This is a genomic window from Agarivorans albus, assembly GCF_019670105.1.
Classification (GTDB): Bacteria; Pseudomonadota; Gammaproteobacteria; order Enterobacterales; family Celerinatantimonadaceae; genus Agarivorans; species Agarivorans albus.
Genome location: NZ_AP023032.1, coordinates 32501 through 90171, shown reverse-complemented (window position 1 = coordinate 90171; position 57671 = coordinate 32501). Strand labels below are relative to the sequence as shown.

Genomic DNA, 57671 nt, shown 5'->3' with positions numbered 1-57671 from the left:
AGCAGCGTAAGCCTGATTAGCATCGGAATAGGCGTTTACTTGCCTGGTCGGGCTGTCTTTTTCTATTTGTAGAATGGTTTTAGCGCGATGCAGCTCAGCCAGTATGTTCACGCTGGTATCCACAAGTTGATAAGCGCTAGACTCTCCGGCCGGCAAACGCCCCGGTTTGCTAGGCTCAATAGCCAGTTGGCGAAACAGTCTTTCGAGCAAATACCAAGATTGCAAAGCAACAATGTTTACATCCGTTAGCTCTCTGCCGCTAACACTTAGCTCATTGGAAAACTGCAAAGGTAGCTCTCTTGCTTGGCTAATAAGTAGCAGTTCTGCTTGGGTTTTATTGATGTTGTTGGCTAAGTCTTGCAGTGAATCTCGCTCGACCAAACCTTCAAATAGGTACTCGATGAGCACCAACTGTTGATACACATCGTTAACCGATTTCCCCAATGGTCGCTCCACTTCTGCCCCTGCGGGCACACCCAACTTAGTCATCACTTGACTCAATTGTTGCTCTAATTCCTCTAGATAAGGCATTACACTGCGTGGGCGAATTACACTATAAGCCACTGGCTTCGGCTCGATTGGGTTTAAACCTTGCGAACTTAATAAGCTAGCAGCCAAAGCACTTAGCTGACGAGTTTTAAACACCAAATGCACTGCTAGTTTATCGGCAAATATCTGTGGTTCGCTCTGTAATTCACTTAAATTTTTGGCTGAGCGAATGGCCTGCAATTGCCCGCTAATAAACTGCGTTTTTTGAAATAAGTGGTTGTTATTTACAATCGCTGCGAAGCTACTAGGGCTTACCAATAACAAACACACCCATACACTTCGCCACGATTTAACAATAAGTGATAAAATCATCAAAGTTTTTTCTCTTCCCTGAGCTGCTATTCATAGCCAAATTGATTAAGGCTTACGATGAGTTTCAGATTTATCTTTCAAGCATAGAAAGCTTTTAAGAATAAAGCCAAGCAAGAGCCAAACCAACAAATGATGTTAGTCATAAAAAGATGACAATTGAATGACTTATATCAGCTTAGAGATTAAATAAGCGTTTTATGTTCTGCTGAGTGTGCAGCTGTAAATCGGCCACCGTTTGCTCGCGCAAACCAGCGACTTTTTGATAGATGTGGGGTAAATAGCAAGGTTCGTTACGACGGCTTTTCGGCTTTGGGCGCAAATCGCGAGGTAACAAATAAGGGGCGTCGGTTTCTAGCAATAAGCGATCGTTAGGGATCTCGGTTACGCGCTGTTGCAGGTCTTCACCACGGCGTTCATCACATACCCAGCCTGTGATACCAATATATAAGTCTAAATCTAAACACGCTTTAAGTGCGGCTTTATCACTGGTAAAACAGTGCAACACTGCACCGGGAAGCTTATCTCGCCAAGGTGTAAGAATATCAATAAAGCGTTGATGGGCATCACGTTCATGCATTACCACCGGCATGTTCAACTCGGCGGCTAAAGCTAGCTGGGCTTCAAAAATGGCTTCTTGCTGCGGGCGCGGCGAAAAGTCACGGTTGAAATCTAAGCCACATTCCCCCACTGCCAGCACCTGTGATTGTGCAAGCAAAGGTTTAAGCTGTTGTAATTGCTCAATAGTTACCGACTTTGCATCATGAGGGTGCACGCCTGCCGTGGCATAACACAGGCCAGGCCACTGCAAAGCCAACTCGCTAACCGCTGTGCTTTCGTCCATATCGCTAGCCAGCAACAACATGCCGTTTACCCCGGCTTGTTGGGCGCGAGCGATCACCTCATCACGGTCTTTATCAAACTGCGAGCTAGTTAGGTTTAGTGCTATATCGAACATGGGAGCGCTAAGCTTGCGCTTCTTCGTCATCTTTACGCACATAAAAGCGCGCAAAGAACAATCCGACTTCAAACAGCAACCACATTGGCAACGCCAACAAGGTTTGTGAAATCACATCTGGTGGAGTTAGCAACATGCCCACCACAAAGGCCCCCACAATTACATAAGGGCGCTTGCTGCGTAGCTTTTCAGGCGTAGTGGCTCCCGACCAGCATAACAACATGGTAGCGATGGGAATTTCAAAGGCTAAACCAAAAGCAAAAAACAGCTTAAGGACAAAATCCAAATAGTTGGAGATGTCGGTGGCAATGGTTACGCCTTCTGGCGCAACCGCAGTAAAAAAAGCAAATGCCAGTGGAAATACCACATAAAAGGCGAACGCCACACCTGCATAAAACAACAAGCCTGAGCCAAACACTAAGGGGATTAGCAGCTTACGCTCGTGTTGATACAAACCCGGCGCAATAAAGCCCCAAGCTTGCGCTAACAAATATGGCATGGCTAAGAATACTGAGGCCACCAAAGTTAGTTTTATCGGCGTAAAAAACGGCGCAGCAACATCGGTAGCAATCATGCTGGCGTTTTCTGGCATTACGCTTAACAAAGGCTCGGCGAGCAAAGCGTAAATGTCGTTAGCAAAATACACTAGGCAGAGAAAAATTAGCAAACAAGCCAATACTCCACGTAACAAGCGATTGCGTAACTCAACTAAATGCTCAATTAAGGGCTGCGCAGGGGCGTCACTCATAGCTTATTTTTTATCTTCTTGGCTGGGTTCAGGTGGCGGATCACTGGGCATGGTTACCGTGTCGGCCTCGTGTTGATTTTGCTCTGATGAACTCTTTTGGTAAGGGCGAGTCACCGATTCGGCGCGGGCTTTTAAGGTTTCGAAAGATTCACTTAAATCACCATTAAGCGACTCAAGACCTTGTTGCTCGGCTTTTTTAAGGTTTTGGTGAAGCTCGTCTAGCTCAAGCTCTTGCTTAAGCTCGGTAGTTACCGAAGAGACCGACTGCTTTACCTTACGCACCACCGCCAACACACTACGAATAGCGCCTGGCAAGCGTTCTGGGCCTAGTATCACTAAGCCCATCACCGAGATAAGGATTAACTCCCAAAACCCAATATCAAACATGCTTAGCCTTGCTGTTGGTCTTTGCTTTTAGCGGTTTCTTCAGCTTGCTCTTTGTTTTGAGCAAGTTGTTCTGGTGTAGATTTTTCAGCCGTTTTGCTTTCATCGTCGTTCATGGCATTTTTAAAACCTTTTACTGCAGAACCTAGGTCTCCACCCATGTTACGCAGTTTTTTGGTTCCAAATAGCAACACCACAATTACCGCTACGATCAACAGTTGCCAAATACTAATTCCACCCATCTGTTTTTCCTTTTCCTATTCTGCTTAGCCACAATGGCTATATATCTATTTTAGTTGTCGCCAACTCATTAACCCAACAAACCCACTACTTATTGCCAAGGCTATCGATACAATCGGTAAACTTGGATAAAGCAATGCTGCCGAAATCAAACTTGAAGCGGCTGCCAAGGCTAAAATTAAACTACGCTGGCGCTGCTTTTGTTGCTGCAAATACTGTGCGGTAAATTGCTGAAACTTAAGCTGCTGTTGCTTTGCCAATTGCAGGTTATCATAAACCAACTCTGGTAAATGCGGCAGCGTTTCCAACCAGTAAGGCGCCTTTTCTTTAAAGGCGGTAAATACTGCCTCTGGTCCCACTTGTTTGCGCATCCAACGTTCTAAAAAGGGTTTAGCGGTTGCCCACAAATCCAATTCTGGATAAAGCTGACGCCCTAAACCTTCTATGTATAACAAGGTTTTTTGTAACAATACCAACTGCGGCTGAACTTCCATATTGAAGCGACGCGCAGTATTAAACAAATTCAATAGTACGTGACCAAAGGAAATCTCTGATAGCGGCTTGGCAAAAATAGGCTCACACACGGTGCGAATTGCAGCCTCAAACTCTTCCACTTTGGTATCTGCCGGTACCCAACCCGAATCTACATGTAGCTGCGCCACCTTGTGATAATCGCGATTAAAAAATGCCAGAAAGTTTTCGGCCAAATAGCGCTGATCTTCCTTGTTCAAGGTGCCCACAATGCCACAATCAATACCTATGTATTGCGGATCTTCTGGGTGCTCGCGTGACACAAAAATATTCCCTGGATGCATATCCGCATGGAAAAAGCTGTCTCTGAATACCTGAGTAAAGAACACTTCCACACCACGCTCAGCCAATAGTTTCATATTGGTGTTTTGCGCTGTTAACTCATCAATGTTGGCAACAGGGATACCGTAAATGCGTTCCATAACCAACAAGGTCTTGCGGCAATGATCACTGTACACCTCTGGAACATACAGCTCTTTTGCGTCAGTAAAATTACGGCGTAGTTGTATGGCGTTAGAAGCTTCGCGCGCTAGGTCTAATTCATCAACAATGGTTTTTCGGTATTCTTCCACCACTTCTTTTGGACGCAAGCGGCGACCATCAGCAAAAAATAGGGCAAAAAAGCCAGCAACCCGCTGCATTAAAGCAATGTCTGAGAGTATGGTTTGCTCGATGCCTGGGCGAATAACTTTAAGCACCACCTCTTGGCCATTTTCTTTTAAGGTGGCGGTATGTACTTGGGCAATAGAGGCTGATGCCAAGGGCTGCATATCAAAGTCATCAAACAGCTCGTCGATGGGACGTTCCAAAGCCAACTCAATTTGTTGTTTAGCTAGCTCGCCAGAAAACGGAGACACTTGGTCTTGCAGCAAAGCTAGCTCATCGGCGATATCAGGCGGTAGCAAGTCGCGACGGGTCGACATCATTTGGCCAAATTTTATGAATACTGGCCCTAACTCTTCCATCGCCATGCGAATACGGGCACCGGCAGAGTCATTTTTATGCTGATTACGCCACCAAAACACCATACTGCGCAGTAAACGTAGCGGCCAAGGCCAAAAACGCTTAGGTAACAGTTGGTCGATACCATAACGACAAAGGGTGCGGTTTATTTGACGAAAGCGCGCAAACTCCTTGGGCGTCATTTACTTAAACCCTCAATGCGCAAGGCTAGTTTATCGAGATCCTTACTCATAGCTTGAACTTGCTGCTGCCAGCTTTGGTATTCCAATTGCCCCACCAGCAAACCCCATTCTTCACTGGCTATTTCATTTATCTTTGCTGGAGTTTTATTCAATACACTTTTAAGCGCTTGCGCCACCGTGCGACTTTTAGACACCACTTGGTAAGCGGCCACATCACCAATGCGCTGCGATAGTTTCTCTTCAAAATCTGGATCTAGCTGCAAAAACAGATCGGCAAACTGTTGAGCAAGTTTAATGTCACCTTCAAGTTGCAACTTATCTTGTTTAATTAAACTAGGAATTTTGTCGGCTTGTTTTAACTCCGCCAAGGTAAACAACGACATGCTTAAACTGCAATCGGGTTCCGCCTCATATTGATTAAGCACATCCAGCTGCTGTTCGCTAATCACGAAGTAAAAACACGGTAGCGGCGTTATTTTAATCGCCAACACTTTACCCGCTAATTGGCCACGGCGCGCTTCACTAGATTCATCCAGCGCCAATACTTGGTTGCTGAGGGCTTCTACACCAGCACTAATTAAAGACGATAAGGGCATAGCGGCCTCTTAAAACTTATAACCACGATGCAGCGCAACTACACCACCGGTTAAATTGTAATATTCCGCACCTTCAAAACCCGCTTGCTGCATCATCTCTTTAAGCGTGTCTTGGTCAGGATGCATACGAATAGATTCCGCCAAGTATTGATAGCTCTCGGCATCATTGGCAATCAGCTGGCCCATTTTAGGTAATAAATGGAAAGAATAGGCATCATAGACTTTGCTCACTGCTTCAAGCTCTGGCTTCGAGAACTCTAACACCAGCAAGCGTCCGCCAGGTTTTAATACGCGATACATAGAGCGCAATGCAGCGTCTTTATCAGTAACGTTACGCAGGCCAAAGCTAATGGTGATCGCATCGAAGGTATTATCAGGAAATGGCAGGGCTTCGGCATTGGCTTGTACATAGCGCACATTGCCTACAATACCTTTATCACGCAATTTGCTGCGGCCCATTTTTAGCATCGAGTCATTAATATCGGCTAATACCACCTCGCCTTTACTGCCCACAATACGCGAGAACTTAGCGGTTAAATCGCCGGTTCCACCAGCCAAATCTAAGACTTTTTGACCAGGGCGAACGCCGCTGCAATCAATAGTGAAACGTTTCCATAAACGGTGAATACCACCCGACATAAGGTCATTCATTACGTCGTATTTAGCTGCAACCGAATGAAATACATCAGCGACAAGGTTTACCTTTTCATCGCGATTAACGGTTTTATAGCCAAAATGGGTAGTGTCTTGCTCAGCGCTCATGTTTGCTTCCTACTTATGCGGTGTGTCGCTAGTGTACTGTAGCTGAGCTAATGCTCCAACACTTGCGCTAGATCCACTGTTAGTTTTTTGTAGAAAGCATGAGTTCATACCGAGTAGCAGTGGAAAGAGGAAAGCTTAGTGACTGCACTTATTGGTTTCAAGAGTGGCTCAGTTCAAGTTCAAATTGATTCTCAGCTATTCCTTCTTTACAAAAACGAATTCGCCAGCTAACTGACTTTTCAATCAGTTTACTGGTATATTCACGCTTCAGAGAATTAAGGAATTATATATGACTCAAGGAACGAGTTTAGCTTTCTGTATGCTGTTTATTACTGCCGCAACAACCTTTCTATTTGGTTGTGGGGGAAGCAGCTCTGATGCAATCGAGCCTCCCAAGCCAAATAGTCACTTATCAGACGTATCTCAAGAAAATTTAAGCGTAGTAAAAAGGGTTAGTAGCATTAGCCTGTATCCCGCTGAACTGAGCAAAATAGCGGTTAGTGGATTAAACACGTTAGGTTTGGAAGAGAGCTATTTTGGTACTTGCTCAAATCGCGATGGAAGTTTCGAAATAACGCCTCAACGGCAAGTCAAAGGAGAGTTTAACGCCAACGATACGGTGACTATATCATGGTCCGGCTGTTATTCACCTCAGCTAGATTTAAGAAATACAGAAGGCGACTTAAGTATTCATATCGAAAGTGTCAATTATCAGCAACAAGTCACAGAGCTTTCGGCTGTGATTAAATATTCCAATATCGTCGGGAATAAATATATAAAACTTGATGAGGGTGGAGTGCGCGAATCACAATCAATAAGTGGTGAGCACTCTATAAAGTATGTTTTTGAAAATGAAGCACAACAAGTACATAGTTTTCATACTCCAAATCAAACGACCCAAATTACTCCAAACTTTATTATAAATGATGTTTCAATCCATCAGTCTCATGACCTGTATAACAACTTAACGTCAATTGACATTGGCGCATTAGTCAAATGGACGGATAAAGATACTCAACTGACATATGGCATCACAACAGAAAGTACTCTGGAAGGTATTTTAGGGCTAGGCTTTCAAAGCGGAGAGTTAGCGATTAATGGAAACGCTGAGCAATTTCTCAAACTGAAGCCGAGCCTTGAAGAAGTTGAATCTACTGTGGTTGCAAATACTGAAAAGCACTTCGAAGGCATAGATATAGATAGCACCTTTATCGAAGCAAAAGAGTCTATCTTTGGAGATCTTGGGATCATCCAGCCCGTTTTGCACAACAACCTATTTGATTTGCAACCATACTACTCATATGGCTTACTCACAGGATTGCTCACTAGCAGTCAACCTAGACCCACAAATTACGTTGATATACATAACTCAAGCTATCGTCATTTACCTCACTTTACTGATTTTTCTTTAGGTGATAGCTTCGTTATTTATAACTCTAATTCTTCGTTAAGCAGCTCGCCCAAAGACTTTGTATTTACTATGACCCCTCTAGAGGCTTGGTTTGGTGATTTTGAAACGCCGGTTAAGGTTTACCGCCAAGGTCACAAACTAACACTCACACCTATCGAATCCCAACCAGGACAGGGTTTTGTACCTGGAATGACTTACTCTCTTAATACAGCAAACAATCTTAATGTTCTAGCTATTGTTACCATGGCCGGAAGCTACGACACATCTGAAGTAACAATAGAAGAACTAGATGATTTATTTATTGAGCCCAAAGCTACTATTGAGCTTTCGCCTAAAATCACTGGTAGTTTTAATTATTCAATTTGGTTTGCACATACAAACCCTGATAATAACCTATCAATTTCCAAGCCTTACTACACCGACACTACAATAAGCGTAGATACTAGCCCCAAAACGATTTTCAATCTGGAACTTAGCCTAGATTTAACACATTGGAACCAGTCTCACTATAATCCACTAGCTACAATAATTACCCCCCCTAATTTAGAACAAATTGAAATTTATGTTGCAATGCAAGCTGTGAATAGTGATAAAGACAAAACTTACCTACAGATAAGCGAGTATAACAATGTTAAGGCGCAAACAGCTAAACAGCTATATATAGGTGAGATTGAAGATAGTTATGATCCCGAATGGATAATTAGCCACGAAGAAAGAGATATCTATTTAGGCAGAGACTTCATATCTGACGGGGTTTGGTTAGAGCTGTCAGGTGGCAGGCAAATATCTGAAACAACAACTGAGTATTCCAAAGTAAAAATGCACCGAAGACATGTTAATTTTCTAGAAGATTGCTTGGTAGATCGAGTTGAAGTAGTAAATACACAGGGAGATATTTCGGGTACACGTAGCGACTTTACTATTCACTGTAATCAAGAGTCAGGTTATATAAAAGGCTTCATTCATAACTTTTATGAATAGTGATTTTGCTTACCAATAAACAAAAAAGCGCCCCGCAGGGCGCTTATTTTACGTCTCTATTTTCACAGTTTTCTGTCGTGTGCGCCAAGCTTTGTGGCTAGTTTGCTGCTTAAGCTCTTTAGCTTTAGTGGCTGGCTCAGCTTGCTTAACTTTGGCTCTAAATCGACCATCGGGATCGGCGCCAATATCTTTAGCAATATGGGCGTTTATACCCTCTACTCGCCAGCTTTGTTGGCGTTGTTGCTTAAGCCATTGCTGGACCTCTAAATGTGCTTGGTAGCGCAATAACAACTCTACAGTAAAGCTTAATACGCGAATTTTAAGTGACATCATGTCTCGTTCTCCTTGATAGAGAGCGAAGTGACACAGCTAAGATAGGGTGTAAATCTAGAATTCCTTCACTGCGACACTTCGCAGCTCGGGTAAAATTGGTAGGTAACTCAATCTTAAATTAGCTGCATAGCCTTGCATTTCGCATCGCGGGTTTATTGTGACCAACGCGAACCGAGATAAAAGACAGAAGTCGGGCTGAGCGATATGCTGAACATAAACAATGTTTCATTGTTGCCTCGACCTATGCAGTAATTGATTGAAGGCATAACATAGCGTGAGCTTGCTCAAATAACAAGCTGCTTAATAAACATTTTTCAAGTTTTTTGTCAGCGCTCTAAGCAGCAGAATATCTACTAAAAACAAACGATTATTTCAGATTAAAACACTAAAATTCTTATTTTAAATTACAATTAGTCTAGTGATTTGCAGTTAGTTTGATTTACTAGTTTAATAAGAGAAATGAAGGCAATACGCGTTAATTAACATCCTTACCGCTGTAAGCAATTAATTCGAGGTTTGAATGCATCCAGCCAGTCATGGTTACTACCAACTGCACGCTCAAGAAGGATTCTTGCTGGCACAACTTTATGATAGCTGGAACGTCACCACCACTAAGGAATATCGCAAAGACGTTCAACAGGAAATGAGCCAATTTGGCCCTAAACCTTGGGCGGCTATTTTTGATATTCGCCACTGGCAATTTCTTACCCCAGAAAGCCTACCAATTATGCAACAGCAAATAGCTTGGTGTTTGCAAAATCAACTCAGCCACTGCATTTACCTAGCTCCTAACTCAGGCATATTAGAGTACTTAAAGCAGCAAGCCCATGCCGAGGTGCCTAAGCACAATTGCAAATTTGTACAACTAAGCACTATTGAACATAGTTTGCAGCAGTTTAAAGACTGGCAGGTAGAAGTTCCCTCATCAGTAATATCTCAATTACACATTAGTTAACTAAGCCCCCATTAAACTAACTCTAAAAGATTGTTAACAATCCGGCTTTCCGCTCACCTTTTGTAAACAAAACCCTGCTTAAACAGGCTTTTTAAGGCCATTAAACTAAAGTATAAGCACAAATTGTCGACAATAATTTGATCGAAACGCAACATCCGATCTACACTGTGCAACATTCAAGCAACCTGAGTGTAACCCGTATATGTCTCAACTTAGCCCCAGCAAATCGCTCAGCGACAAACAAAATCTACTCTCGCAGAACTTAAGCGACACCTTAATTGAAGCCATAGTGAGCGGCCAAATAGCTCAAGGGGAAAAGATCTCTGAACCAGAATTAGCAAGGCATTACGGCGTTAGCAGAGGCCCATTGCGTGAAGCAATCCTTAAATTACAAGGAATGGGATTAGTTGAACGAGTTCCGCACGTTGGCGCTAGAGTGGTACAACTAAACCAGCAGCAATTGTTAGATATTTACTCGGTGCGTGAAGCGCTAGAAGGTATGGCTTGTCGTTTAGCTGCAGAGCAATTGTCGACAATTCAGCTTGAAGAGTTAAAAACCTTACTTGAACACCATCAAAGTTACCTGCAACAACACCAAGGTAAAGCTTATTTTGAACAACAAGGTGATTTCGATTTTCACTATCTGATTATAAAAGGCAGCGCGAACCAACGTTTAGTGAACCTACTATGTGATGAGCTCTATCATTTACTGCGCATGTATCGCTATCAAGCTGCTAAACAAGTTTCGCGCCCAGAGCGCGCATTAAAGGAACACTGGGCGATTTGGCAAGCACTGGCCGATCGTGATGGTGAACTCGCCGAATTACTGATGCGTCGCCACATTGCTCGCGCGCGCAAAGCCATAGAACAACAACACCAAAATACCCAGACCGACCAAAGCTTAGAAACCACCGCTTCGGCAACTCAAATTCAAGGAGTGAACTAATGAGCAGCTCAAAACTCTCGCCCGGCGCACGCTTTCGCCAAGCAGTAAGCCAACAAAACCCATTACAAATTGTTGGCACTATTAACCCCTACTGCGCCATGATGGCACAGCGCGAAGGCCACCAAGCTATTTACCTCTCAGGTGGCGGAATTGCCAATGCCTCATACGGTTTACCCGATCTTGGCATTACGACCATGAATGACGTACTAGAAGATGTTCGCCGAATTACCGCCGCCTGTGATTTACCTTTACTGGTAGACATAGATGTGGGTTTTGGCGGCGCATTTAATATTGCTCGCACCGTAAAAGAAATGATCCGCTCCGATGCCGCCGCCGTGCACATGGAAGACCAAGTCGCGCAAAAACGCTGTGGCCACCGCCCCAATAAAGCCATTGTTTCTAGCCAAGAAATGGTAGACCGCATCAAGGCTGCTGCAGATGCCCGCGTAGATCCAGACTTTGTGGTAATGGCCCGCACCGACGCCCTGCAAATAGAAGGTATGGGAGGCGCTATTGAACGTGCTTGCCAATATGTTGAAGCTGGCGCCGATATGATCTTCCCCGAAGCCATGCTCACGCTTGAGCAATACCAACAATTTGCCGACGCAGTAAAAGTGCCGATTTTGGCCAATATTACCGAGTTTGGCCAAACCCCACTATTTAGCGGCGAAGAGCTAGCGAGTGTAGGTGTAGATATGGTGCTTTACCCGCTATCGGCCTTTAGAGCAATGAACCAAGCAGCAGTAAATGTGTATCGTAGCTTACGTGAAAATGGCCACCAGCGTGATGTTGTTGACAGCATGCAAACTCGCGCTGAGCTCTATGACTACTTGGGCTACCACGACTACGAACAAAAACTAGACCAATTATTTAAGCAGGATTAATAAACCCTAACTACGTGAACGGACTTAGCCAGCCAAACCAAGATTTAGCGGCTAAGCCACTATTAACAAGCCAAAAATACGCGCATCAGACGCCACGCTTGTTAACCAAAGGAATGAAGGAGAACATCATGGTACAAAAAGCTTTAGGAGGCGCAGGCTTACGCGGCCAAAGCGCAGGCGAAACCAAATTATGTACAGTTGGCCAAAGTGGTTCTGGGCTTACCTATTGTGGTTACGACATTAGTGAGTTGGCCGAGCAAGCAACCTTTGAAGAAGTGGCTTATTTGTTATTTCATGGCGAGCTACCTAATCGCGACCAACTAGCTGCGTATCACGACACCTTGCACAATCTACGTGAATTGCCCGATGCGCTTAAAGCGGTATTAGAGCTTATTCCTGCAGATGCTCACCCAATGGATGTTATGCGCACTGGGGTTTCTATGCTGGGTAACTTGGAAACCGAAGCCAGCTTTGCAGAGCAACAGCAACACACTGATCGTTTATTAGCGACCTTGCCGGGCATTATCTGTTACTGGTATCGATTTAGTCACGACGGCGTGCGTATCTCCACCCAAAGTTCGGCTAAGTCTATTGCTGGGCATTTCTTAGAATTATTGCATGGCCAACCTGCCGATCCGCTACATGAACAAGTAATGCAATGCTCACTGATTCTATACGCTGAGCATGAATTTAACGCCTCCACTTTTACTGGCCGAGTGATTGCCTCAACCCTTTCCGATATTCACTCTGCTGTTTCGGGTGCGATTGGTGCATTACGTGGGCCGTTACATGGTGGCGCCAACGAGGCCGCCATGGCAATGATTGAAAATTGGACCAGCGCTGAACAAGCTGAAACTGAAATCATGGCCATGTTAGCTCGAAAAGATAAAATCATGGGTTTTGGTCATGCCATTTATCGCACCAGCGATCCACGTAACGCGCTGATTAAAGCCTGGTCGAAAAAGTTAAGCGAAGCCACTGGCGATCAGCACCTTTACGCCGTATCCGAGCGCGTAGAAGCGGTAATGTGGCGCGAAAAAGAGCTGTTTTGTAACGCAGACTTTTTCCATGCCAGCGCTTATCACTTCATGAATATTCCCACGCCACTGTTTACGCCAATTTTTGTTTGCTCGCGGGTAAGTGGCTGGGCTGCACACATTATGGAACAGCGTGCTAATAACCGGATTATTCGCCCCAGCGCCGACTACACCGGTAGCGAGCCTCGCAGCTATATACCGCTAGAGCAGCGCGACTAGTTTTTGCCAGTAAGTGGAGCATGGTGCTCCACTGCCTTCCCTTTTTGCTGTGGAAACGCTTATGAATACCGAATACCGCAAACCTCTAGCCAATAGCCAACTCGACTATTTTGATACTCGTGCGGCAGTAGAAGCCATTCAAGCTGGTGCCTACGCTGGCCTGCCTTATACCTCGCGGGTGCTGGCCGAAAACCTGGTACGCCGTTGCCCCCCCGAGCAACTTAATGCTGCGCTTAGCCAAATCATTAAGCGCAAACGCGACTTAGATTTTCCGTGGTACCCAGCTCGCGTAGTCTGCCACGACATTCTTGGCCAAACCGCCTTGGTCGATTTAGCTGGCTTGCGAGACGCCATTGCCGATAAAGGCGGCGATCCCGCCAAGGTAAACCCTGTGGTGCCCACCCAGCTAATTGTTGACCACTCCTTAGCAGTAGAGCATGCCGGCTTTGAAGCTGATGCTTTTGAAAAAAACCGCGCCATTGAAGATCGCCGCAATGATGACCGCTTCCATTTTATCAACTGGTGTAAAACCGCCTTTGAAAATGTAGATGTTATTCCGCCAGGTAACGGCATCATGCATCAAATCAATCTGGAAAAAATGTCGCCGGTGATTCAAGCGCGTGATGGTGTGGCCTTTCCCGATACATTAGTGGGCACCGACAGCCATACTCCGCACGTAGATGCCTTAGGGGTCATTGCTATTGGCGTAGGCGGATTAGAAGCCGAAAACGTGATGCTTGGGCGCGCATCTTACATGCGTTTACCCGACATTATTGGCGTAAAACTAACTGGCCTGCGCCAAGCTGGCATTACCGCCACCGACATTGTACTGGCCATTACCGAGTTCTTGCGTGAGCAAGGGGTAGTGTCTAGCTACTTAGAGTTTTATGGTGAGGGGGCTGCGCAGCTAAGCTTGGGCGACCGCGCCACGATCTCCAACATGACTCCAGAATTTGGCGCAACCGCTGCCATGTTTTACATCGACAACAATACTCTCGACTACCTTAAACTCACAGGGCGAGAGGCCGAGCAAATAGCCTTAGTAGAAAACTACGCCAAAACCACTGGCCTATGGGCTGATGACTTACAACAGGCCGAATACGAACGCGTGTTACACTTCGACCTATCCAGCGTTGGCCGCAATATCGCAGGGCCGTCCAATCCGCATCGTCGGGTAGCCACCAGCGATTTAGCTAGCCAAGGCATTGCTTCACCGGTACCACAGCTTGACGGCATAATGCCCGATGGCGCGTGTATTATTGCCGCTATCACCAGCTGTACCAATACCTCTAACCCACGCAACGTTATTGCCGCAGGTTTATTAGCGAGTAAAGCCAATCAATTAGGTTTAAGCCGCAAACCTTGGGTGAAAACCTCCCTCGCACCTGGCTCAAAAGCAGTACAACTATATTTAGAAGATGCCAATTTGTTGGCCGAACTAGAGCAACTGGGTTTTGGCATTGTGGGATTTGCCTGTACTACCTGTAACGGCATGAGCGGTGCGCTCGATCCAAAGATTCAGCAAGAAGTGATTGAACGAGACCTTTACGCCACCGCGGTGCTATCGGGCAATCGTAACTTCGACGGCCGTATTCACCCCTACGCAAAGCAAGCCTTTTTGGCATCGCCACCTTTGGTTGTGGCTTATGCCATTGCCGGCACTATTCGTTTTGATATTGAAAAAGACGCATTAGGCCACGACAGCCAAGGTAAGCCAATTACCCTAAAAGATATTTGGCCAAGTGACGAAGAAATAGATGCAGTGGTTAAACAAAGCGTTAAACCCGAGCAATTTCGCCAAGTGTACCAACCAATGTTCGACCTAAAAGTCGATTATGGCAGTGCCAGTTCTCCTCTCTATGAATGGCGGCCACAAAGCACCTATATTCGCCGCCCTCCCTACTGGGAAGGAGCCTTGGCTGGCGAGCGAAGCTTACAAGGCATGCGCCCGTTGGCGGTATTGGGGGATAACATCACCACCGACCATTTATCCCCGTCGAACGCGATTATGCTAGACAGCGCCGCTGGCGCTTATCTCGATAAGATGGGTTTACCGGAAGAAGATTTTAACTCCTACGCCACTCACCGCGGTGACCATTTAACTGCACAACGCGCCACCTTTGCCAACCCTAAGCTGTTCAACGAAATGGTGAAAGAAAGCGGCAAGGTTAAGCAAGGTTCTCTAGCGAGAGTAGAGCCCGAAGGCAAAGTAATGCGCATGTGGGAGGCCATAGAAACCTACATGCAGCGTAAGCAACCATTAATCATTGTGGCAGGTGCTGACTATGGCCAAGGCTCGTCTCGCGACTGGGCTGCCAAAGGGGTTCGCCTTGCAGGCGTTGAGGTAATTGTGGCCGAAGGCTTCGAGCGAATTCACCGTACCAATTTAGTGGGCATGGGTGTATTACCGCTGGAATTTACCAAGGGTAACAACCGCCATAGCTACCGCATAGATGGCAGCGAAACCTTCGATGTAATTGGTACACCTGCACCGGGCGAATTGCTTACTTTAGTGATTACTCGCACCAGCGGCGAACGCATCGACTTACCGGTAGTTTGTCGCTTAGACACCGCCGAAGAAGTCTCGGTTTATCAAGCCGGTGGAGTATTACAGCGCTTCGCTCAAGACTTTCTTGAAAATAGCCAATAGGAGGCAGCATGAGCCAAATTAAGCAACAACGCATTGCTGCCACCTATATGCGTGGCGGCACCAGTAAAGGGGTGTTTTTTAAGCTTGATGACTTACCCAAAGCTGCGCAGCAAGCTGGTGAGGCACGTGACAACTTGTTGTTACGAGTGATAGGCAGCCCCGACCCTTACGCCAAACAAATTGATGGCATGGGTGGCGCTACGTCAAGCACCAGCAAAACGGTAATTCTAGCGAAAAGCCAGCAGCCTAATCACCATGTCGATTACCTGTTTGGCCAAGTTGCTATCGACAAGGCCTTTGTGGATTGGAGTGGCAACTGCGGCAACTTAACCGCTGCTGTGGGCGCTTTTGCCATTAACGCAGGCTTGGTAGATGCCGCTACTCTGCCACAAAATGGCCTTGCCAACATCCGCATTTGGCAAGCCAATATTCAAAAAACCATTGTTGCTCATGTACCTATGCTTAATGGCGAGGTGCAAGAGTGTGGCGACTTTGAATTAGATGGCGTGACCTTTCCAGCTGCCGAAGTGCAAATTGACTTCATTGACCCAGCCGATGGCGAAGGAGCCTTATTTCCTACTGGTAACTTATGCGAACAATTAGAGGTTCCGGGAGTGGGTAGCCTGCAAGCCACCATGATTAACGCCGGCATCCCTACGATTTTTGTTGATGCCAAGCAGCTTGGTTACAGCGGCGTAGAGCTACAAGAAGACATTAATAATGATGAAAAAGCCTTAGCCATGTTTGAAAGCATTCGCGCCCATGGTGCACTCAAAATGGGCTTAATAGACTCACTGGAACAAGCCGCTCAACGCCAACATACACCCAAAGTCGCCTTTGTTGCCAAATCGCAAAACTATCAGAGTTCCAGCGGCAAACAGATTAAAGCAGAAGACAACGATTTATGTGTACGCGCTTTATCTATGGGTAAGTTACACCACGCCATGATGGGTACCGCAGCAGTAGCCATTGGCACAGCGGCAGCTATTCCCGGCACTTTGGTAAATCAAGCTGCTGGCGGCGGCGAGCGCGAGGTAGTGCGTTTTGGCCACCCCTCGGGCAGCCTTAAAGTTGGCGCACAAGCTCAACAAGTTAACCAGCAATGGCAAGTGACCAAAGTAAGCATGAGTCGCAGCGCCAGAATACTAATGGAAGGTTGGGTACGCGTGCCCAGCAACAGCTTTTAAGTTACCTAAGGTAACCGAAGCAAAGCCTAATAAAAAATTCCCCTTGCCAAGTGGTAAACAGCTTAGGGACGAGGAGCATATTATGAGTTATCAGCAACAAGCAGACCACGCCAAACAACAACCTGAACAGTTTTGGTTAGAGCAAGCCCAACAACTGGCTTGGTATAGCCCACCAGAACAAGCACTTAGCCAAGATGAACACGGCAATTATCGCTGGTTTAAAGGCGGCAGCATGAACACCGCATATTTGGCGCTGGATTACCATTGTGAAAATGGCCGAGCGGAGCAAACTGCGCTTATTTATGACTCGCCAGTAGCCGAACAAAAACAACAATTCACTTACGCACAATTGCGTGATGAAGTATCCAGCACCGCTGGTATGTTAGCGGCCCAAGGCGTCACTAAAGGCGACCGAGTGGTGCTGTATATGCCAATGATCCCTCAAGCTGCCATCGCCATGCTAGCTTGTGCACGCCTTGGAGCGATTCACTCGGTAGTATTTGGTGGCTTTGCTGCGCAAGAGTTGGCGGTTCGCATAGACGACGCCCAACCTAAAGTAATTCTTACCGCCAGCTGCGGGCTGGAAGGCGCCAAAGTCATTAACTACATGCCCATGGTAAGCCTGGCTTTAGAGCAAAGCCAACAGATGACTACCCCAGTATTAGTATGGCAACGCCCTCAGCAAGCGGTTGAATTTAATCAGCAATATCTAGATTGGCAAGCACTGCAACAGCAAGCTGAGCCGGCTGATTGCGTGCCAGTAGACGCCACCGATCCGCTATACATTTTGTATACCTCTGGCACCACCGGCAAACCCAAAGGTGTAGTGCGCGACAACGGCGGCCACGCGGTTGCGATGAACTACTCGATGCAAGCGGTGTACAACGTAAAACCCGGTGATGTATTTTGGGCGGCCTCCGATGTAGGCTGGGTAGTGGGTCACTCATACATCGTTTACGCTCCGTTGATTTACGGCTGCACCACCATCTTGTACGAAGGCAAACCAGTGCGCACTCCCGATGCTGGTGCATTTTGGCGGGTTGCTAGCGAGCACAAAGTAAAAGTATTGTTTGCCGCCCCCACTGCCTTTCGCGCGATTAAAAAAGAAGATCCCGATGGCGCGTTGGTTAAGGATTACGACTTAAGCCAGCTGCAAGACATCTTCATGGCGGGCGAACGTTTAGACCCACCAACATTGGAATGGACCATCAACAAAACCGACAAACCAGTGACCGACCACTGGTGGCAAACTGAAACCGGCTGGGCAATTGCAGGTAATCCTCTGGGCTTAGAGCGTATGCCAGTTAAAGCCGGCAGCGCCACCAAAGCCCTACCCGGCTACCAAGTCACTATTTTGGATGAAATGGGCGACGAGTGTGGCCCAATGGCACAAGGCTTTATCGCCATAAAACTGCCGCTACCGCCCGGTTGTTTGCCTACCGTTTGGGGAGACCAAGCGAGGTTTGAATCGGCCTATTTAAAACAGTTCCCCGGTTACTATGTCTCTGGTGATGGCGGATACATTGATGAAGATGATTACCTGTTTGTAATGGGCCGAATCGACGATGTTATTAACGTAGCAGGTCACCGTTTATCAACTGGTGAAATGGAAGAAGTGGTTGGCGCCCACCCCGCGGTAGCCGAGTGCGCGGTTATTGGCAGCCACGACGACCTAAAAGGCCAAGTGCCCTTTGGCTTAGTGGTGCTTAAAGACGGCGTGCAACAAAGTGAGCAAGAGGTATCCAAAGAACTGGTACAAAAAGTACGTAATGAAATTGGCCCTTTAGCCTGCTTTAAACAAGCCATTATCGTGCAGCGTTTGCCTAAAACCCGCTCCGGAAAAATCCTCCGCCGAACGTTGCGTCAACTGGCCGACGGCGAAGAATACGCCATCCCGTCCACCATCGACGACCCAGCCAGCTTAGGCGAAATTGAAGAGCTGATGCGCCAAGGTAGGACGATGATTTAGTCATTTGAAGAGAGCAGTTTAGTTGATTAGCTTTAAACTCATTTCTAAGTAAAAGTGAGTTTAAGCTTTCAGCTTATACAAAGGTGTTCCGGGATAGCCTGCATATGGAGCTGCCTAAGCTAAAGCTCCATAACTAAATGAGCATTATCTACGCAAAGCCAAATCCATACTGGCGTTTGAATCTTCACGGCTTACTATTTATCTTTACTAAAAACGTCCTTAAAGACATGTAGGGCAGTTTTCAAACTATAACTTCCACCATACTTTTTGAATCTACGATTTATATCCCCACCAATGCTCAAACCAAGCAATAACAGAACTACAGCTAAAATCAGAATATATACAGAAACGACCAACCAAAACTTAAATGGACTTGATTTAATATCCGGATTTACTCCTCTTGCGGCGATCTCTCCGTAAACACCAGCACCGTATAGCTGATACAAAACAAAATAACCGCAAAGTAAAATAGCTAGAAACTTTACGATGCGACTTAGTTTCTTCATTTAACAAACAGTCCTAACTGCCAAGAACCAGAAGTTCGTTGGTCTTGTTTATCTGACAGTTGTTAGTTTTGATCATAGCAGTTTACGCCCCTGTCTTTTTCTTTAAAAAATAGGCAAATACCAACAGGCCGACAAAGGTTAGAGTAAGAGAAATAGCGATAACATTGGCCAATATCGGGTTTTCAAGCTGATTGAACACACCGTTTTCATTTAGGCCTACTGTGATCCCAAATAAGATAAATGCGATTAATACAACGGTATTGGCTTTAGCTCTCTTAATACGCTGATAGATCGTTTTGCCGTAAAACTGACTCAGCCCATTACCTATCAATAGGCTGGCAACAAGAAGCCCGTGTAACAAAGTAACTAACTGAGCATTTAATCGAGAACCTTCTGAAGCAAAGTTTAGATTACCGTTACCAATGGAACTGATACTTTCAAAAATTAAAACCAAGCCAAATGCTACGCCAAAAACCGAAATAACTTGCTGACGCTTATCATCTTTTTTCAAACCAACAACTGCTGCAGGCACAGGCTGTCGCTCACCAGCTAGCGGTATGATTGAGTTACGAATATCAACATGAGAACTTTCAGGTAATTTGGAAAGTTTAAGCTTGTAACGCGCCTGATCCATGGTCACCAAGTTGAGTTCTTTTTTATTAGAAGCAACAGTTTCTAGCTTATACAAATCGACGTATGCGGTGACCATTCCAAAACGTGAAATAGTAAGATAAGAATTTACTAATACCGCTTTGTAACTGCATTTAATGGCCACATAAATAATAACCAGAAACAAAACAAAATAATTGTCATCTAAACTTCTGTCTCCGGTAATGAAGCCTGTTAGTAAATTAAAGCCTAGCCAGAAAGCCAAACCAATAGATGCTGTTTTTAGTTGATAAGATTTTGAGCTAGAAAAGCTCCAGTCACTGCTCACATTTCATTCCTTGAAACAAAAAAGCAGCCCTAAAGCTGCTTTGTCCACCTAACTTCCATCAAAGCAAGTTACTTCTCTGCGCGACTCATAAATTTCTTCTCGGCAGTGCTTACCTTAATCTTCTCGCCGCTGGCGATGTATTCAGGCACCTGTACCGACAAGCCGGTGCTTAAGATAGCAGGCTTGGTGCGGGCACTAGCTGAAGCACCTTTAATTGAAGGGTCAGTTTCTACGATAACCAACTCAACACTGGCAGGTAGTTCTACAGCTACTGGGGCTCCGTCTACGGTAACCACTTGCATACCCGCGGTATCTTCGGTGATAAAAGGGATTTCATCGGCGATGGTTTCGCTGTTTAGGTTGTATGGGGTGTAGTCCTCGTTATCCATAAACACATACTCGTCACCATCAATGTAAGAAAACATCACTTGATGACGGCTCACATCCGCAAGGTTAATCATTTCGTCGGCTTTAAAGCTTTCGTCAGCCTTTGCGCCGGTGGCTACATCGTATAAGCGCATACGGTACAGGCTAGCACCAGCACGTCCGCTAGGGGTTAACTTAGCGATGTCTTTTACAAAATACACTTTGCCGTTATGTTCGATGGCGGCATTCTTTTTTATTTCACTGGCCTTTGGCATGGCTGAAGTCCTTAACTAAATCGTGCAACGAAAATATCATGTACAGATTTTTAGGCAACCGTTGGCGGACCTAGAGCTAAGCAATTAGTAAGCTTTGTGTTATTAATCTCGCAAAAACTAAAATAATTACCGATAGTTAGCCAACAATTAAAAGTTTCACTTGCGTCTGTTAAACGCTTTCTGTAAAAAGCTCGGTAATTACTCAGGGACGATAATAGCTAACAGGAAAGTTAGCCTTGTTGCTTATTTAGGAGTTTAAATGTTGTCCCCGCGTATTGCTGTTGTTGCGCTACTGTCTGCTTTATTGATGGCTTGTTCTGTTGAAGATGACCAACCCAGAAGCCAAATCGCTGTCACTTTTTACCCCCCTGCAACGTCTTTCCCTGGTGCTGCCGGCGACACTGAAACGATTACTCAAAAACGTCACTTTAGAGCTGATGGCGGGTCACCCGCGCAAAGCATCACCATTAACCAACGTCGTGATGGTGAGCAACCAAGAATCAACGGTGAAGACGCCAGCCAAAATGCTACTTTCATAATTGATTTTTTAGGCAGCACTACCTTAGATGTTTACTCTGAGAGCGGTGAGTTTTTATATAACATCGATATCTTCGCAGATATGACCCAGCGCCACCTTTGCTTACCCAGTATCTACATGAGCAAATTTGAGCTAGTAGTGGACTCGCCCGTTAAAATTGCCGAAACCAAAAAAGAAGCCCACGAGTTCATTTTAGCCTGCCGAACAATTAATGAAGGCGTGGAAGAAAAAGCCGAATAAAACTGAAGAGGACGCTTCAAGCTTTTTGAAGCGTCTCTTAAGGAAGCCAAACCACAGGATGTGAAAAACTATAAATAGGAAAGCACATGACCTGTCGATTACTTAGCGCACTGCTATTAACTTTAGGCTTAACGGCCTGTAATAATTCATCTGAAACCGATGATCTCAACCGCGTGTTTCTAACATTTTACCCTTCACAACAATCTTTCCCTGAAGATGTAGCAAACAACGATACGGTCAACTTTAAGCGCTTGTTAATAGCGAACGGCGTTGAACAGGTGAACGTTACATTAAATCAACGCCTTGATGGTGAAGAACCTTTAGATGACGCGAACAACCCAGCTTATCAATATGCAGTATTTCGTGTGAGTTATGGGGCAAGCAATACCTTCGACTTATACGATGAGGACCAAAACTTTCTTTATACGCATACCATTTTTGCGGAAGATGCTAACCAGCACTATTGCATCGCCATTGATGAAAATGAGCCGCAACTTATTGAATCAAGCTTAGAGATGCGCTTCCCATCAGATAATGCAGAAGCCCACGAGTTTATTAGCCACTGTAGAACCTTAAATAACCAACAATAAGCGGCCTTCATAAGGTGTGGTTGCTATTTACTACGACACTCACAAAGCTGATAACTTAAAGGCCAAGAAATTCTTTTGCTTGGCTTTTAAGTTGCTTATAGGTATTTGAGGCTTGCTCATTTAGCCTACAAATACTCAGCATATCTTCGATAAAAAACGCCAATGCACGTTGCTCCACTCGTTCAAGTTTCAACTGCACTTCTTTTGGTAGATACTCGTAATGCGAAGCAGCACCAAAATCTCCCAGTACAATGTTGTAATTATCATCCACCAGCACATTATGTGCGTACAAGTCTCCGTGGCACATGTGATGCTCAACCAAGTGTTGCAGTAGGCTTTGCATTTGCTCCACAATCTTGGCAATTGCTGCAATGCCCAGTTGCTGTTCCGGTAAAAAAGTATCCCGTGTACAAGTTGCTAAGCTAGGTGGCTGGCCTAAATTGCTAAAATGCTCGGGAATCAGCTTCATTACCACCGCAGAGCAATCGGGCTCACTAATTTGACCAATAAAATTAACCAAGGCTGGGTGTTGGTCTACATGTAAGCAGGCGTCTAGCTCATCACTTGGGTAACCGTCGCTGGTAAGTTCTCCCTTAAACACTTTAATAGCCACGCTGCTGGGTAGCGCTACACCGGGTTTAGGATGAGCGAGAGAAATAACGCCCGAGGCACCTTGTCCCAGAACTTTATCAAACACAAAATCTTCAAGTGAATATTTTGCTAAACCAGATCCATGCTCAAAACCTTGGCAAAAAGGGTTTCCGGCAAACGCCAGCCACGCCAAGCGCGGAAGCTCTAATAATTGAGTAGGAAAACTAGCCAGTTGGTTGGCGGATACACGCAGTAGTTCTAATTTGTGGCAGTGCTGCATTGATTGCGGCAAGGCAGTAAGGCGATTGCCCGCCAAGGCACACTTTTGCAGCTCGCTACACTCACCCAGTTGTTCGGGCAAGCTTTCAATTTGATTGTCGGTAAGAATTAACCAACGCAACTTTGCCGGCAATGCTGCAGCAGATACGTGGCGAATGCTATTTGATTTAAAACCTATCATATCAAGCTTAGCGCAGCGCCCCAGCACCTCAGGCAGTACTTCAAACTGGTTATTTGAGGCAAACACTATTCGCAAGTTTTGCAATTGGCTAAGTGATTCAGGTAAGGCGCTCAATTGATTGTCACTTAAGTCCAGCACCTCGACTTGAGGGCAATACTCTGCAAACTCTTCTGGCAGTTGCTCTAGGTTATCTTTGATATTAATGCGAGTGTGTTGGCGTAGTTGGCCGGAACGAAGTTGCTCTAAAGTATGCATGCTAGGAAAACTAAATAATAAAAGTGCGACATAATAGCCTGTTGAAAAAACGATAGTGAACTATTTAACAATAGAAGCGCAATTACACCTCAAATAACTGCCCGTTCCCCAACTCCACCAGCAACACATAAAACTGAATAACAATCAAAAATAGGTATATATGATTACTTTATAGCTTTTATGCAGTACAATTCGCGACCATCAATTGCACTGATAACACTATTCACAACAGGAAACTTGATGGACACAGCACAACCACTCTATAAAAATATTGGCGTACAAGTAGTCATAGCAATGATTATTGGTACGGTAGTTGGCGCAGTAATGGGTGAGCAAGCTGCTATATTTGCCCCACTTGGCGCGATCTTCATCCATTTAATTAAAATGCTGGTTATTCCACTCATTGGCGTGTCAATTATTTCTGGCGCAGCCAACCTTGGTAACAGCCCTGCTGCAGGTAAAATTGGCATTTCTACCTTTGGCTTCTTTATGGCTACCTCAGCGGTTGCTGTGGCACTCGCCTTAGTCATGGGTTCACTATTCCAGCCAGGTACCGGTTTAGACTTAAGCCAAGCTAGCGATATGTTTTCTAACGAATACGCCGATAAAGGTGGCGTACCAGGTGTAATGGAAACCGTAATCGGCATGATCCCAGAAAACATTTTTGCCTCGTTAATGGATGCAAATATTCTGCAGATCATGGTGTTTTGTTTGTTCTTCGGTATTGCCTTATCTAAGCAACCTAGCGATAAAACAGCTCCTATCATGAGCGGCTTAGACACTGTTATTCGTGCCTTTATTTGGATGATCAACGTAGTCATGCTAATTGCGCCACTTGGTGTATTTGGTCTTATGGCTGAATCGGTGGGCACCTTTGGTTTTGCCATGCTAGGTTTAGTCGCTAAGCTGTTTGGCGTGTATGTAGCAGCTATTCTTATTTATGGTTTTGTCTTCTACCCACTCACCATTAAGCTGTTCTCTAAGATGTCGGTGCGCGAGTTTATGAGTGCTATGAAAAAGCCTCAAGCAGTGGCGCTATCAACGTCATCGTCTATGGCAACCCTGCCGGTTACCATGGAAGTAGTAGAAGAGGAACTAAAGGTATCTAAAGCGACAGCCTCTTTTGTACTGCCTTTAGGGGCAACCATTAACATGAGTGGTAATGCTATTTACTACGGTTTAGTGGCGGTGTTTTTTGCGCAAATGTTCCAAGTAGACTTAGGCTTAGCGGCTTATGCGGCAATTATTTTTACCGCTACTTTGGGGGCAATTGGTCAAGCAGGTGTGCCAGGCCCGTCGTTCTTGGTAGTCGCGGTATTGCTAGCAGCAGGCATTCCTATTGAAGGCCTACCGCTATTGTTTGCATTGGACCGTATTTTCGACATGATCCGTACTTCGTTAAACATCACTGGCGATGCAGCCTGTGCCGTGATTGTTGATCGTTTTAACGAAAAGCACCTTTAAGCACGGAACGATTCGGGGCGCAGATGATGGCGCTCCAGTAACTTATAAAACTCGGTGCGATTACGCATCGCTAAGCGCGCTGCCTGACTCACGTTACCTTGAGTTAGGCGCAATAAGCGCGCTAAATAACCTCGCTCAAACTCATCCCTAGCCTGAGAAAAACTCACCAACTCGGCCTTTTCACGCAAGGCTTGTTGAACCAGCTGCGCCGGAATCAACGGCCCAGTAGATAAGGCATTGGTTTGCTCAACCACATTCATTAGCTGCCTAACATTACCTGGCCAACGCGCCGACACCAAGCTAGACATGGCTTCTGGAGAATAGGTTTTTAGCGCACTGCCTTGGCGATCGGCAATTTGCTGGCTGAAATGATGCACCAATAAAGGAATATCTTCTCGGCGCTTGGCTAATGGCGGCAAGCCCAGCTCCACCACATTAAGTCGATAATAAAGATCTTCCCTGAACTCTTGTTGCTGCACTGCTTGATATAGATCTTGATGGGTGGCCGAGACAATTCGCACATCAACTGGAATATTCTTGGTTGAACCCACTGGACGTACTTCCCGCTCCTGCAAAGCACGCAGCAATTTAACTTGCACACTTAAGGGCGTATCAGCGATTTCATCTAAAAATAAGGTTCCACCGTTAGCAGCTTGAAATAAACCGGGATGCGCATTGGCTGCACCACTAAACGCGCCTTTGGCATGACCAAATAACTCAGACTCAAACAAACCTTCGGGAATAGCTGCACAGTTCACCGCAACAAATGGGCCTTTGTGACGCTGGCTAGCCTGATGAATCGCCTTAGCCAACAACTCTTTACCCGAGCCACTTTCACCCTGAATCATGATATTTACATCACTGGGGGCAACTTGTTGAATTTGCTTGATCAGCACATCCATTATTGGGCTACGACTAATAATGTCACTGCGCCAGCTAGCCTGAGGTTGTTGGCTTTCGCCTTCCGCAATATTTGGCTGAAGCTGTAAAGCATCAGCTACTTTTGCCAGCAACTCTTGGCTATCGAAAGGTTTAGTTAAATAGCCAAATACACCTTGTTGAGTGGCCGCAATAGCATCAGGAATATTACCGTGAGCGGTAAGTAACATCACCGGCAAGCTGGGGTACAACTGCTTTATTGCATTAAACAAAGCAAGGCCGTCCATACCGTCCATGCGTACATCACTAATAACCAGCTGGGCCGGGTAGCTTTCCAGCTCAGCCAAAGCTTCTTTGGCGCTGGCAACAGCGTGCACTTCATATCCGGCTGATTGTAATCGCAGGCTTATCAGACGTAGTAGGCTGGGGTCGTCATCGACAACCAGTAGCTTTCCGCCTTGATGATTAATTTCGTTCATTTAGTTGTTGCTCAATTCGCGTGAGTTCATCTAGCTGCATTTTTAATGCCCCAATTTGCTGCTGCAGTAAATCTTCTTGCTGCTGCTGGGTAGAAGCGAGATCTTCGTATTTATGTAACCAACGCAAGCTATCCGCAATTTGGTCGTTTAAAGCCACCAGCATGCCACGTTGGGCAAACACTTGCTCGCTAGCTAAAGCCTTATTAAACAGCGCATGAGCGCGGTGCGGATTCTTCACTGGTGACTTCTTATAGGCATATATTAGGCCAAGTTTAATACCATTATTACCCTGCTGCGGATCCAGTAATAACAGCTCTAACTCGTTGAATATTTGATCTTCACTAAGGCTTTCAAGGTTTAAATAATAGGCTGCTGGGTCAAACTTACCCAACTCAAGTTGCTGAGCGTCGCTAACAGGCACCACTGGTTGATTGGGGCGTGTTAACTCACAACCGCTAAGCATTAGCGTTACCATACTAAGCAGCATTACGTACAATTTAACTTTCATCTAACTCGCTTCCTTGTAAACCTTCTACGACAAATCGACTGCCTTGTTCTAAGCGCTGATAACGCAAACTGGCGTGTTGCCGTTCAACTAACTCTTTGGCAATGGTTAAACCTAAACCGCTGCCTTTTAAACGCGGATCTTTAGCGGTTTTTCCTTGAACGAAGGGTTGGAAGATCCGTTGCTGTAGCTCATCTTCAATGCCTTCACCTTCGTCATCAATATATAAACTTACCCCGTTTACCGTGGCAAACGAGCCTAGTTTTATCACCCCAGCTTGTGGCGAGAACTTGATTGCGTTCGACAATAGATTATCGACTATCACCCGGAGCTGCTCTTGGTTGGCCATCACACAACTCTCTCCCAACTCTATCTTAGGGTTTAAGCCGCGGCTAGACAGGCTCAAGCGATGGCTTGCCAACACTTTTTCTATAAGTGGCTTTAAGTCCACTGGGTGATGAACTTGTTCACCAGGGGTATCCAACAGCAAGTTAAAATCCAGCAAGGCTTCAATCAACTGCTGCAAGCGCAAACTGCTATCGCGCAGTATTTCGGTAATTTCCTGCTGCTGAGCGTTAAGAGGCCCTGCACTATTGTCATAGAGCAGTTCGTTGCCTTCACGAATAGCCGCCAACGGAGTTTTTAGCTCATGCGAAATATGTCGAATAAAAGCGGTTTTTTGCTGCTCTAAACTCAATAGCCTTAAACGCATATCATCCAAGGCATCGGCAATCGCCATCACTTCGGTAGCCCCACTTACCTTAATGGCTTGATCAAATTCGCCCGACTTTAAACGAGCAATTTGTGGCCGTAACTGTTGCAAGGGCCGAGTAATCACCAATACCAGCAATACCGCCGCGGCCAAGGCAAAAGGCAGGCTTATCATGCTAAACAACAAACGTTGCTGCGCCTGTTGCGTAGTATCTTGCAAAGCCATAGCCAGTTCATTAATTAAACTTTGACTGCGTTGGTCAAAGCGATGACTTAAGCTAGCAAAGCGCTTAAATTGTATATTTAGAGCCACTCTTTGTAGGGCTTGAGGGCTCTCCATTAGCTCACTTAAAGATTGCAGTTGCTGCTCTAATTCATAAACAATCTGCAATAGCTCTTTATCTTCAGTGCCAGTACGCAGCTCAAACAAACCTTTAGATACCCGTTGCCACTGGCGCTGATAAAGCTTTAAACGATTTTCATCGGCAAGAACTCTAAATTGCCGTGCACTGCGTTCTAAATCTAATAAAGACTCATCTAAACGTTTACTTGCCGACACCACTTGCGCCGACAAAAACGCGGTTTGCTGGCCTTGCATAGACACTTGTTGCAAATAATAAGAGGCAAGCAATAAACTAAGTAGTAAGGGCAACCCCAAGGTGGCTAAGGCCCAAAAGCTAAGCCGGCGAATAGAGGCCAGCACGCGAAAATTAATCAAACAACTATCCCTAGCGAGGAACAACAATCCAAACAGCGGACTATAATGCCAGAGATGCACAAAAATCCCACTGTCGCCAATCAGAGACAGTTATTACATATGATGAATAACCAAGCTAAGTCTCTGATTTAAGGTACAAGTGTAAACTTTTGTTGCTAGTAGGCTAGATTTAAACCGCAAATTTTCCCACCACTGTCGCTAATCAGCGACACTTTTTATCACCTCTATAACTAAGGCTTTGATTTTTAAGTGCTAAATTTTTGGCTTAATTTGTGCTGTAGCTCACAAGGTTTAGGGTGAGCGACTTCTTATTATCTCGCCAAATTATTTAGCTAAAGGAATCAAAATGGAACAGTTTGATCAACGTTGTTTAAGAATTGGCGATTGGATTTTCGAAATAAAAATGGTGCGCGCTATCCGAGTAAGTGAATATGGGCAACCCTATGATGCCTGCGCCAATATAAACTTTAACGGCACCCAAGCCTACATCGACAGCCAACTCACCCGCAGTGACAACGCCTTTAGCGGTAAGGACTTTGCCAGCTTCGTACAATTTTGCCAAGAAATGGGCATTACCGATGCTTGCTACGACCGCTATTCACAAGGAAAGCGCCGCAGCCGCAACATAAACATTAGCGAAGATCAGCGCCAATCTCCCAAAGTGGTTAACTTTCCAACTAGCCCACGCTAAATAGCGCTGCAATCATCTGCGCAAATAGTGGTCGAAAAGCGCTCAATTTTCTTTGATAAGCGCTAGTGTTAAAGGCTTGCCAATGGTAATCTCAAAGATTGGCTAAACGCACTTGTTTAGCCAAACAGCAAACACAAAGATCATAAAATAAAGGATGTAAACGGACCATGAAAGTAGGTTTGGTTGGTTGGCGCGGCATGGTGGGTTCCGTGTTAATGCAGCGTATGCGCGAAGAGAGCGATTTTGCCCACATAGCTCCGGTTTTTTTTAGTACTTCTCAAGTAGGTATTGCAGGTCCAGATGTTGGCACCGGCGAAACCATCTTGCAAGATGCCTTCGATATCGACAGCCTAAAAACCATGGACACCATTATCACCTGTCAGGGTGGTGATTACACCAAAGACGTTTACCCTAAACTACGCGAAAGTGGTTGGGACGGGTACTGGATTGATGCAGCATCAGCACTTCGTATGGAAGATGATGCAGTTATTGTATTAGACCCAGTAAACCGTGACGTGATTGACCAAGCCTTAAGCAAGGGTGTAAAAACCTATGTAGGCGGTAACTGTACCGTTTCATTGTTATTAATGGCCATTGGCGGATTGTTCGAAAAAGACCTTATCGAATGGGTTAGCCCAATGACCTACCAAGCAGCTTCTGGTGCTGGTGCGCGTAACATGCGTGAATTAATCAGCCAAATGGGCGAGATTCGTGACGATGTAGCCACAGAGTTAGCCGATCCAGCATCTGCCATTCTTGATATCGACCGCAAAGTGGCCGAAAAAATGCGTAGTGACGACTTCCCTACCGATCAATTTGGCGTACCGTTAGCTGGCAGCTTAATCCCTTGGATTGACGTGCCACTAGCCAGTGGTCAAAGTAAAGAAGAATGGAAGGCGCAAGTAGAAGCGAACAAAATTCTTGGCACCAGCGATCAACAAACCCCTATCGACGGGATATGTGTGCGCATTGGCGCTATGCGTTGTCACAGCCAAGCGCTTACCATTAAGCTGAAAAAAGACATTCCAGTGGCCGAGATTGAAGAAATTTTAGCCGCTCACAATGATTGGGTAAAAGTGATTCCAAACGATCGCGAATTATCAGCTCAAGAACTTACTCCAACCAAAGTAACTGGCACACTTAGTGTTCCGGTTGGTCGTATCCGTAAGCTCACCATGGGCCCCGAATACATTTCGGCCTTCACAGTGGGTGATCAATTGCTATGGGGCGCAGCAGAACCGCTACGCCGTATGTTGCGCATCTTAATTGGCAAGTAAGCAAGTTTAAAATCGATAAAGCCCAGTTACTCAACTGGGCTTTTTTTTGCTTTTCATTAGCTCAGCAAGTTACAAATTGGGATTTTAGGCTGGGCCATTTTCTCCCTTGAACAACACAAACAACAATTAAGCAGCAAATTGTTTTCATAGCTGAGCAAAATTTACTAAGCTATTGATAAGAAAAATATCCTTTATTTACTAATTCGTTGAAATTGTAGGAATCGCGATGAAAAAAACTCTCCTTGTTGCCAGCGCCATTGCCTTACTGGGAGCTTGTTCAAGCTCTGCTCCTGAACAAAACCAAGGTGTGATGATTACCGAGAAATCAACCGATGTGGTTGATTGTAATATTCTAGGGGTATTTAACGTAGACCCGCAAAGTTTAGACAGCGATAGCGGCAAACAAGAGTTAAGCCAGCGGGTTATTAGCCTTAAAGGTAATGCAGTGCAACTGATTCCTTTAACCACAGCAGAGCCAGAGTTAGTTAGCGCACATGTTTACCAGTGTCCCGAGGCTTCATAGTAAGTTTGATAACCTCGAATGAAGGAGCTTACTCGGCTCCTGTTGGTTCATTATTGATTAACAAAAGCCGTATTGTTTACAACGCCAAATAAGCAGGCTGCGAATGGCGTTAAGCAACGAGTATCGATGGAGCTCATATGAGCGATAAAATTTTAAAAAAAGCGACCCTAAATTTAAAAAAGGCAGTGCCTTTGATGATGAAGCATCAAATTCCTGCCACACCTAGCAACTATGCCTTATGGTATTTGTACGTTGATGATCAAAACCCTGAGCTAAATGCAGCCATTGACGAAATCATTAGCGAATACGACACCGTTCCCACTACTAGCAGCCAAATCCTTTATCAAAATCATATTGCTAGCCAAGAAGAATTAGATGTGAAAAGCATGCGCCATAGCCTAGAAGCCATGGCCACCGAGCTGTCACAAACCATGACCGATACCGGCTCAGATACCAACGCCTTCCAATCCAGCATAGATAAGAACTTCGCCAAATTAAATCGCATTGAAGAAGACGGCATTCCCCTAGAGCAAGTGCTTGGCTTAGTTCGTAATCTGATTGACGACGCCGCCAGCATTCGACAAAGCACCGACTTTTTCAACTCTCAGTTAGGCAAAGCCCAAGCTGAAATCGAGAACCTAAAGAATCAACTTAAAGAAACCGAGAAAGAAGCTCTCTACGATGCGCTTACTGGCGCCTTGAATAGACGCGCCTTTGATGCAGATTTTAAAGACTTGTTCGATTCAAGCCCAGAAGGTTTGTGCATTATTCTGGCCGATATCGATCACTTTAAAGCCTTTAACGACAATTACGGCCACGTACTCGGTGACCAAGTACTAAAAATTGTGGCTAAGCGGATTAACGAAGCATGTCGCGATGGCGCAAAAGCCTATCGAATTGGTGGCGAAGAGTTTGCCATTATCTGTCCTAAATCAAACCTACGCTCAGCGCGCCATTTAGCAGAGTCGGTTCGCCGAGCCATTGAGAAGCTCAGCCTTAAAGATCGTCGCTCCAACCAACGTATCGACAACATCACAAGCTCCTTTGGTGTGGCCGAATACAACGTGGTGAGTAAGTCTCGGGCGATTGTTGATGCAGCAGATACCCAGCTTTACGAAGCCAAAAGGCTAGGTCGCAATCGAGTAATGCCTATCGTTAGCTAAATGTGACCGGCATGCTTCTTTGCCAAAAGAAGCATGCCACTAAGCCGCAAAAATACAATTTATTAACAATTCTCCTAGCTAAATCACAGCAATCTCAGTTTCACTTGTTACATTGAAAGGTATTAACACCAAAACTATTGTTCTAAATGAAAAAACGCATTGCGATTATATTGCCAACCTTGTCTCAAACCATCGATCAGCAGGTGATTCGAGGCATTCAAACGAGTCTTGATCCGCAATTATATAGCTGCCTATTCATGCCTGTTGGCTACCTCCCTGATGAGCAAGATTTTCAAGACAAAGATCTATGGCTTATAAAGCAATTAAGCAAACTAGATATAGACGGGGTGGTCTTATACGGCGGCGGTGTAGGCTACAAGACCTCAGATAAAGTAATGCGCAAAGTAGTTGAAGCGATTGGTGAGCTACCCATCGTGAATGTTGGATCAGTGATAGAAGGCATTCCATCGGTACTGGTCGATAACTACAGCGGCATGTATCAACTCACCCAGCATATGCTAGAGATTGGCTGCAAAGACATTCTGTATATCGACGGCCCAGAAAACAATTTTGACTCCCAGCAACGTTATAAAGCCTTTAGTGATGTACTCGCAGAACATGGTTTAAGTCACGCTCCTGAACAACACCTGCATGGCGATATGACACCGGTTGGTGCAGGCAAACTCTGCCATCAATGGCTAGCCAAGCAGCAGCGCCTGCCCGATGCCATTATGTGTGTTAACGACCTAAGCGCCAAAGGTGTAATCGAAGAACTCGATAAGCAACAAGTGGCTATTCCAGAGCAAGTAAAAGTAAGTGGCTTTGATGATTTTGAATATGCCGATGCCATTCGCCCTAGCCTCACCACCGCCATTTATCCCGCTCAGCGCACTGGTTCTCTTGCGGCGCAATTAGTGGTCGAAAGCATTAATGGAGCAACTCTCGACGCTCAATATCAATTAGAAACCATGTCGATACTCCGAGCGAGTACCGGAGCTCCGGCAAAAGATGTAGAACTACGGAGCAACGACGAGCAAAACCGTTTGCTTATCCAACAGCGCGACAGCAATGCCCAGCGCCTAGCGGTAACTCGCTTACTGCACCAACGACAAACCTTAGATACCATTTTAACGCAAGCCCAACCCACCCTAGACGAGCTTGGTATACCTGAGCTGTATATCTATCAGCAAGGCTTTAGTGAACAAGGAAAAAGCCATACTTATTTGGCTCACCGCTTACAACCTGGCAGTCTAGCCTTAGCAGAATCGGTAACGCCCTTGCCAGCCGCCTTTGAGGAAGTAATTGGCGACAAAGCGCATCAAGGTCTTTGGGTGATAAGCGAACTTAAAAGTGGTAACCAGCACTTTGGCTATATGGTAGCGCTCACCGAAGGTGTGCATGCTGAATTCATCGAATTTATGGCACCACAAATCGCTGACATTATTGACCACCAGCGGCTACTCGAAGAAACCAAACAATACCAGGCTCAAGTTGAGTTAAGTGAAAAAATGGCGGCCTTAGGCGGCTTGGTCAGTGGTGTAGCCCATGAAATAAATACCCCTTTGGGCAACAGTTTACTAGCAGCAAGCCACCTTAAAGAACAGATTGCGCTGTTGGCTTCTCAAATGAAAAACCAACAACTTACCAAAGCCAATTTTGAAAAGTTTGTTGATGATGCCTCCAATACCAGTGATATTATCATTAGCAGTGCGCAACGCGCTGCAGAACTTATCACCAGCTTTAAGCAAGTTGCAGTAGACCAAAGCTACGAAGAGCAACGCAGTATCAATCTTGCCGACTACATCAACAAAGTTCTCCGTAGCTTACAGCATCAACTTAAGGGCACTAAGGTTAGCCTCAATACTCAGCTAGAGCCCAATCTACATGTATTTACCTATCCGGGAGCGATCGCCCAAGTGATTACCAATTTGTTTGGCAATGCGCTTATTCACGGGCTCGATCATGGAAAAACCGAAGGCAAAATCAGTATTTCTCTAGAAAAAGCTGGCCAAGGCGCGCAACTCATCGTGGCCGATACAGGAAAAGGTGCTAGCCAAGAAACCGTAAGCCACATTTTTGAGCCTTTCTATACTACAGCCCGAGGCCAAGGAGGCTGCGGCTTAGGTATGCATATAGTGTATAACCTCATCACCCAAAAACTGCAGTGGCAGCTACAAGTTGATACTCAACCAGAAAAAGGCTTTCGCTTTATTATCTCGATTCCACAGCAGGCGCTAAACCAAACTGAAGCGGCCAACTAAGCAACAAGTAATACTGGCGTAAACTGGGAGGTAAGCCGCTTAGTTTTTTACTAATATCACTCTCGCTCTAAAACAGTGTCTTGGTTCATCTTGAAAGCCCATGCTCAATTCTCCTTCCCAGTGTGGCTGTTATTGCGAACCAGCAGGTGACATTTCAATGAACAATCAGCGGCAATTTGTTAGCCCATGCATTTACTAAATTTGTTAGAATCAGACAACAGCAATTCCGCTTAAATTAATTTTTCCTGAACAATGACTCTTAGCCAAAAAAAACGCGCTCAAATAATCAATGCAGCTATCGCTGAATTTAAGGCTAGTGGCTATGCCGCCACCAGCATGGATCGCGTTGCTCAAACGGCTCAAGTAAGTAAACGCACTGTTTATAACCACTTTCCCAGTAAACAGGCTTTGTTTATTGGCATTGTTAGCATGATGCTAGATTTGATTTCTGCAGCCACTAAAATGGGCTATTCCAGTCAACTGAGTTTGGCAGAACAACTGCAGCAACTGGCGCAAAAAGAATTAAGGTTATTTGCCGATCCCGAGTTTATCGACCTTGCTCGATTAGTGATTGCTGAAGCGATTCATATGCCAGAGCAAATGGTTGCAACCATGCAACATATGGCTACCTTAGAAAACAGCATCAATTATTGGTTTGAATGTGCCATTAAAGACGGACGCATCCAAAGTGAAAACCCTAGCTTGGTAAGTAGTCAGTTTTTGTCCATGTTAAAAGGCCGCTGTTTTTGGCCACAAATTATCAACCGCATGCCAATGCCAAGCGCTGACGAACAAGCAGAACTTGTAGAAAGCTGCATTGCCATGTTCTTAAGTTATTACCAGCCTAAGCCATAAAAGCTACGGGTTTTTATCGATGTCGCCAAGGTGGGCACAGCATGTTTAAAGTTATTGGTTTAATCGCCCTTTTAATGATTGGCACCCTGGTCGGCTTGGTGATGTTTCCACCGCCAAGTAGTGAGTTTCAAGATAGTCCTTTAGCAGAGCACAGCGTAAAACCGCAGTTAGTCGCGCAACTAAACGGCATACCAAATGCGGCCAGCCTTTTGTGGCTGCCAAAACAACAGCACTGGTTAATTGGCACTCTGGCACCACAAACCGTGTTAGTCACTGGTTCTGCAAAACTGGCTTACCTTAACCCGCCGCTCACCGAAGCCAGACTAGAAGAGTTACCCGCCAGTGGCGATATCGCCGATTTAGTCTTGTTAGATGATCATCTAGTGGGTATTTCCAGCGATGCACGCTTATTGTATTTTGAGCTAGCCGAGCAAAGCTGGAAGTTTGTAGATAAGCGCAAATGGTTACGTGACGGCTTACATCATAAAACCGCCGGTTTGATCTGGGATCCACAAGCTCAACTTCTTTATACCTGCGAACGCGAAGGCCTAAAACGCTGTTATCGCGGCAACCGCGACGGTCAACAACAACAAAGCTTTGAGCTAAACCGCGCAGGCCAGCAAGATCAGCTCTCTCAATATCAATTAGGCAGCATGACTTTGCATCAAGGTAGTTGGTTTGTGCTCAGCTCTCGATTCAGTAGCCTATTGGAAATTGAGCCACAATCTGGGGAAGTGCTGCAGGTAATAGCATTAGAGCAAGCCGATACCGCGCAAGCCATTGCTAGCGACGGCGCGCAACTTTGGTTACTGTCGGTCATACGCCAGCAACCTGAGGCGGTTAAGCTAGCAACAATTCCTTTGCCTTAAGCCCATTATAGGAGCACGCATGTTAAACGTTGGTATTATTGGATTTGGTTTATCTGGTCGAGTATTTCACGGCCCGCTGATTAGCGCCCATCAGCAGCTGAACGTTTTTGCCATTGCAAGCTCTCGCAAGCAAGAGATTGCCGACGCTTACCCCAAAGCATTATGTTTGGACAGCGATACACTGATCAATCACCCCAACATTGATATTGTCGTTATCGCCAGCCCCAACTCGCTGCATGCAGAGCAAGCCGAACAAGCCATGCTAGCCGGCAAACATGTAATCGTTGAAAAACCCTTGGCCATAACCAGCGAACAATGTCTGCAACTGCAACAAATTGCAGACCAAACCGGTAAGTGTTTAAGTGTGTTTCATAATCGCCGCTGGGATAGTGACTTTTTAACTATCTCTCAGCTGCTTGCTAGCCAAAATCTTGGTCGTATTCATAGTTATTCCGCCCATTTTCACCGCTATCGCCCGGTAGTGAAACAACGCTGGAAGGAGCTCGACCCTCAAGGCGGTGGAGTGCTCTACGATTTGGGCGCTCACCTTATCGACCAAGTACTTAGCTTATTTGGTAAGCCAGACAAACTATGGGCTCATCTGGATACTCAGCGTGACGGGGCGGTAACACCTGACAGCTTTGACCTACAGCTGATTTATCCGGACAAAAAAGTACAGCTTAGCTGTAATTCCTTAATGGTTGAGCCGGGCCCTCGCTTTCAGCTACATGGTAGTAAAGGCTCCTACGCTAAATGGGGCATGGATCCTCAAGAGCAACAACTTGCAGCGGGCTTGTCGGCAAATGCAGCGATATTTGGCCAAGACAATAATCGCAGCGAAATTCACTTAGCAGGCCAAGCCTTGTTGCATAAGTCATTAATTAAAGGTAATTATTTGGCATTTTATGATAACTTTGTAAATGCAGTGACTAAGGGTGAACCACTTGCTGTAAGTGCTCAACAAGCCAGCGAAGTAATTGCCTTAATCGAACTAGCTACTCTTAGCCACCAGCAACAAACGATATGTTCGCTTAATTAGGCGAATAGCTTTTATCAACGACCCACTTTGCTTAGCCAAGGCTTGGGTGAGTGAGGTGGCAAAGTGATTACACTGTTAGCCTGTTTACTGGTGTTAAGCGGTGCATTTGTGCAATACACCATAGGTTTTGGTCTAGCGGTAATTGCTGCGCCATTATTGTTCCAGCTCTCCCCTGTTTATGTACCAGGTCCCATGGTTGTGGTTGCGCTGGTAGTAGCAAGCTTAAGTGCCATTGAATACCGACACAGCATCGCATTTGGTGGCTTAAAAGCGGCGATTATCGGCCGCATCCCTGGCTCTGTTGCAGGCGGACTTTTATTGCTGTGGGCCGACCTAGCAAGTTTGTCTTTTTGGTTAGGTTTGTCGGTAATTATCGCCGTAGCCATTAGCTTGTTTCCTATTCGTATCGCTCCCACACCTAGGCGCATGGCAATAGCCGGATTCATTTCTGGTTTTATGGGAACGAGCAGCTCAATTGGCGGACCACCAATGGCCTTGCTATTACAACATCAGCAAGCCAGCTATTTACGAGCAAATCTGTCGGCTTTTTTTGTTGCTAGCTGCTTTATGTCGCTCATCGTGCAAACGTCGGTAGGATTTATGTCGCTAACGCATTTATCTGCGACTCTGCCTTTAATTCCTGCTGCGCTCTTAGGGGCTTTTCTGGGGCGACGCTACGGCAAACGCTTTCCACAGCAATGGATTCGTACATTTTCTTTAAGTTTATGTGCCATTTCTGGTGGTAGCGCCATGCTAAGTTATTTTTTAATGTCTTAGTAAAACGCTGCTTATTTCAACAGAATTTGATCTATCAACTTAATTTGTAATACAAAACCACATATACTACTGATTATCCTAAATTGATTGCTATAACTAGAGACTGTTGTGCCGAGCCAATCCTACCTTAAAAAGAATATCGCCTTAGCTTGGCCGCTCGCCTTAAACGGCCTATTAATGCAATCAATGTTGATGGTAGACACCTTATTGGTGTCTCCTCTGGGCGAGATCCCTCTAGCTGCTATGGGTATAGCGGCGACCCTGGTGGCCTTTATCATGGGCATTCAAATGGCCTTGGCCAACGGCTCACAATTAGTACTTAGTCGAGCAATAGGTTCGGGCAATAAGCAAGCCATTGCCAAAGGTTTTTGGTCTGGTTTAGCGATCAACGTAACTGTAGCGATAATCTTTTGGTTAGTATTGCACCTTGGTGACCAAGCTATTGTTGGCGCGCTCGCCGATGACATCGCGCTACAGCAACAAATTATTAGCTACTTAGCCATTTCTAAATACTTGGTGCTATTTACCGCCGTTACCCAAGTGATGATTGCCCTGCTTAACAGCCAAGGAAAAAGCAAAATCCCGCTGCAAGGCTACCTCATCGAAATGCCAATCAACGCCTTGCTATCTTATTTACTCATTCATGGCTGGGGTGAGTTTTCGGGCATGGGAGTAGAGGGCGCAGCCTTGGGTAGCTTAATAGCTATCGTTATCCGCATGAGCTATTTGAGTTTGTGTTTAAAAGCCGATCAAAGCCTACAGCTCAGTTTAAATCAGTCGATGCCAGCCTTGTTTAATAGCATTCGACTACATAGTAAAGAAATCTTCCCGGTAGCGGTGAACGTTACCATCCTGCAAATTGGCATTAGTGTTTATCAGCTGCTGTACTCCCAGCTCAACATTAACGCTTACGTGGCCATTACTTTGGTGATGCCTTGGCTTAGGGCCGGCACCCAGTTTATTGCCGCTTGGGCACACTCTTCTGCGATTAGTATTAGCCAAGCCATTGGTTCAAGAAAGCTCGATGACTTAAGCGCAAATGTGAACAAAAGTATTGATGTTTCTGTAGCAATATCGGTGATTTGTGCGCTGTTATTTGCCGGGCTTAGCTTTATGCTGCCAAATATCTACCCAGATTTAGATGCCGAAACCTATCAAGCGCTTAGTCTCATCGCACCTTTGTATATCTTTTTACCGATAGTGCGGGGTTACAATACTGTGCATGGACATGCCTTACGCGCTTTAGGTAAAACCACCAGCGTGTTTAAAATCAACTTTATAGGGCAATGGCTAATCTCTATTCCATTGTGCGCACTGCTGATTCTTTATTTTGAGGTATCAATCTTTTGGGCCTTTGCTATTCAGCCCTTTGAAGAAATAGTAAAAGCCCTACCTTTTAGGCAGCTAGCACGTAAATCTTTGAAAGAGTTTGATAGCAATAAGGCAGAAACGTTGATGTACGATTAGCAGGGCTTAGCCTACCCCTCATACAAATCATCACCCACTCGATAAACGGGTAACTCAAATTTGTATTGGCTGCCAGCCATAATTAGTTGGCCTTGATAGCGGCTGTCGCCAGTGGAAGAAAATTCAAATTGGTAGTATCGACACCAGCGCCAGTGGCCTGCCATTTTCTGCGGTTTTTCTTGCTTAAAATTTACTTCAAGTAGCTGTAGCTCTAGCGTCTTACATTTTTGTTTGATTAAGTGTTGAGCACGCTCAGCGTCTTTTCGACGACGCCAAAAGAACATCACAATAAAGGTGAGCAGAAATATAGCTAACAGATCCATGGCGCCAACTTAGATAAAGACTTTGCTTAAGATATTGGGACAGTATTGTGAATAACAAGTAAAGCAATACAAGGACTATTCACCGGAGATGGTAGCGATAATTTGCCGATTACCACCTTGATTGCGATGCTCACCAAGATAAATGCCCTGCCATATTCCCAATGCCAACTCACCTCGGTTAATCGGCAGGGTTAATTCGGCGCCTAGCATGCTGCTTTTAATATGAGCAGGCATGTCGTCGGCGCCTTCGTAGGTGTGCTCAAAATAGGGGGCATTTTCCGGCACCATTTTGTTTAGATGAGCGTCTAAATCGGCTCGAACACTGGGATCTGCATTTTCATTCAAGCTTAAGCTGGCACTGGTATGCTGCAATAACAGGTGGCACAAGCCCACTTTAAAATCTTGCAGCTCAGGTAACTGCAAAATCAATTCTTCGGTAATTAGATGAAAGCCGCGCGGTCGCGCCTTTAACCTTACCAAACGTTGTAACCACATGAAGCTAGGCCTTTTTTAATCTTTGTTTAAGACTAGCAGTGGCTAGCTTGGTTTGTAAACGCTTTGCTTAAGCAAAGCCTAAGCTTGTAGGCGTTTTGCCAGCAATTCGGCATTTCTTAAAGCCATAGCATAAATACTGAGTTGCGGATTAGCACCTAAACTTGTGGGAAACACCGAGCCATCAATCACACTTAAGCCATCCAGCCAGCGATAATTACCGTCTTCATCTACTAAGGATGTTTGTTCATCGCCTCCCATGGCACAACCTCCCATCACATGTGCCGAGGCTAAACGCGTAGCCAAGGCCTGCATTGGCAATTGCTCAATCATAGCCTTGGCCTGCGGCCATGAACTCACTAGCTTGCTTTGTTCATGCAAGGGAAATACTTGTTTAGCACCTGCAGCAAACTGCAGTTCGGCCATGCTCAATAAAGCCCGGCGCGCTCCTCGCCATACAAAATCACTGATGGGATAATCCAGCACAGGACTTCCATCATCGCGAAGCTGCACTTGCCCGCCAATACTTTGCTCATTAAAGCCGTCGCGCAGTAGGGCAATGGTAACTTGCAGATGGTTAATCTGCTGCATCATGTCACTATGAAACTGACCAAAGCCGCTAATTTTAGTGGCCAACAGAATAGGATGTACCGGAGGTACTTCCAGTTTGTAGCCACACTCTCCTTCACTGCCTTCTCGCCATACAAAGTGATCGGAATACACCGATTGCGGCGCGCCTTGATGACTGTTTACCGCTTGCTCAAACACCGCCCCACTCATCACACTTGGGTGCAAAAAGGTTCGTTTACCCACCAGCTGATAAGGATCTGGAACCTTGGAGCGTAACAGTGCAGCAGGACTACCAATAGCACCTGCCGACAACACGACCTGGCGCGCTTTAATCTTAATACTCGCGCCATGCAAGCGCTGCGAAGTATTTAAAGCCTGCAATTGCGCACCGGTGATAGCACCTTTATCAAAATGCAAAGTTTGCACTCGAAACCGACTTAACAAGGTAGCGCCAGCACTGAGCGCAGCGGGAATTGTTGTTACTAACATCGACTGCTTAGCATTAGTTGGACACCCCATGCCACAGTAACCTAAGTCCCAACACTGTTTTACATTGCGAGGTATCGCTTGATAAGACCACGCCAAAGCCTCGCAGCCTTTCGCCAATAAAGCATTGTTTTGATTTGTTTGCAGCCAAGGGCTAATGCCCAACATTTGCTCTGCTTTAACAAAGTAAGGCGCAAGGCTTTGCGAATTTACCTGCTTAAAACCCCAGCGCTGTTGCCAATGTTGCAACGTGGGTTCTGGAGTACGCAAAGAGGTGGTCCAATTCACGGTGGTTGAACCGCCTACACAACGCCCTTGGAAAATGCTAATGGCTTTATCTTTGGTTTTTCGTGCAGCCGATTCTTGGTATAAGTCGGGGTAAGCGCTGCGCTCTTGCATCTTAAAGTCTTGACTGCTTTTGAGTGGTCCCTCATCAACGACCATCACTTTAAGCCCTGCCTGGCTAAGCACTTGCGCACTGATCCCGCCACCGGCACCACTGCCAACAATTAGTACGTCACAATCTAGCTCTTGCTCACCTTGTTGGCTGGCTCCATCAATATGTTGCCAGCCCGATGCTAGGCCCTCAGCAATAATATCTTTAATCATTCACTAAGCCCCTAGCTTGCACTGGCAGGTGATAAGCTAATTCTGGCCACGCTGTTGGATCACCGTACCAAGCGGCAGTAATCAGTTCATGTAAGCCTTGATAGGCTTGTCGTAATAGCTGTAGATAGTGCTGCTGCCATTGCTGTAACAACAATAAGCGCTGCGCTATCGATAACTCACTAAGCTGGGCTGCACCAGCACTTAGCAATAACCAACCTCCACGAGAGGCTAATATCTCTAGTAGTTGATTTAACTCAGCTTGGGTATGGGGTTCTAGAATGCTGAACGCTTGATCGATATTGGCCAGCACATGTTGCTTTCGCGCTACATCATCGCTAGCCACAGCACCTTCTAAGAAAGCAGGAATTAAGTACCAAAACACCTGTTGGTATTGCGGCTTTAAAGTAAGCTTTGGCATAGGTTTAAAATCTATGGAAGCAGGGCTCACCAGCCATGCTCCTCCGCTAGCTAGCGCAGCGGTAGCAATACTGTATTTTAACAATGAACGGCGACTGAGTTTCACTTGGCTCCCTGTCCTAAGACTTAAATTAAGATACCACTGGTAACTTATATAGACTTCACCACCTCTAAACACAAGTTTCCATGAGTAACTTATTTAAAGTTTGGATCAAAGCTCGCAAAACTTAGGTTTATTTACCGCCAAGCTTGGCGGTATTATCACTTAATAATAGAACGCTACAGTAAACCTGCTCTCTCCCATAAGAGATTTGCTAAGAGCTAAGCAATTGCTAAATAGCTTTTAGCGCAATTAGTGACTAAGGTTTACCTATCAAGAGCTTAATGAATACCATTGTGAATACAGCTATTAAAAAACGCGCCATCAGCCCTGAACAAAAGCAATTACGCCGCCAACAGATACTCAGCACCGCTAAATTAGCCTTAGGCGAACATGGCTACGAACAGGTAGTACTTAGCCAGCTTGCCGAACAACTAGAGCTATCAAAGCCGGCTTTGTATCGTTACTTTGCCAACAAAGAAAGCTTGTTTATGGCACTTTATTTAGAAGAGGCTAAACAGCTATTACTAGGGCTGGAGCGTTTATCTCAGCAAAATCTAAAACCTAGAGTATTAGCCGAGACCATTGCCGCTCAACCTACCTTTTGTTACCTCTCGGCCATTTTGCATACGGTATTAGAAAAACAAGAGAACATTGAACAAGCCATCAACTTTAAACGTGAGCTCAAAACCATGGCCGAACAACTAGCCAAGTTGTTTTTGCATTGGTCGCCTCAGCTAAGCCAACAACAAGCTCTCACTAAAGTGATGTTTCTTTATCAAGCGGTTATTGGTTGTTGGCATACCAGCCACCCTTCGTCGACCATGCAGCAAGTGATGCAAAACGATGAGTTTGAAATTTTACGCTTAGACTTTGTCGACAGCTTAAGTTTACTGTTAGTTAAACTTCTAGCGGACTAGCCGCCGTTTCTATCAGCCAATCAGCCACTGCGCGCAAGCCTTGGTCGCGGCTGCGAGCTTGTTTATAACAAAGGTAGAAGTCGTAACCGGTATATACCGAAGACACCGGTAGATCGACTAAACTACCCTCGCGAATGTCTTTTTCCACCATAAAGTCGCTCACCAGTGCAATGCCTTGGCCAGTTGCTGCGGCTTCTAAGGCGAGCACTTGGTGACTAAAACTATGGAAGCCTTGATTGCTTGGCAGCGATATCCCCAAACCCTTAGACCACACCGCCCAATCCCCGCCTGGTTGCTGAGCATCTTCATCTAAGTCACAAGACAACAAGGGAAATTGTGGGAGTTCTTGCCGCCAGTTATTTTGATCGATTTCTTGATAAAAGCTGGGCGAACATACCGCCACCAACCGTTCCTTGTGCAATAAGTGGCTCACATAACCAGGAGCTGAATCAGCAAAACAAATGAACAAGTCACCAGTAGCGCTAGACAAGACCGGCTCCTCGGTAATCATTTGCAAGCGTAAATCAATTTCTGGATTACGCGCCCTAAAGCTTGGAAGCAAGGGTATCAAACGTTTTAAGGCAAATGAGCTGTAAGCAGTAAGCCTAAGTTGCGCAACCCCCTCACCTTTTACTTGGCGGGTGATGTGGCTTAATTCATTTAAAATACGCTCTACTTCGCTAAAGTAGCTGCGCCCAGCCTCACTTAGTTGTAGTTGGCGGCCAACTTTAATCAGCAAAGGCTCGGCTAAATACTCTTCAAGCAAGCGCAAGCGGTGGCTTACCGCGCTCTGGCTAATGCCTAATTCTTCGCCTGCTTTGGCGACACTTTGATTTCGCGCTACAGCCTCAAAGGCAATTAAGGCATTAAGTGGAGGTAGAGTTCGCATGCAAATACATTAAATTTTTTCATGTATTTTTAATTATTATCATTTTTTTAATGTTTAACAAGCTTCTACACTGCTGCTTCACCTATTAGCCATTAATTAACGGGAGGCAGCTATGCGTAACAACTCAAACTTTATTGCCATCCTCATTTTAGTGGTAGCTAATCAGATCGCAGTGCTGTCTGACGCACTGATGAAAGTAGCCGGAGAACAAGCCTCAGTATTTGAAATACTGCTATATCGCCAACTCAGCACGCTATTATTGTTATTGCCTTTATTTTTGCTCACCAAACAAAAACTGCCAGCAAAACCCTTAGTGCATGTAGTTCGTGGGCATTTATGGTTAGCGGGCTCTGGCTGCATGGTGGTAGCCTTAATAGCGCTGCCGCTAGCCACCGCTAATGCCTTATTTTACGCCGCACCCATTATGATGTTGCCACTAGGCATGTGGTTACACAAAAGCCCAGTAAACCGAACTCAAGTGGCTGCCGCATTCATTGGCTTTATCGGTGTGCTGGTAATTATTCGCCCCACCGAATTTAACTGGGGAGCTATCGCAGCTTTAGGCACGGCGCTGACACTTGCCTTAAGCAACCTAACGGTAAAGTACATTCCCAAACAAGAATCGGTAGTCACTAGCTTATTTTGGACCAACCTAATGGTTGTTCCGGCCACGCTAACTCTGGCTTGGCCACACTTGCACGGCTTTAATTGGTCACTGCTATACCTTGCCGGCGGAAGTAGCTTATTCATTTTGTTTTTGCACGCTGGTTCCGTCATTGCTTATAAGTCGGCTAACGCCAACAGCATTGCTAGCGCCGAATACACCGGATTGATTGGTGCAGCAATCTTTGGCTGGCTATTTTTTAGTGAAATGCCCGACTGGTTAACCTGGCTTGGCGCGGCTCTAATTGTGGTACCTTTGGTATTGCAAAGCCCCTTACCAAAGCAGCTCTCCCTATGGAAAAAGCAGTTAAGCCAGAAGCGCTTAAAGCGTTCTGCTTCAGACACTGGCCTATAAGCTTAGGCCAGCAAGCTTGTGGCCCAAGCAGCTTTAAATCTCGAAGAAAAGCTTTTACTGTCAACTTAGCTAAACAGCACCATAGAATTAACCGCTAAGGTGCCTTGGGTAAATCAGTACAATCCATCAATAAATCAGCATAATGCACTGCATTAACTAGCTGTATTGAGATTATGCAATGCTTACTATCGTCACCCTTGATTTAAGCTCGCCTTGTTAGCCTACAAAAACACCTTAACCACCTTACTGTTGCTGGTACTTAGCTTGCCGAGCGCAGCTAGCCAAGCGGAGCCTCTGCGTTTGGCCGCTGATCGCTGGTGCCCTTTTAATTGCCAAGCAAACAGTCGCTCACCGGGTTACATCATCGAGATTGCACAGCAGATTTTTGCGCCCGATTATCAAGTAAGCCTGGTTGAGATGCCTTGGTCACGCGCGCTGCGTCATACTCAAAAAGGTGTTTATCAAGCGGTGGTAGGGGCGCTCGCCGGCGAAGCCGAAGGTTTTGTTTACCCTAGGTTGGCCATTGGTAAAGCCCAGCAAGTACTAGTGATGCGTAGCGATAGCAACTGGCAGTATCAAGGCGTTCCTTCACTGGAAGACCTGACGATAGCGGTGATTGCTGATTATGACTACAACGATGAACTTGATGCCTATATTAGTGCTCATCAACATCGACGTAATTTGGTGGTTGTTCGCAGTGAACAGGCGCTTGAGCGTATGCATAAGCTACTGATGGAACGCAAAATTGATGGCTACGTCGAAGATAAAAGTGTAGTGAATTATTACACCCACCAACGGGGAGATAATAACGACATTCGCTTCGCCACAAGCTTTAGTACCGAGCCAGTGTACATTGCCTTTTCTCCGGATAATCCACAAAGCCCGGCTTTAGCTCATCGCTTAAGCGAAGGCATACAAGGTTTAAGAAACAGTGGAGAGTTAGCCAAAATTTTACAACGCTATGGACTTAGCGACTGGCAATAACTTTGATGTGTAGAGCTTAAGTTAACTCTTAGTAACTTAAGCTTTGGAGCTTGATTCTGGCAACACGCTTTGCCAATCTATTTCTCCCTGCACTAAGCGTTCTTTAGCGGCTTTTGGCAATTGTTTAATGGCATACTCTAAGCGCATCGCCTGCTGCTTAGAGGCCAAACATTGTTGATACACCAACTGTAGTGGGCCTTTTCCTCGTAGGGCTTTGGCACCTTTAACACCACCTTGTTGGTGCTCGGCAAAACGGCGCGCTACATCGGTAGTCACGCCGGTATACAAATGCCGTTGTTTGGTTCTAATAATATACAAAAACCACTCACTAGTAGCTTGTTTAACTACTAGTGAGTCATCACCAGACATTACGCTTCTATGCCCACAATCAACCACGGTGAATTAGCTTGATCGAGTTTGCGCTCTAAGTGCCATACTTCGGCAACATCGCTTTCTTGGCCGCTACCCTCATCACGTGTTTTACCAGTAAATTTAACGCTTACTTCGGCATTTAACATTGAGTGATCAGCACGAACTAGTTCGGCATCAATAAATACAACACTACTATTAATTTCTTCAGAACCGTATGAGCGACGCTCTTCAGCGAGGGCGTTATAAAGTTCAATGCTCAAGTATTCTTGCATCACTTCTAGCTTGTTGTCGTTCCAAGCGCGCTGCAGAGTATCAAAGTGACCACGAGCGCCTTCTAAAAAGGCATTCGCGTCAAAACCTGCTGGCGGATTAAACGGCACGTCGTCTTCGCTTCCGCTAGCAAGTTGACTAGCACTAGCAAAACCACCTTGTTGCCACTGTTGCTCTGCCTGAGGGCCTTGATAAGCCTGTGCGGGTTGGTGATTCATTGCCGCTGCCTTTTGTTGGTTGAGGCCACGTAAGAAACGCACCGCCACAAAGGCAATTAAAGCAAACAACAAAATATCCATCATCTGTAGGCCCTCAAAGGCCCCACCGCCAAGCAAAGCAGCAAACAAACCGCCGGCTAATAAGCCGCCTAGTAATCCACCCATCATCCCTGAGCGACGGCCAGTATTTGCGGCAGTACCATTGTTTTGGTTTTGCTGCTGATTAGCCTGTTGATTAGTTTGGCTTGGTTGTTTTTTAAAGGTAGGTTGGCTTTTACCCCAAGACTTACCTCCACCAAAGCGTTTGGCCTCTGCGTCGGGGGTAATAATCAATACCGCCATCACCAACGCCATAACACTCATCAATTTTTTTAACATGCGCTCCGCCTTCTAAGGAGTAATTCAGCGATAAGCAGTGTAACTAGCTTGCAGCGAGGTTCAAGTGAAAACTATCTCAAGGACTAAGCAAGCTGAAGCACTACGACTTTAGTATTAATGTAAAACTTTTGTTACAGCTAGATTCAGCTTGTTCAACAGCCACTAATATATATTAAATTCAATAACTTAAACCCCTTTACAAACACTCAAAACAATTAGGGTTATTGCTTTGATTATTTTTTCGCCTAAGCTGGGGGAGTCGGCTAAAAAACAATAATTCCGCTGACATAGACACTTACAAAAGACCAAAACAAAAAGGACTTAGCCATGATACTTCTCGTTGGCGGTGAAAAGGGGGGCAGTGGAAAAAGCTGTCTGGCCCAAAACTTGGCGGTGTATTTGAAACAACGCTTTAATACCGAAATTCTCTTGGTTGATTGCGATCCACAACGTACTAGCTCCGATTGGGTGCAAGCACGTAACGAGCAAGAAGACCTTCCAACTATTAACTGCGTGCAACTGTACGGCAACATTCGCAACGACTTACTTAGCCTACAAAATCGCTTCGACTTTGTGGTAGTAGATTGCGGAGGGCAAGATAGCAAAGCCCTACGCTCTAGTATGGCAGTTGCCACCCACGCTATAGTTCCACTACGTCCAAAGCGGCGTGACATAAAAACCCTGCCCCATTTAGAAGAGTTAGTTAACACCTGTAAAGCGGTAAACTTTCATTTAAAAGAAGCAGTTGTACTCACCCAATGCCCATCGTTGCCAAGCCAATACAAGCGTATTGAAGAGGCCAAAGAGGTATGCAGAACCTACGGTTTAAATGTGCTAGACGCCATCACCTTTAATCGCAATATCTATGATGATAGCGAAGAGCGTGGCTACACGGTGTTGGAGCTTGAGCCGGAAGGAAAAGCAGCCCAAGAAATCCGCAATATTGCTGAAGAATTTATAGTATGTGAGCAAGGAGCGGCAGATCATGGCATTGCACGATCTCAAGAAAAAGCCTCGGGCTTCTAAACCGAAACAGTTTTGCGATGTAGATAGCTTTATTGCGCAAGCCGAGCTGTATGCTCGTGGCTGCGAAAATGTGGTGCACTTGCCGATACAAGCTAAGCGCAATGCATCTAAGCAGCCAGCAAAAAATGCCACGTTTAGCTTAAACCAAGCGGTAATTGCCGAGTTAGATCAAATAAAGCAAAAAACCGGTTTGTCTAAGTCTTACCTGGTGCGAGCTTTAACTCATCACTTAGCAGGCTTAGAAGAACCCAAACAACAGGCTATATTAAAGCCCAAATAGCCTTAAGCTACCTAAAGTAACTTAATCACCCAGCCAAAGGTGCTGGGTGAGAGGCACTTTATTATTGCGAAAGATAATCCCTTCATCCTCAAGACGCTGACGCTGACATTGATATTGCGGAGAGCCTTCTGGGAAGGAAATCATGCCTTTAGCATTAATCACTCTATGCCATGGTAAATTGGAGTCTTCGGGTAAGGTTTTTAAGCAGCGCCCTACTGCACGTGCCATTCGAGGATAACCAGCCATTTCAGCAACCCCGCCATAAGTGGCCACCTTCCCTTCTGGAATATGCCCAATCACCAACCAAAACTTAGCGAGGTAGTCTTGTTGATCCATGCTTGTTTAGCTTTGCATCCATACTTCGCTAGCCCAATCCCAGATGGTATCCCACTCTGGTACTAGATCTTCTTGGCCTTGCCAGTAGCCAATTTCACCTTCTTGGCTAATGAAGTAGAAGTTGTCACCATTTTGGCAAATAGGAATAAACTCACGCGGTAAACCTAAGCTCCATGCGGTAGCCGCTACCTCTGGCAAATAAGTATGTAAGTAGGGATCGCTAATGGTTACAGGCTCTAAGCTACCACAGATAACATTACTCACGGTAAGTTGGAAAGCACGCAGATCACTAGGCATGGGAATTAAGATAAGTTCTTCAACTTCAACTAATTGCGCTTCTGTGGGTAGCTCACTAGGATAGGCGCCAGACTGATCGGCAGCTCTAATTTCATCGATTAATTCTTGCATGCTTGTCTCTCCGCGGCATTGGCATACAATGCCTGTTGCTAAAACTGGTGCACAGCTTACCTAGAAGACTCTCAATCAGCAAAGGAATATCCATGCCACTTCACGCTATAACTGTAGAACCCGAGCAAGCTGCTCGCCATTGTATTATTTGGCTACATGGCTTAGGCGCTGGTCCTGAAGATTTTGTCCCTTTAGCTAAGCAACTAAAGCTACCCGATGAAGCAGCCGTGCGCTTTATCTTTCCAGCAGCGCCCGAGCGCGCCGTTACCGTTAACGCTGGCTACTTTATGCCCGCTTGGTACGACATACTGGCGTTTTCACCGCAGCGTAAAATTAATCAACAGCACTTAGAACAAGTAAGCCAAGAAATTAGCCAGCTAATTGAGCAACAACTTGCTCAAGGCATCCCCAGTAAAAACATTATTTTGGCCGGTTTCTCTCAAGGCGGAGCGGTGGCGTATCACTGTGCGTTAAACCTAGAGCATGCCTTAGGTGGTGTGTTATGTATGTCTACTTACTTGGTTAATGAAAGCCTGCCTAAACAGCACTTCCAAGCTAATACGCCGATCCTCATCCAGCATGGCCGACAAGACGATGTAGTAGCCCCAAGCTTAGGTGAGCAAGCCTATCAGCAACTGTCAGCCTTAGGCTATAAGGCTGAATTTAGCCTATTTGATATGGCGCACAGTGTATCACCGAGCCAAATAAAGGCGATTAAAGCGTGGATAGGCGCCCGTTTAAACTAAATGATGGGCTTGCTTTAAGCATTCTAGGAAACAAGCCAATATCCGTGAGGGTTTGGGTGATATACGATTTACTGCTAAAAACGAACAGTCATAGCTAAACACCTCGCCACCAATGGCTCTAATCAGCCCTTGTTCTACAAAACTACGTGCATAATGGTCGGGCAAATAAGCCAAATAACTGCCCGACAACAATAAAGTTGCGACTGCTTCTTGGTCATAAGCGGTGGCGTGTCGCTTAAAGCCTTTTTGCTGAGAAGTATCCATATTAGGTGAGTTGTGGCCAAGGCCAGCATACTTTTGGCTAACAATTTCTTGCTCGCTAATCGTAATATCACTGCGTTTAAACAAGGGGTGGTGATAGCCACAATACAGAGACATTTTTTCATCAAATAGCCACTGATAAGCCAAACTGGCAGATTGACGCGGCCCCGGCACCACACCAACATGATAACGCCCTTCTATCACTCCACTTTCGATCACCGATAAGGTTTCTACGTATAAATCTAAACTAACCTTGGGTGCTCGTTGGTCGAATAGCTGTAATGCTTGGGAGATTTTAGCTTCTTGGTTAGTGACGGTTTTATCGAACAAGGCAATGGCTAGGTTACCGGTCATTTCTTTGTGTAAGCCTTGAACGTCTGCGCGAAACTCATCTAAGGCGCCCATCAAACGCAAGCTAGATTGATAGATATGTTGCCCTTCAGCACTTAACACAAACCCAGCTCGCCCCCGCTGGCATAAGGTTACCCCAAGGCGGATCTCCAAATCCTTAACATGTCGGCTAATGGTTGAGCGACCGATATTGAGTTCGACTTCGGCTGCCGAAATACCTCCACACTCCACCACTACCCTAAAAACTTTTAGCAGGCGTAAATCAATATCACTAAGTTGACCCAAAATTTTCTGCATTATGTTTCATCCTTATGAAACTTTAGATTCAAAGATACATATTTATGTAACTTAAAACCAGCATTAGGCTAAACCTAGCGTAAAGCTTTGCTAGGAGAAGCAAATGGCCACATTGCAAGATATGGGAATTACTCAAAATCAACTTGATAGCCACTGGATGGCTTATTCAGGTAATCGCCAGTTCAAACAAGATCCACGAATGATTTGCCAAGCTAAGGGCAAGTATTACTTCGACGCCGACGGCCGAAAAATATTTGATGGTTTGTCAGGCCTGTGGACTTGCGGCTTGGGACATGGCCGCCAAGAAATAGTAGATGCCATTGCCCAACAGGCCAGCCAGCTTGATTACTCACCCGCTTTTCAGTTTGGTCACCCAAAATCATTTCAGCTGGCAGAGCGAATTACCGAGTTTATGCCAAAGGGCTTAAACCGAGTATTTTTCACTGGTTCAGGCTCTGAGTCTGCCGATACCTCACTAAAAATCGCTCGCGCTTATTGGCGCAAAAAAGGCCTTGCCAGTAAAACCAAGTTGATTGGCCGCGGCAAAGGCTATCATGGGGTAAACTTTGGCGGCATATCAGTGGGCGGCATAGGCCCAAATCGCGCCATATTTGGTGCCGGTGTAGATAGCGCCCACATGCGCCATACGGTATTGCCAGAAAATGCCTTTACTAAAGGCCAACCAAACCAAGGCGCTGAACTCGCCAATGACTTAATCGATTTAATCGCCATGCATGATGCTTCCAATATAGCGGCAGTGATTGTTGAACCTATGGCCGGCAGTGCTGGGGTAATTCCACCACCGGTTGGCTACTTAAAACGTTTGCGTGAGATTTGCGACCAACACCAAATCTTACTGATTTTCGATGAAGTGATTTGTGCTTTTGGCCGCTTAGGTTACAAAACCGGAGCAGAGGCCTGCGGCGTTACGCCAGACATCATTAACATGGCCAAGCAGCTCACCAATGGGGTCATTCCTATGGGAGCAGTGGCCTGCAAGCAAGAAATTTACGACACCTTTATGGACGAAGGTGGTCCAAACTATATGTTAGAGCTGCCCCACGGCTATACCTACTCAGCTCACCCTATTGCTTGTGCCGCAGCACTTGCCTCTTTGGACTTATTGGAAAAAGAACACATGTTTGAGCAAGTAAGGGAAATGAGCCCAATACTTGAACATGCTGCGCATCAGCTGGGACAGTTGGATTTAGTAAGCGATGTAAGAAACATGGGCTTAGCAGCAGGCTTAAGCCTTGTTCATGCACCCGGTGAGCCGGCACTTAATCCGTTTTTGGTGGCCCAACAAATGTGGCAAAAAGGATACTACGTGCGCTATGGCGCCGACACTATACAAATAGCGCCTCCGTTTAACGTAAGCGCAGCAGAAATCGATAGCCTATTTAATGCCTTAGGCGACTCCATTAATCAACTATCAGGCCAAGCCTAAGCCTATAAGGAAAGCTTTATGTCTATCATCGGTCATTTAATTAACGGCGAAAGCCACAACGACTACACGCGCTCACAAGATGTGTATAACCCTTCTACCGGTCAAGTTGCTAGCCAAGTTGCCTTGGCTGACAAAACTACGGTTGAGCAAGCCATTAGCGCCGCTCAGCAAGCTTTTCCCGCTTGGCGAGATACGCCAGTGGCAAAACGTGCCCAAATTATGTTTCGCTACAAAACCTTGCTGGAAGAGAATGCCGAGCGCATTTGTGAACTTGTAGGCCAACAGCACGGAAAGATCGTCCATGATGCTATGGGCGAGCTTACCCGTGGTATTGAAAATGTTGAATACGCCTGTGCTGCACCCGAGGTTCTTAAAGGTGAACATTCGCGTAACGTTGGCCCAGGCATAGACTCATGGAGTGAATTCCAAGCCTTGGGAGTAGTAGCGGGGATAACCCCATTCAATTTCCCTGTGATGGTGCCTATGTGGATGTTCCCCATGGCACTTATGTGCGGCAATAGCTTTGTATTAAAACCCTCTGAGCGAGATCCGTCGGCGACAATGCTAATTGCCGAACTACTTCATCAAGCAGGATTACCAGCAGGTGTATTTAATGTAGTGAATGGCGATAAAGAAGCCGTAGATACCCTACTTACCGACCCACGTGTTGCAGCGGTGAGCTTTGTAGGTTCTACCCCCATCGCCGAGTACATTTACAGCACCGCTACCGCCAATGGTAAGCGCTGCCAGGCCTTAGGCGGGGCAAAAAATCACGCCATCATCATGCCTGATGCCGATTTAGATAACGCAGTAAACTCTCTACTTGGCGCAGCTTTTGGCTCCTCGGGTGAACGTTGTATGGCCTTATCGGTTGCGGTTGCCGTAGGTGACGAAATTGCCGACAGGCTGGTAGATGGTTTAACTCAGCAAATGCAGAACCTAAAGGTTGGTGCCTACTCAGATAAAGAAAACGACTTTGGACCACTAATTAGTGCCGAACAGCGAGACAAAGTTGAAATGTACATCAGTAGTGCTGAAGCAGATGGTGCCACCGTAGTTGTAGATGGTCGCAATACTCAAGTAGCGGGCTACCCTGATGGCTTCTACGTTGGAGGAACCCTAATCGACCATGTCACCGAAACGATGAAAGCCTACCAAGAAGAGATTTTTGGACCGGTGTTGTGTGTGGTTCGAGTGGATAGCATGGAACAAGGTATGCAACTGATTAACAAGCACCAATTTGGTAATGGTACTTGCCTATATACCCGTGATGGAGAGGCAGCACGTTACTTCTCAGACAACATTCAGGTTGGAATGGTAGGTATTAACATTCCTCTTCCTGTGCCTGTTTCTTATCATAGCTTTGGTGGTTGGAAGCGTTCTTTGTTTGGTGATTTACACGCCTACGGCCCTGATGCTGTGCGCTTTTATACTAAACGTAAAACCATTACCCAGCGTTGGCCATCAGCGTCGGTACGTGAAGGGGTAAATTTCTCATTCCCTAGCTAAAGGGCTTATTTGTCTTACTAGCCCAGCTTAAGGCTGGGCTAAGCAGGTAGACAGCTACCTATAAGATTTGTTTTAACAAACGGTCAGCGCGCACTCTGTTTATTCGTTTTAGCAAGCGCTTCACTGGCAAGGGGTAATTAGCCAGGCTGTCTAAATCTGCTACGCAATGCACTAACTTAGTGTGAGCCAATATATTATTCAGCTCGACCTGCTTTTGCTCACTCAATAATCCTTTCGGGTCATCAATCAATAAGCCATTCTCTAAATCCAAGTTCCAAGCGCGTGGATTCAAGTTATTACCGGTTAATAAGCTATAGCGCTCATCAACCCACAAACCTTTTACATGAAAGCTATTATCTTGATGCGACCACAAATGAATACTTAACAAACCACTGTTAATATATTTTAGCTGTCGTTTAACAAACTTAGACAAATTCAGCTCGTACAAATAAGGTAGCGCATGGATCACCTTAAAGTTTTCATCTGGCTTGCTGTAAAAGTCACTAGCGGTTTTATCGCCAACAATCAGCTTTACTTTCACACCATTTTTTAAGGCTTTGCTAATTTCCCTAGACAAACTACCCGGAGGATTAAAATAAGGTGTGCATATAGTTATTTGATGGCTGGCTTTAATGATCAGCTGGCGAATGGTTTTATTAAGCAAATTTTGGCGACGCCCCAAACCCAGTAAAGGTGTGATGCCAACTTCAGACTCCTCACATTGCTGAGGATAGTAACTGTATTGCTCACGTTGCAATGACAAGCGTAAACGACGAATAGCAGGCTTTAGCGAACGAGTAGTCACCGGCTCATTGGTCGATAAACTAGACACCGCTTCGCTATTCACTAGGTACTGCTCTACATAGTCAACCATCGCATTAGCCAGGCGAGTATTATCAATCAAGTGGTAACGATCAAAGCGGTAGCGCTGTTGCTGCGCTAAATAGATATTGTTAATACTGGCACCGCTATACACTACCGTATCATCAATAATGCTACCTTTTAAATGCAGTACGCCAAACAATTCGCGATTACTCACAGGCACACCGTAGAAGGTAATAAGGCCTGGGTAACGTTGTTCATACTCACGGTACATCGCAGCGTTACCCTCGGCTTGTTCGTCGCCAATCAAACCACGTTGAGCACGATGCCAATCAACTAAGATAACAACTTCTAGCTCTGGGTTACGCTGTTTAGCAGAATACAGGCCTTCCATAATGCTGCGGCCAGCTTGATCATCTTCAAGGTAAAGCGCAACGATATAAATCCGAGTTTTAGCCTCAGCTATCTGCGCTAGCAAGGCAAGGCGATACTCTTCTGCACTCAGCAAGGTTTTAAACTGCAGTGGATCTTGCGCAATTTTGGGAAGAGACTGTAACGATGCGTTACGAGAAAAACGTGGAGTCATTAATATAGATTCTTGATTACTAGCACTATGCTTGGCTAATTGTAACAAAGGATCAGCTTGGTCACTAAGAAAGCTATCAACAAAGCGTAAAATTGCTGTTAGCTCCACACAACTATGGCGCACAAAGAAAAAGGGCTTCCCATTGGGAAGCCCTTAACTATTTGGAGCCTAGCAGTGACCTACTTTCACATGGGGAAGCCCCACACTATCATCGGCGCAGTTGCGTTTCACTTCTGAGTTCGGCATGGGGTCAGGTGGGTCCACAACGCTATTGCCACTAGGCAAAAACTTTTACATTGTTCACTCAAGCTAGTTGGCGAGGCCAAAATTTCCTTAGCTAGAGTAAAAAGCCCTCGTCGTTAGACGAGGGCTTAGTATGAGAGCCTGGCGGTGACCTACTTTCACATGGGGAAGCCCCACACTATCATCGGCGCAGTTGCGTTTCACTTCTGAGTTCGGCATGGAGTCAGGTGGGTCCACAACGCTATTGCCACCAGGCAAAAACTGTTGTCTTTAACATTCGAAAAAGCTGAAACATCTCATGAGCACTAACAAGTATTCATGGTTTCTAAATAAAGTATCTATAAGCAACACCCTTTAGGTGTTGTATGGTTAAGCCTCACGGGTAATTAGTACAAGTTAGCTCAATGCCTCACAGCACTTACACACCTTGCCTATCAACGTTGTAGTCTCCAACGGCCCTTCAGAGGACTTAAAGTCCTAGTGAGAATTAATCTCGAGGCCTGCTTCCCGCTTAGATGCTTTCAGCGGTTATCAGTTCCGAACGTAGCTACTGGGCAATGCTATTGGCATAACAACCCAAACACCAGCGGTTCGTCCACTCCGGTCCTCTCGTACTAGGAGCAGCTCCCCTCAATTCTCAAACGCCCACGGCAGATAGGGACCGAACTGTCTCACGACGTTCTAAACCCAGCTCGCGTACCACTTTAAATGGCGAACAGCCATACCCTTGGGACCGACTTCAGCCCCAGGATGTGATGAGCCGACATCGAGGTGCCAAACACCGCCGTCGATATGAACTCTTGGGCGGTATCAGCCTGTTATCCCCGGAGTACCTTTTATCCGTTGAGCGATGGCCCTTCCATACAGAACCACCGGATCACTATGACCTACTTTCGTACCTGCTCGACGTGTCTGTCTCGCAGTTAAGCTGGCTTATGCCATTGCACTAACCGTATGATGTCCGACCATACTTAGCCAACCTTCGTGCTCCTCCGTTACTCTTTGGGAGGAGACCGCCCCAGTCAAACTACCCACCAGACACTGTCCGCAATCCCGATAAGGGACCAACGTTAGAACATCAACACTACAAGGGTGGTATTTCAAGGTCGGCTCCACGTCATCTAGCGACAACGCTTCAAAGCCTCCCACCTATCCTACACATGTAGGGTCAATGTTCAGTGTCAAGCTGTAGTAAAGGTTCACGGGGTCTTTCCGTCTAGCCGCGGGTACACCGCATCTTCACGGCAATTTCAATTTCACTGAGTCTCGGGTGGAGACAGCTTGGCCATCATTACGCCATTCGTGCAGGTCGGAACTTACCCGACAAGGAATTTCGCTACCTTAGGACCGTTATAGTTACGGCCGCCGTTTACCGGGGCTTCGATCAATAGCTTCGCGCGAACGCTAACCACATCAATTAACCTTCCGGCACCGGGCAGGCGTCACACCGTATACGTCATCTTTCGATTTAGCACAGTGCTGTGTTTTTAATAAACAGTTGCAGCCAACTGGTATCTGCGACTCTCAGCAGCTTAGGGAGCAAGTCCCATCACCATCAAGAGCGTACCTTCTCCCGAAGTTACGGTACCATTTTGCCTAGTTCCTTCACCCGAGTTCTCTCAAGCGCCTTGGTATTCTCTACCCAACCACCTGTGTCGGTTTGGGGTACGGTTTCGTATAATCTGAAGCTTAGAGACTTTTCCTGGAAGCAGGGCATCAACCACTTCGTGTCCGTAGACACTCGTCATCAACTCTCAGCGTAATGTAAACCCGGATTTGCCTAAGTTTACCGCCTACTGCCTTTCACGTGGACAACCATCGCCACGCTGGCCTAGCCTTCTCCGTCCTCCCATCGCAATTATACGAAGTACAGGAATATTAACCTGTTTCCCATCGACTACACTTTTCAGTCTCGCCTTAGGGGCCGACTCACCCTGCCCTGATTAACATTGGACAGGAAACCTTGGTCTTTCGGCGAGGGGGCTTTTCACCCCCTTTATCGTTACTCATGTCAACATTCGCACTTCTGATACCTCCAGCAAACCTTACGATTCACCTTCAACGGCTTACAGAACGCTCCTCT

56 protein-coding genes and 3 rRNA genes (2 of these 59 running past the window's edge) are annotated in these 57671 nt (G+C 45.8%); 29 read left to right on the top strand and 30 right to left on the bottom strand.

Going from position 1 to position 57671, the window contains the following annotated elements; genetic code table 11:
• The 8 genes from K5620_RS00425 to ubiE all read right to left on the bottom strand — a co-directional run.
• On the bottom strand, positions 1 to 861 hold the 5' portion of the coding sequence (locus tag K5620_RS00425; protein WP_040306621.1) for a hypothetical protein. Its footprint begins 54 nt before the window's first position; 861 of the gene's 915 nt are visible here — the first part of the coding sequence; the start codon lies at positions 859 to 861; its stop codon lies off the left edge, out of view.
• Positions 862 to 1036: 175 nt separating this feature from the next.
• On the bottom strand, positions 1037 to 1846 hold the full coding sequence (locus K5620_RS00420; protein WP_246612304.1) for a TatD family hydrolase: 810 nt from the start codon (positions 1844 to 1846) through the stop codon (positions 1037 to 1039).
• Positions 1824 to 2564, bottom strand: coding sequence for a twin-arginine translocase subunit TatC (tatC, locus tag K5620_RS00415; protein ID WP_016400023.1), 741 nt, complete (start codon positions 2562 to 2564; stop codon positions 1824 to 1826). Before tatC ends, K5620_RS00420 begins: the two co-directional genes overlap by 23 nt.
• Before the next feature lie 3 nt (positions 2565 to 2567).
• On the bottom strand, positions 2568 to 2951 hold the full coding sequence (tatB, locus tag K5620_RS00410) for a Sec-independent protein translocase protein TatB (RefSeq protein ID WP_016400024.1): 384 nt from the start codon (positions 2949 to 2951) through the stop codon (positions 2568 to 2570).
• 2 nt (positions 2952 to 2953) lie between these two features.
• The gene (tatA, locus tag K5620_RS00405) at positions 2954 to 3190 is read right to left on the bottom strand and encodes a Sec-independent protein translocase subunit TatA (RefSeq protein ID WP_016400025.1); all 237 of its coding nucleotides are present in this window, start codon (positions 3188 to 3190) and stop codon (positions 2954 to 2956) included.
• Positions 3191 to 3235: 45 nt separating this feature from the next.
• Complete coding sequence (ubiB, locus tag K5620_RS00400) at positions 3236 to 4864, bottom strand: ubiquinone biosynthesis regulatory protein kinase UbiB (protein WP_016400026.1); 1629 nt, start codon at positions 4862 to 4864, stop codon at positions 3236 to 3238.
• Positions 4861 to 5460, bottom strand: a complete 600-nt coding sequence (locus K5620_RS00395) for a ubiquinone biosynthesis accessory factor UbiJ (protein ID WP_016400027.1) — start codon at positions 5458 to 5460, stop codon at positions 4861 to 4863. The genes ubiB and K5620_RS00395 overlap by 4 nt, the downstream gene beginning before the upstream one ends.
• A gap of 9 nt (positions 5461 to 5469) precedes the next feature.
• Positions 5470 to 6222 (bottom strand): bifunctional demethylmenaquinone methyltransferase/2-methoxy-6-polyprenyl-1,4-benzoquinol methylase UbiE, encoded by a 753-nt coding sequence (ubiE, locus tag K5620_RS00390; protein WP_016400028.1) that lies wholly within the window; start codon positions 6220 to 6222, stop codon positions 5470 to 5472.
• A 289-nt stretch (positions 6223 to 6511) separates the two neighbouring features.
• Between ubiE and K5620_RS00385 the strand changes: the two genes are divergently transcribed.
• A complete protein-coding gene (locus K5620_RS00385) occupies positions 6512 to 8614 on the top strand; it encodes a hypothetical protein (RefSeq protein WP_016400029.1) in 2103 nt (700 codons plus the stop codon).
• 48 nt (positions 8615 to 8662) lie between these two features.
• Here K5620_RS00385 and K5620_RS00380 read toward each other — a convergent pair whose 3' ends face one another.
• Positions 8663 to 8947 carry a hypothetical protein gene (locus K5620_RS00380; protein ID WP_016400030.1) on the bottom strand — a complete coding sequence of 95 codons (285 nt, stop codon included), beginning with the start codon at positions 8945 to 8947 and terminating at the stop codon, positions 8663 to 8665.
• 520 nt (positions 8948 to 9467) lie between these two features.
• Here K5620_RS00380 and K5620_RS00375 point away from each other — a divergent pair.
• From K5620_RS00375 to K5620_RS00345, 7 genes are all read left to right on the top strand, one after another.
• Positions 9468 to 9902, top strand: coding sequence for a hypothetical protein (locus tag K5620_RS00375; protein WP_016400031.1), 435 nt, complete (start codon positions 9468 to 9470; stop codon positions 9900 to 9902).
• 202 nt (positions 9903 to 10104) lie between these two features.
• Entirely contained in the window at positions 10105 to 10848 is a 744-nt protein-coding gene (locus tag K5620_RS00370) for a GntR family transcriptional regulator (RefSeq protein ID WP_016400033.1), read from the top strand.
• Entirely contained in the window at positions 10848 to 11732 is an 885-nt protein-coding gene (gene prpB / locus K5620_RS00365) for a methylisocitrate lyase (protein WP_016400034.1), read from the top strand. Before K5620_RS00370 ends, prpB begins: the two co-directional genes overlap by 1 nt.
• A 128-nt stretch (positions 11733 to 11860) precedes the next feature.
• Complete coding sequence (prpC, locus tag K5620_RS00360; RefSeq protein ID WP_016400035.1) at positions 11861 to 12988, top strand: bifunctional 2-methylcitrate synthase/citrate synthase; 1128 nt, start codon at positions 11861 to 11863, stop codon at positions 12986 to 12988.
• A gap of 61 nt (positions 12989 to 13049) precedes the next feature.
• Positions 13050 to 15638 (top strand): Fe/S-dependent 2-methylisocitrate dehydratase AcnD, encoded by a 2589-nt coding sequence (gene acnD, locus K5620_RS00355; RefSeq protein ID WP_221077435.1) that lies wholly within the window; start codon positions 13050 to 13052, stop codon positions 15636 to 15638.
• Between the two features lie 8 nt (positions 15639 to 15646).
• Positions 15647 to 16825, top strand: a complete 1179-nt coding sequence (gene prpF, locus K5620_RS00350; RefSeq protein ID WP_016404051.1) for a 2-methylaconitate cis-trans isomerase PrpF — start codon at positions 15647 to 15649, stop codon at positions 16823 to 16825.
• A 43-nt stretch (positions 16826 to 16868) separates the two neighbouring features.
• The gene (locus tag K5620_RS00345) at positions 16869 to 18794 is read left to right on the top strand and encodes a propionyl-CoA synthetase (protein WP_281423303.1); all 1926 of its coding nucleotides are present in this window, start codon (positions 16869 to 16871) and stop codon (positions 18792 to 18794) included.
• 194 nt (positions 18795 to 18988) lie between these two features.
• Here the strand turns inward: K5620_RS00345 and K5620_RS00340 are convergent, their stop codons facing one another.
• The 3 genes from K5620_RS00340 to efpL all read right to left on the bottom strand — a co-directional run bounded on the left by K5620_RS00340 (position 18989) and on the right by efpL (position 20878).
• The gene (locus K5620_RS00340; RefSeq protein WP_040307727.1) at positions 18989 to 19300 is read right to left on the bottom strand and encodes a hypothetical protein; all 312 of its coding nucleotides are present in this window, start codon (positions 19298 to 19300) and stop codon (positions 18989 to 18991) included.
• 82 nt (positions 19301 to 19382) lie between these two features.
• Positions 19383 to 20237, bottom strand: coding sequence for a hypothetical protein (locus K5620_RS00335; RefSeq protein ID WP_016404049.1), 855 nt, complete (start codon positions 20235 to 20237; stop codon positions 19383 to 19385).
• Between the two features lie 68 nt (positions 20238 to 20305).
• Positions 20306 to 20878: an elongation factor P-like protein EfpL gene (gene efpL, locus K5620_RS00330; protein WP_016404048.1), complete on the bottom strand. Its 573-nt coding sequence runs from the start codon at positions 20876 to 20878 to the stop codon at positions 20306 to 20308.
• A 259-nt stretch (positions 20879 to 21137) separates the two neighbouring features.
• On the opposite strand from efpL, the gene K5620_RS00325 reads away from it, so the two are divergent.
• Both K5620_RS00325 and K5620_RS00320 read left to right on the top strand, forming a co-directional pair.
• On the top strand, positions 21138 to 21656 hold the full coding sequence (locus K5620_RS00325) for a hypothetical protein (RefSeq protein WP_016404047.1): 519 nt from the start codon (positions 21138 to 21140) through the stop codon (positions 21654 to 21656).
• An 86-nt stretch (positions 21657 to 21742) separates the two neighbouring features.
• On the top strand, positions 21743 to 22246 hold the full coding sequence (locus K5620_RS00320) for a hypothetical protein (protein ID WP_016404046.1): 504 nt from the start codon (positions 21743 to 21745) through the stop codon (positions 22244 to 22246).
• A 55-nt stretch (positions 22247 to 22301) separates the two neighbouring features.
• Here the strand turns inward: K5620_RS00320 and K5620_RS00315 are convergent, their stop codons facing one another.
• The gene (locus tag K5620_RS00315; RefSeq protein ID WP_221077433.1) at positions 22302 to 23552 is read right to left on the bottom strand and encodes a leucine-rich repeat-containing protein kinase family protein; all 1251 of its coding nucleotides are present in this window, start codon (positions 23550 to 23552) and stop codon (positions 22302 to 22304) included.
• 240 nt (positions 23553 to 23792) lie between these two features.
• Between K5620_RS00315 and K5620_RS00310 the strand changes: the two genes are divergently transcribed.
• The gene (locus K5620_RS00310; protein WP_016403825.1) at positions 23793 to 25016 is read left to right on the top strand and encodes a dicarboxylate/amino acid:cation symporter; all 1224 of its coding nucleotides are present in this window, start codon (positions 23793 to 23795) and stop codon (positions 25014 to 25016) included.
• Here the strand turns inward: K5620_RS00310 and K5620_RS00305 are convergent.
• The 3 genes from K5620_RS00305 to K5620_RS00295 are packed head-to-tail and all read right to left on the bottom strand — an operon-like array spanning position 25013 to position 28308.
• A complete protein-coding gene (locus tag K5620_RS00305; protein ID WP_016403826.1) occupies positions 25013 to 26374 on the bottom strand; it encodes a sigma 54-interacting transcriptional regulator in 1362 nt (453 codons plus the stop codon). The two genes, K5620_RS00310 and K5620_RS00305, sit on opposite strands and share 4 nt — an antisense overlap.
• A complete protein-coding gene (locus K5620_RS00300; protein WP_016403827.1) occupies positions 26361 to 26882 on the bottom strand; it encodes a hypothetical protein in 522 nt (173 codons plus the stop codon). The genes K5620_RS00305 and K5620_RS00300 overlap by 14 nt, the downstream gene beginning before the upstream one ends.
• The gene (locus K5620_RS00295; RefSeq protein ID WP_016403828.1) at positions 26872 to 28308 is read right to left on the bottom strand and encodes a HAMP domain-containing sensor histidine kinase; all 1437 of its coding nucleotides are present in this window, start codon (positions 28306 to 28308) and stop codon (positions 26872 to 26874) included. The genes K5620_RS00300 and K5620_RS00295 overlap by 11 nt, the downstream gene beginning before the upstream one ends.
• A 346-nt stretch (positions 28309 to 28654) precedes the next feature.
• Between K5620_RS00295 and K5620_RS00290 the strand changes: the two genes are divergently transcribed.
• From K5620_RS00290 to K5620_RS00245, 10 genes are all read left to right on the top strand, one after another.
• Positions 28655 to 28999: a hypothetical protein gene (locus K5620_RS00290; protein WP_016403829.1), complete on the top strand. Its 345-nt coding sequence runs from the start codon at positions 28655 to 28657 to the stop codon at positions 28997 to 28999.
• A 167-nt stretch (positions 29000 to 29166) separates the two neighbouring features.
• Positions 29167 to 30276 carry an aspartate-semialdehyde dehydrogenase gene (asd, locus tag K5620_RS00285; RefSeq protein WP_016403830.1) on the top strand — a complete coding sequence of 370 codons (1110 nt, stop codon included), beginning with the start codon at positions 29167 to 29169 and terminating at the stop codon, positions 30274 to 30276.
• Between the two features lie 226 nt (positions 30277 to 30502).
• Positions 30503 to 30799 carry a putative periplasmic lipoprotein gene (locus K5620_RS00280; RefSeq protein WP_016403831.1) on the top strand — a complete coding sequence of 99 codons (297 nt, stop codon included), beginning with the start codon at positions 30503 to 30505 and terminating at the stop codon, positions 30797 to 30799.
• 137 nt (positions 30800 to 30936) lie between these two features.
• Positions 30937 to 31962 (top strand): GGDEF domain-containing protein, encoded by a 1026-nt coding sequence (locus K5620_RS00275; RefSeq protein WP_016403832.1) that lies wholly within the window; start codon positions 30937 to 30939, stop codon positions 31960 to 31962.
• Between the two features lie 146 nt (positions 31963 to 32108).
• Positions 32109 to 34223, top strand: coding sequence for a substrate-binding domain-containing protein (locus tag K5620_RS00270; protein WP_016403833.1), 2115 nt, complete (start codon positions 32109 to 32111; stop codon positions 34221 to 34223).
• Between the two features lie 252 nt (positions 34224 to 34475).
• On the top strand, positions 34476 to 35078 hold the full coding sequence (locus K5620_RS00265) for a TetR/AcrR family transcriptional regulator (RefSeq protein WP_016403834.1): 603 nt from the start codon (positions 34476 to 34478) through the stop codon (positions 35076 to 35078).
• Positions 35079 to 35119: 41 nt separating this feature from the next.
• A complete protein-coding gene (locus tag K5620_RS00260; RefSeq protein ID WP_016403835.1) occupies positions 35120 to 35947 on the top strand; it encodes a hypothetical protein in 828 nt (275 codons plus the stop codon).
• Positions 35948 to 35966: 19 nt separating this feature from the next.
• Entirely contained in the window at positions 35967 to 36986 is a 1020-nt protein-coding gene (locus K5620_RS00255) for a Gfo/Idh/MocA family oxidoreductase (RefSeq protein ID WP_016403836.1), read from the top strand.
• A gap of 63 nt (positions 36987 to 37049) precedes the next feature.
• Entirely contained in the window at positions 37050 to 37763 is a 714-nt protein-coding gene (locus tag K5620_RS00250; RefSeq protein ID WP_016403837.1) for a sulfite exporter TauE/SafE family protein, read from the top strand.
• Between the two features lie 108 nt (positions 37764 to 37871).
• Positions 37872 to 39230 (top strand): MATE family efflux transporter, encoded by a 1359-nt coding sequence (locus K5620_RS00245; RefSeq protein ID WP_016403838.1) that lies wholly within the window; start codon positions 37872 to 37874, stop codon positions 39228 to 39230.
• 11 nt (positions 39231 to 39241) lie between these two features.
• Here the strand turns inward: K5620_RS00245 and K5620_RS00240 are convergent, their stop codons facing one another.
• From K5620_RS00240 to K5620_RS00225, 4 genes are all read right to left on the bottom strand, one after another.
• The gene (locus K5620_RS00240; protein WP_016403839.1) at positions 39242 to 39553 is read right to left on the bottom strand and encodes a DUF3301 domain-containing protein; all 312 of its coding nucleotides are present in this window, start codon (positions 39551 to 39553) and stop codon (positions 39242 to 39244) included.
• Positions 39554 to 39628: 75 nt separating this feature from the next.
• A complete protein-coding gene (locus tag K5620_RS00235) occupies positions 39629 to 40048 on the bottom strand; it encodes a secondary thiamine-phosphate synthase enzyme YjbQ (protein WP_016403840.1) in 420 nt (139 codons plus the stop codon).
• A gap of 78 nt (positions 40049 to 40126) precedes the next feature.
• A complete protein-coding gene (locus tag K5620_RS00230) occupies positions 40127 to 41710 on the bottom strand; it encodes a GMC family oxidoreductase N-terminal domain-containing protein (protein ID WP_016403841.1) in 1584 nt (527 codons plus the stop codon).
• On the bottom strand, positions 41703 to 42233 hold the full coding sequence (locus K5620_RS00225; RefSeq protein ID WP_016403842.1) for a hypothetical protein: 531 nt from the start codon (positions 42231 to 42233) through the stop codon (positions 41703 to 41705). The genes K5620_RS00230 and K5620_RS00225 overlap by 8 nt, the downstream gene beginning before the upstream one ends.
• A gap of 278 nt (positions 42234 to 42511) precedes the next feature.
• On the opposite strand from K5620_RS00225, the gene K5620_RS00220 reads away from it, so the two are divergent.
• The gene (locus K5620_RS00220) at positions 42512 to 43147 is read left to right on the top strand and encodes a TetR/AcrR family transcriptional regulator (protein WP_016403843.1); all 636 of its coding nucleotides are present in this window, start codon (positions 42512 to 42514) and stop codon (positions 43145 to 43147) included.
• Here K5620_RS00220 and K5620_RS00215 read toward each other — a convergent pair.
• Complete coding sequence (locus K5620_RS00215; protein ID WP_016403844.1) at positions 43128 to 44036, bottom strand: LysR substrate-binding domain-containing protein; 909 nt, start codon at positions 44034 to 44036, stop codon at positions 43128 to 43130. The two genes, K5620_RS00220 and K5620_RS00215, sit on opposite strands and share 20 nt — an antisense overlap.
• A 112-nt stretch (positions 44037 to 44148) precedes the next feature.
• Here K5620_RS00215 and K5620_RS00210 point away from each other — a divergent pair, with 112 nt between their 5' ends.
• Both K5620_RS00210 and K5620_RS00205 read left to right on the top strand, forming a co-directional pair.
• A complete protein-coding gene (locus K5620_RS00210) occupies positions 44149 to 45054 on the top strand; it encodes a DMT family transporter (protein WP_016403845.1) in 906 nt (301 codons plus the stop codon).
• A 213-nt stretch (positions 45055 to 45267) separates the two neighbouring features.
• Complete coding sequence (locus K5620_RS00205; protein ID WP_016403846.1) at positions 45268 to 46038, top strand: substrate-binding periplasmic protein; 771 nt, start codon at positions 45268 to 45270, stop codon at positions 46036 to 46038.
• 36 nt (positions 46039 to 46074) lie between these two features.
• On the opposite strand, the gene K5620_RS00200 is transcribed toward K5620_RS00205, so the two are convergent.
• Entirely contained in the window at positions 46075 to 46407 is a 333-nt protein-coding gene (locus K5620_RS00200) for a GIY-YIG nuclease family protein (protein WP_016403847.1), read from the bottom strand.
• On the bottom strand, positions 46407 to 47276 hold the full coding sequence (locus tag K5620_RS00195) for a Tim44 domain-containing protein (protein WP_221077432.1): 870 nt from the start codon (positions 47274 to 47276) through the stop codon (positions 46407 to 46409). The genes K5620_RS00200 and K5620_RS00195 overlap by 1 nt, the downstream gene beginning before the upstream one ends.
• 327 nt (positions 47277 to 47603) lie before the next feature.
• Here K5620_RS00195 and K5620_RS00190 point away from each other — a divergent pair, with 327 nt between their 5' ends.
• Positions 47604 to 48302 carry an AAA family ATPase gene (locus K5620_RS00190; protein ID WP_016403850.1) on the top strand — a complete coding sequence of 233 codons (699 nt, stop codon included), beginning with the start codon at positions 47604 to 47606 and terminating at the stop codon, positions 48300 to 48302.
• Entirely contained in the window at positions 48262 to 48582 is a 321-nt protein-coding gene (locus K5620_RS00185) for a ribbon-helix-helix domain-containing protein (RefSeq protein ID WP_016403851.1), read from the top strand. Before K5620_RS00190 ends, K5620_RS00185 begins: the two co-directional genes overlap by 41 nt.
• 21 nt (positions 48583 to 48603) lie before the next feature.
• On the opposite strand, the gene K5620_RS00180 is transcribed toward K5620_RS00185, so the two are convergent.
• Together K5620_RS00180 and K5620_RS00175 are read right to left on the bottom strand one after the other, a co-directional pair.
• Entirely contained in the window at positions 48604 to 48918 is a 315-nt protein-coding gene (locus tag K5620_RS00180; protein WP_016403852.1) for an MGMT family protein, read from the bottom strand.
• A gap of 6 nt (positions 48919 to 48924) precedes the next feature.
• Positions 48925 to 49326: an SMI1/KNR4 family protein gene (locus tag K5620_RS00175; RefSeq protein ID WP_016403853.1), complete on the bottom strand. Its 402-nt coding sequence runs from the start codon at positions 49324 to 49326 to the stop codon at positions 48925 to 48927.
• A gap of 92 nt (positions 49327 to 49418) precedes the next feature.
• On the opposite strand from K5620_RS00175, the gene K5620_RS00170 reads away from it, so the two are divergent.
• Positions 49419 to 50072: an alpha/beta hydrolase gene (locus tag K5620_RS00170; RefSeq protein ID WP_016403854.1), complete on the top strand. Its 654-nt coding sequence runs from the start codon at positions 49419 to 49421 to the stop codon at positions 50070 to 50072.
• On the opposite strand, the gene K5620_RS00165 is transcribed toward K5620_RS00170, so the two are convergent.
• Complete coding sequence (locus tag K5620_RS00165) at positions 50064 to 50981, bottom strand: LysR family transcriptional regulator (protein ID WP_016403855.1); 918 nt, start codon at positions 50979 to 50981, stop codon at positions 50064 to 50066. The genes K5620_RS00170 and K5620_RS00165 overlap by 9 nt on opposite strands.
• A 103-nt stretch (positions 50982 to 51084) precedes the next feature.
• On the opposite strand from K5620_RS00165, the gene aptA reads away from it, so the two are divergent.
• Entirely contained in the window at positions 51085 to 52428 is a 1344-nt protein-coding gene (gene aptA / locus K5620_RS00160) for an omega-aminotransferase AptA (RefSeq protein WP_016403856.1), read from the top strand.
• Between the two features lie 18 nt (positions 52429 to 52446).
• Positions 52447 to 53937: a CoA-acylating methylmalonate-semialdehyde dehydrogenase gene (locus K5620_RS00155; RefSeq protein WP_016403857.1), complete on the top strand. Its 1491-nt coding sequence runs from the start codon at positions 52447 to 52449 to the stop codon at positions 53935 to 53937.
• 58 nt (positions 53938 to 53995) lie between these two features.
• Here the strand turns inward: K5620_RS00155 and pssA are convergent, their stop codons facing one another.
• From pssA to K5620_RS00135, 4 genes are all read right to left on the bottom strand, one after another.
• On the bottom strand, positions 53996 to 55468 hold the full coding sequence (gene pssA / locus K5620_RS00150; RefSeq protein ID WP_016403858.1) for a CDP-diacylglycerol--serine O-phosphatidyltransferase: 1473 nt from the start codon (positions 55466 to 55468) through the stop codon (positions 53996 to 53998).
• Between the two features lie 43 nt (positions 55469 to 55511).
• Positions 55512 to 55627: ribosomal RNA gene (gene rrf, locus K5620_RS00145) — 5S ribosomal RNA — on the bottom strand.
• 100 nt (positions 55628 to 55727) lie between these two features.
• Positions 55728 to 55843 (bottom strand): 5S ribosomal RNA (gene rrf / locus K5620_RS00140).
• Positions 55844 to 55953: 110 nt separating this feature from the next.
• A 23S ribosomal RNA gene (locus tag K5620_RS00135) occupies positions 55954 to 57671 on the bottom strand (it continues 1172 nt past the right edge of the window).

What these genes read in the sequence shown, in the direction of transcription:
- K5620_RS00340 (WP_040307727.1), bottom strand. Translation starts at nt 19,300, where the DNA reads ATGAAGAAACTAAGTCGCATCGTAAAGTTTCTAGCTATTTTACTTTGC.
- tatC (WP_016400023.1), bottom strand. Translation starts at nt 2,564, where the DNA reads ATGAGTGACGCCCCTGCGCAGCCCTTAATTGAGCATTTAGTTGAGTTA.
- K5620_RS00195 (WP_221077432.1), bottom strand. Translation starts at nt 47,276, where the DNA reads ATGTTAAAAAAATTGATGAGTGTTATGGCGTTGGTGATGGCGGTATTG.
- tatA (WP_016400025.1), bottom strand. Translation starts at nt 3,190, where the DNA reads ATGGGTGGAATTAGTATTTGGCAACTGTTGATCGTAGCGGTAATTGTG.
- K5620_RS00375 (WP_016400031.1), top strand. Translation starts at nt 9,468, where the DNA reads ATGCATCCAGCCAGTCATGGTTACTACCAACTGCACGCTCAAGAAGGA.
- K5620_RS00180 (WP_016403852.1), bottom strand. Translation starts at nt 48,918, where the DNA reads ATGGATCAACAAGACTACCTCGCTAAGTTTTGGTTGGTGATTGGGCAT.
- K5620_RS00290 (WP_016403829.1), top strand. Translation starts at nt 28,655, where the DNA reads ATGGAACAGTTTGATCAACGTTGTTTAAGAATTGGCGATTGGATTTTC.
- K5620_RS00395 (WP_016400027.1), bottom strand. Translation starts at nt 5,460, where the DNA reads ATGCCCTTATCGTCTTTAATTAGTGCTGGTGTAGAAGCCCTCAGCAAC.
- K5620_RS00370 (WP_016400033.1), top strand. Translation starts at nt 10,105, where the DNA reads ATGTCTCAACTTAGCCCCAGCAAATCGCTCAGCGACAAACAAAATCTA.
- K5620_RS00240 (WP_016403839.1), bottom strand. Translation starts at nt 39,553, where the DNA reads ATGGATCTGTTAGCTATATTTCTGCTCACCTTTATTGTGATGTTCTTT.
- K5620_RS00315 (WP_221077433.1), bottom strand. Translation starts at nt 23,552, where the DNA reads ATGCATACTTTAGAGCAACTTCGTTCCGGCCAACTACGCCAACACACT.
- acnD (WP_221077435.1), top strand. Translation starts at nt 13,050, where the DNA reads ATGAATACCGAATACCGCAAACCTCTAGCCAATAGCCAACTCGACTAT.
- K5620_RS00220 (WP_016403843.1), top strand. Translation starts at nt 42,512, where the DNA reads ATGAATACCATTGTGAATACAGCTATTAAAAAACGCGCCATCAGCCCT.
- K5620_RS00200 (WP_016403847.1), bottom strand. Translation starts at nt 46,407, where the DNA reads ATGTCTGGTGATGACTCACTAGTAGTTAAACAAGCTACTAGTGAGTGG.
- K5620_RS00155 (WP_016403857.1), top strand. Translation starts at nt 52,447, where the DNA reads ATGTCTATCATCGGTCATTTAATTAACGGCGAAAGCCACAACGACTAC.
- K5620_RS00320 (WP_016404046.1), top strand. Translation starts at nt 21,743, where the DNA reads ATGACCTGTCGATTACTTAGCGCACTGCTATTAACTTTAGGCTTAACG.
- ubiB (WP_016400026.1), bottom strand. Translation starts at nt 4,864, where the DNA reads ATGACGCCCAAGGAGTTTGCGCGCTTTCGTCAAATAAACCGCACCCTT.
- K5620_RS00215 (WP_016403844.1), bottom strand. Translation starts at nt 44,036, where the DNA reads ATGCGAACTCTACCTCCACTTAATGCCTTAATTGCCTTTGAGGCTGTA.
- K5620_RS00265 (WP_016403834.1), top strand. Translation starts at nt 34,476, where the DNA reads ATGACTCTTAGCCAAAAAAAACGCGCTCAAATAATCAATGCAGCTATC.
- K5620_RS00170 (WP_016403854.1), top strand. Translation starts at nt 49,419, where the DNA reads ATGCCACTTCACGCTATAACTGTAGAACCCGAGCAAGCTGCTCGCCAT.
- prpC (WP_016400035.1), top strand. Translation starts at nt 11,861, where the DNA reads ATGGTACAAAAAGCTTTAGGAGGCGCAGGCTTACGCGGCCAAAGCGCA.
- K5620_RS00175 (WP_016403853.1), bottom strand. Translation starts at nt 49,326, where the DNA reads ATGCAAGAATTAATCGATGAAATTAGAGCTGCCGATCAGTCTGGCGCC.
- K5620_RS00325 (WP_016404047.1), top strand. Translation starts at nt 21,138, where the DNA reads ATGTTGTCCCCGCGTATTGCTGTTGTTGCGCTACTGTCTGCTTTATTG.
- K5620_RS00305 (WP_016403826.1), bottom strand. Translation starts at nt 26,374, where the DNA reads ATGAACGAAATTAATCATCAAGGCGGAAAGCTACTGGTTGTCGATGAC.
- prpF (WP_016404051.1), top strand. Translation starts at nt 15,647, where the DNA reads ATGAGCCAAATTAAGCAACAACGCATTGCTGCCACCTATATGCGTGGC.
- K5620_RS00380 (WP_016400030.1), bottom strand. Translation starts at nt 8,947, where the DNA reads ATGATGTCACTTAAAATTCGCGTATTAAGCTTTACTGTAGAGTTGTTA.
- K5620_RS00165 (WP_016403855.1), bottom strand. Translation starts at nt 50,981, where the DNA reads ATGCAGAAAATTTTGGGTCAACTTAGTGATATTGATTTACGCCTGCTA.
- K5620_RS00260 (WP_016403835.1), top strand. Translation starts at nt 35,120, where the DNA reads ATGTTTAAAGTTATTGGTTTAATCGCCCTTTTAATGATTGGCACCCTG.
- K5620_RS00420 (WP_246612304.1), bottom strand. Translation starts at nt 1,846, where the DNA reads ATGACGAAGAAGCGCAAGCTTAGCGCTCCCATGTTCGATATAGCACTA.
- K5620_RS00190 (WP_016403850.1), top strand. Translation starts at nt 47,604, where the DNA reads ATGATACTTCTCGTTGGCGGTGAAAAGGGGGGCAGTGGAAAAAGCTGT.
- K5620_RS00230 (WP_016403841.1), bottom strand. Translation starts at nt 41,710, where the DNA reads ATGATTAAAGATATTATTGCTGAGGGCCTAGCATCGGGCTGGCAACAT.
- K5620_RS00185 (WP_016403851.1), top strand. Translation starts at nt 48,262, where the DNA reads ATGGCATTGCACGATCTCAAGAAAAAGCCTCGGGCTTCTAAACCGAAA.
- tatB (WP_016400024.1), bottom strand. Translation starts at nt 2,951, where the DNA reads ATGTTTGATATTGGGTTTTGGGAGTTAATCCTTATCTCGGTGATGGGC.
- K5620_RS00385 (WP_016400029.1), top strand. Translation starts at nt 6,512, where the DNA reads ATGACTCAAGGAACGAGTTTAGCTTTCTGTATGCTGTTTATTACTGCC.
- K5620_RS00280 (WP_016403831.1), top strand. Translation starts at nt 30,503, where the DNA reads ATGAAAAAAACTCTCCTTGTTGCCAGCGCCATTGCCTTACTGGGAGCT.
- efpL (WP_016404048.1), bottom strand. Translation starts at nt 20,878, where the DNA reads ATGCCAAAGGCCAGTGAAATAAAAAAGAATGCCGCCATCGAACATAAC.
- K5620_RS00270 (WP_016403833.1), top strand. Translation starts at nt 32,109, where the DNA reads ATGAAAAAACGCATTGCGATTATATTGCCAACCTTGTCTCAAACCATC.
- K5620_RS00300 (WP_016403827.1), bottom strand. Translation starts at nt 26,882, where the DNA reads ATGAAAGTTAAATTGTACGTAATGCTGCTTAGTATGGTAACGCTAATG.
- K5620_RS00210 (WP_016403845.1), top strand. Translation starts at nt 44,149, where the DNA reads ATGCGTAACAACTCAAACTTTATTGCCATCCTCATTTTAGTGGTAGCT.
- K5620_RS00235 (WP_016403840.1), bottom strand. Translation starts at nt 40,048, where the DNA reads ATGTGGTTACAACGTTTGGTAAGGTTAAAGGCGCGACCGCGCGGCTTT.
- K5620_RS00275 (WP_016403832.1), top strand. Translation starts at nt 30,937, where the DNA reads ATGAGCGATAAAATTTTAAAAAAAGCGACCCTAAATTTAAAAAAGGCA.
- prpB (WP_016400034.1), top strand. Translation starts at nt 10,848, where the DNA reads ATGAGCAGCTCAAAACTCTCGCCCGGCGCACGCTTTCGCCAAGCAGTA.
- K5620_RS00310 (WP_016403825.1), top strand. Translation starts at nt 23,793, where the DNA reads ATGGACACAGCACAACCACTCTATAAAAATATTGGCGTACAAGTAGTC.
- K5620_RS00255 (WP_016403836.1), top strand. Translation starts at nt 35,967, where the DNA reads ATGTTAAACGTTGGTATTATTGGATTTGGTTTATCTGGTCGAGTATTT.
- asd (WP_016403830.1), top strand. Translation starts at nt 29,167, where the DNA reads ATGAAAGTAGGTTTGGTTGGTTGGCGCGGCATGGTGGGTTCCGTGTTA.
- aptA (WP_016403856.1), top strand. Translation starts at nt 51,085, where the DNA reads ATGGCCACATTGCAAGATATGGGAATTACTCAAAATCAACTTGATAGC.
- ubiE (WP_016400028.1), bottom strand. Translation starts at nt 6,222, where the DNA reads ATGAGCGCTGAGCAAGACACTACCCATTTTGGCTATAAAACCGTTAAT.